47 protein-coding genes, 3 tRNA genes, 2 pseudogenes and 1 riboswitch (1 of these 53 running past the window's edge) are annotated in these 56665 nt (G+C 62.9%); of the genes and pseudogenes, 23 read left to right on the top strand and 29 right to left on the bottom strand.

The window, feature by feature from the left end; genetic code table 11:
* From I6L32_RS00525 to aqpZ, 3 genes are all read left to right on the top strand, one after another.
* Positions 1-724 carry the 3' portion of a Gfo/Idh/MocA family protein gene (locus tag I6L32_RS00525; RefSeq protein WP_216944506.1) on the top strand. The gene continues 185 nt to the left of window position 1, outside the view, so the window shows 724 of its 909 coding nt (coding positions 186-909); its start codon lies beyond the left edge, outside the window; its stop codon occupies positions 722-724.
* Between the two features lie 234 nt (positions 725-958).
* On the top strand, positions 959-1480 hold the full coding sequence (gene ruvC / locus I6L32_RS00520) for a crossover junction endodeoxyribonuclease RuvC (RefSeq protein ID WP_010673515.1): 522 nt from the start codon (positions 959-961) through the stop codon (positions 1478-1480).
* Between the two features lie 293 nt (positions 1481-1773).
* Complete coding sequence (aqpZ, locus tag I6L32_RS00515; RefSeq protein ID WP_010673516.1) at positions 1774-2460, top strand: aquaporin Z; 687 nt, start codon at positions 1774-1776, stop codon at positions 2458-2460.
* A gap of 105 nt (positions 2461-2565) precedes the next feature.
* Here the strand turns inward: aqpZ and I6L32_RS00510 are convergent.
* The 3 genes and pseudogenes from I6L32_RS00510 to I6L32_RS00500 form a co-directional block, all read right to left on the bottom strand.
* A pseudogene (locus I6L32_RS00510) lies at positions 2566-2669 on the bottom strand (lytic transglycosylase domain-containing protein); the annotation flags it as partial.
* Positions 2670-2683: 14 nt separating this feature from the next.
* A pseudogene (locus I6L32_RS00505) lies at positions 2684-2787 on the bottom strand (lytic transglycosylase domain-containing protein); the annotation flags it as partial.
* Positions 2788-2801: 14 nt separating this feature from the next.
* On the bottom strand, positions 2802-3542 hold the full coding sequence (locus tag I6L32_RS00500) for a lytic transglycosylase domain-containing protein (protein ID WP_167825488.1): 741 nt from the start codon (positions 3540-3542) through the stop codon (positions 2802-2804).
* 324 nt (positions 3543-3866) lie between these two features.
* Between I6L32_RS00500 and I6L32_RS00495 the strand changes: the two genes are divergently transcribed.
* A complete protein-coding gene (locus I6L32_RS00495) occupies positions 3867-4325 on the top strand; it encodes a GNAT family N-acetyltransferase (RefSeq protein WP_029313989.1) in 459 nt (152 codons plus the stop codon).
* A 4-nt stretch (positions 4326-4329) separates the two neighbouring features.
* On the opposite strand, the gene I6L32_RS00490 is transcribed toward I6L32_RS00495, so the two are convergent.
* The gene (locus I6L32_RS00490) at positions 4330-4872 is read right to left on the bottom strand and encodes a DUF1439 domain-containing protein (protein WP_254203867.1); all 543 of its coding nucleotides are present in this window, start codon (positions 4870-4872) and stop codon (positions 4330-4332) included.
* Positions 4873-4968: 96 nt separating this feature from the next.
* On the opposite strand from I6L32_RS00490, the gene cls reads away from it, so the two are divergent.
* Positions 4969-6450: a cardiolipin synthase gene (cls, locus tag I6L32_RS00485; RefSeq protein WP_010673520.1), complete on the top strand. Its 1482-nt coding sequence runs from the start codon at positions 4969-4971 to the stop codon at positions 6448-6450.
* Between the two features lie 109 nt (positions 6451-6559).
* A complete protein-coding gene (locus I6L32_RS00480) occupies positions 6560-7828 on the top strand; it encodes a DUF945 family protein (protein WP_216944505.1) in 1269 nt (422 codons plus the stop codon).
* Positions 7829-7885: 57 nt separating this feature from the next.
* On the opposite strand, the gene purU is transcribed toward I6L32_RS00480, so the two are convergent.
* On the bottom strand, positions 7886-8722 hold the full coding sequence (gene purU / locus I6L32_RS00475; RefSeq protein ID WP_029313992.1) for a formyltetrahydrofolate deformylase: 837 nt from the start codon (positions 8720-8722) through the stop codon (positions 7886-7888).
* A 209-nt stretch (positions 8723-8931) separates the two neighbouring features.
* Positions 8932-9089: riboswitch (FMN riboswitch) on the top strand.
* A gap of 104 nt (positions 9090-9193) precedes the next feature.
* Here purU and ribB point away from each other — a divergent pair.
* Positions 9194-9847 (top strand): 3,4-dihydroxy-2-butanone-4-phosphate synthase, encoded by a 654-nt coding sequence (gene ribB, locus I6L32_RS00470; protein WP_010673523.1) that lies wholly within the window; start codon positions 9194-9196, stop codon positions 9845-9847.
* A gap of 225 nt (positions 9848-10072) precedes the next feature.
* On the top strand, positions 10073-10315 hold the full coding sequence (locus I6L32_RS00465; protein WP_010634682.1) for an Lpp/OprI family alanine-zipper lipoprotein: 243 nt from the start codon (positions 10073-10075) through the stop codon (positions 10313-10315).
* A gap of 141 nt (positions 10316-10456) precedes the next feature.
* Here I6L32_RS00465 and I6L32_RS00460 read toward each other — a convergent pair whose 3' ends face one another.
* Entirely contained in the window at positions 10457-11305 is an 849-nt protein-coding gene (locus tag I6L32_RS00460; protein WP_216944504.1) for a tetratricopeptide repeat protein, read from the bottom strand.
* A complete protein-coding gene (locus tag I6L32_RS00455) occupies positions 11302-12024 on the bottom strand; it encodes a 4'-phosphopantetheinyl transferase superfamily protein (RefSeq protein WP_216944503.1) in 723 nt (240 codons plus the stop codon). Before I6L32_RS00455 ends, I6L32_RS00460 begins: the two co-directional genes overlap by 4 nt.
* Before the next feature lie 276 nt (positions 12025-12300).
* Between I6L32_RS00455 and I6L32_RS00450 the strand changes: the two genes are divergently transcribed.
* From I6L32_RS00450 to I6L32_RS00440, 3 genes are all read left to right on the top strand, one after another.
* Positions 12301-12789, top strand: a complete 489-nt coding sequence (locus I6L32_RS00450; RefSeq protein WP_039039319.1) for a C40 family peptidase — start codon at positions 12301-12303, stop codon at positions 12787-12789.
* Between the two features lie 151 nt (positions 12790-12940).
* Positions 12941-13888: a 23S rRNA (adenine(1618)-N(6))-methyltransferase RlmF gene (rlmF, locus tag I6L32_RS00445; protein WP_216944502.1), complete on the top strand. Its 948-nt coding sequence runs from the start codon at positions 12941-12943 to the stop codon at positions 13886-13888.
* A 236-nt stretch (positions 13889-14124) separates the two neighbouring features.
* Entirely contained in the window at positions 14125-14850 is a 726-nt protein-coding gene (locus I6L32_RS00440; RefSeq protein ID WP_010673529.1) for a MaoC family dehydratase, read from the top strand.
* A 63-nt stretch (positions 14851-14913) separates the two neighbouring features.
* On the opposite strand, the gene I6L32_RS00435 is transcribed toward I6L32_RS00440, so the two are convergent.
* Together I6L32_RS00435 and I6L32_RS00430 are read right to left on the bottom strand one after the other, a co-directional pair.
* Entirely contained in the window at positions 14914-15897 is a 984-nt protein-coding gene (locus I6L32_RS00435; protein ID WP_216945091.1) for a DUF481 domain-containing protein, read from the bottom strand.
* Positions 15898-15919: 22 nt separating this feature from the next.
* Positions 15920-16837, bottom strand: coding sequence for a L,D-transpeptidase family protein (locus I6L32_RS00430; RefSeq protein WP_042878776.1), 918 nt, complete (start codon positions 16835-16837; stop codon positions 15920-15922).
* Positions 16838-17177: 340 nt separating this feature from the next.
* Between I6L32_RS00430 and I6L32_RS00425 the strand changes: the two genes are divergently transcribed.
* Positions 17178-17267: transfer RNA gene (locus I6L32_RS00425), tRNA-Ser, on the top strand.
* 374 nt (positions 17268-17641) lie between these two features.
* On the opposite strand, the gene I6L32_RS00420 is transcribed toward I6L32_RS00425, so the two are convergent.
* Positions 17642-21079 (bottom strand): ATP-binding protein, encoded by a 3438-nt coding sequence (locus I6L32_RS00420; RefSeq protein ID WP_128274397.1) that lies wholly within the window; start codon positions 21077-21079, stop codon positions 17642-17644.
* A gap of 249 nt (positions 21080-21328) precedes the next feature.
* Here I6L32_RS00420 and I6L32_RS00415 point away from each other — a divergent pair.
* A tRNA-Gly gene (locus I6L32_RS00415) sits at positions 21329-21404 on the top strand.
* 55 nt (positions 21405-21459) lie between these two features.
* A tRNA-Cys gene (locus tag I6L32_RS00410) sits at positions 21460-21533 on the top strand.
* A gap of 63 nt (positions 21534-21596) precedes the next feature.
* On the opposite strand, the gene I6L32_RS00405 is transcribed toward I6L32_RS00410, so the two are convergent.
* Entirely contained in the window at positions 21597-21884 is a 288-nt protein-coding gene (locus I6L32_RS00405) for a hypothetical protein (RefSeq protein WP_010673542.1), read from the bottom strand.
* A gap of 214 nt (positions 21885-22098) precedes the next feature.
* Here I6L32_RS00405 and I6L32_RS00400 point away from each other — a divergent pair, with 214 nt between their 5' ends.
* Entirely contained in the window at positions 22099-22299 is a 201-nt protein-coding gene (locus I6L32_RS00400) for a YbfA family protein (RefSeq protein WP_010673543.1), read from the top strand.
* Between the two features lie 243 nt (positions 22300-22542).
* On the opposite strand, the gene I6L32_RS00395 is transcribed toward I6L32_RS00400, so the two are convergent.
* The 4 genes from I6L32_RS00395 to I6L32_RS00380 all read right to left on the bottom strand — a co-directional run bounded on the left by I6L32_RS00395 (position 22543) and on the right by I6L32_RS00380 (position 28729).
* Complete coding sequence (locus tag I6L32_RS00395) at positions 22543-25764, bottom strand: transporter substrate-binding domain-containing protein (RefSeq protein ID WP_216944501.1); 3222 nt, start codon at positions 25762-25764, stop codon at positions 22543-22545.
* A gap of 143 nt (positions 25765-25907) precedes the next feature.
* Positions 25908-26675, bottom strand: coding sequence for a class III extradiol ring-cleavage dioxygenase (locus I6L32_RS00390; RefSeq protein ID WP_151028730.1), 768 nt, complete (start codon positions 26673-26675; stop codon positions 25908-25910).
* Positions 26676-26972: 297 nt separating this feature from the next.
* On the bottom strand, positions 26973-27443 hold the full coding sequence (locus I6L32_RS00385) for an FKBP-type peptidyl-prolyl cis-trans isomerase (RefSeq protein WP_216944500.1): 471 nt from the start codon (positions 27441-27443) through the stop codon (positions 26973-26975).
* A gap of 137 nt (positions 27444-27580) precedes the next feature.
* On the bottom strand, positions 27581-28729 hold the full coding sequence (locus I6L32_RS00380) for a Na/Pi symporter (protein WP_041214746.1): 1149 nt from the start codon (positions 28727-28729) through the stop codon (positions 27581-27583).
* A gap of 303 nt (positions 28730-29032) precedes the next feature.
* On the opposite strand from I6L32_RS00380, the gene I6L32_RS00375 reads away from it, so the two are divergent.
* Positions 29033-29482 (top strand): hypothetical protein, encoded by a 450-nt coding sequence (locus I6L32_RS00375; RefSeq protein WP_158657346.1) that lies wholly within the window; start codon positions 29033-29035, stop codon positions 29480-29482.
* Positions 29483-29570: 88 nt separating this feature from the next.
* Here the strand turns inward: I6L32_RS00375 and I6L32_RS00370 are convergent, their stop codons facing one another.
* The 5 genes from I6L32_RS00370 to I6L32_RS00350 form a co-directional block, all read right to left on the bottom strand.
* Positions 29571-30914 carry an APC family permease gene (locus I6L32_RS00370; protein ID WP_039039328.1) on the bottom strand — a complete coding sequence of 448 codons (1344 nt, stop codon included), beginning with the start codon at positions 30912-30914 and terminating at the stop codon, positions 29571-29573.
* A 470-nt stretch (positions 30915-31384) separates the two neighbouring features.
* Positions 31385-32728, bottom strand: a complete 1344-nt coding sequence (locus I6L32_RS00365) for an APC family permease (protein ID WP_041214747.1) — start codon at positions 32726-32728, stop codon at positions 31385-31387.
* Positions 32728-32865, bottom strand: coding sequence for a hypothetical protein (locus I6L32_RS00360; protein WP_164882979.1), 138 nt, complete (start codon positions 32863-32865; stop codon positions 32728-32730). The genes I6L32_RS00365 and I6L32_RS00360 overlap by 1 nt, the downstream gene beginning before the upstream one ends.
* 233 nt (positions 32866-33098) lie before the next feature.
* Positions 33099-34388: a 4-aminobutyrate--2-oxoglutarate transaminase gene (gene gabT, locus I6L32_RS00355; RefSeq protein WP_010673550.1), complete on the bottom strand. Its 1290-nt coding sequence runs from the start codon at positions 34386-34388 to the stop codon at positions 33099-33101.
* A 232-nt stretch (positions 34389-34620) separates the two neighbouring features.
* Complete coding sequence (locus I6L32_RS00350; protein ID WP_109112434.1) at positions 34621-36084, bottom strand: NAD-dependent succinate-semialdehyde dehydrogenase; 1464 nt, start codon at positions 36082-36084, stop codon at positions 34621-34623.
* A 309-nt stretch (positions 36085-36393) separates the two neighbouring features.
* Between I6L32_RS00350 and puuR the strand changes: the two genes are divergently transcribed.
* Together puuR and I6L32_RS00340 are read left to right on the top strand one after the other, a co-directional pair.
* Positions 36394-37002: an HTH-type transcriptional regulator PuuR gene (gene puuR / locus I6L32_RS00345; protein ID WP_029314011.1), complete on the top strand. Its 609-nt coding sequence runs from the start codon at positions 36394-36396 to the stop codon at positions 37000-37002.
* Between the two features lie 49 nt (positions 37003-37051).
* Positions 37052-38329 (top strand): FAD-binding oxidoreductase, encoded by a 1278-nt coding sequence (locus I6L32_RS00340; RefSeq protein ID WP_103244474.1) that lies wholly within the window; start codon positions 37052-37054, stop codon positions 38327-38329.
* 100 nt (positions 38330-38429) lie between these two features.
* On the opposite strand, the gene I6L32_RS00335 is transcribed toward I6L32_RS00340, so the two are convergent.
* From I6L32_RS00335 to I6L32_RS00315, 5 genes are all read right to left on the bottom strand, one after another.
* Complete coding sequence (locus I6L32_RS00335) at positions 38430-39629, bottom strand: transporter (protein WP_041213311.1); 1200 nt, start codon at positions 39627-39629, stop codon at positions 38430-38432.
* 62 nt (positions 39630-39691) lie between these two features.
* Positions 39692-40351 (bottom strand): hypothetical protein, encoded by a 660-nt coding sequence (locus I6L32_RS00330; RefSeq protein ID WP_069651683.1) that lies wholly within the window; start codon positions 40349-40351, stop codon positions 39692-39694.
* 7 nt (positions 40352-40358) lie between these two features.
* The gene (locus I6L32_RS00325; RefSeq protein ID WP_039039335.1) at positions 40359-41036 is read right to left on the bottom strand and encodes a C39 family peptidase; all 678 of its coding nucleotides are present in this window, start codon (positions 41034-41036) and stop codon (positions 40359-40361) included.
* 52 nt (positions 41037-41088) lie between these two features.
* The gene (locus I6L32_RS00320) at positions 41089-42048 is read right to left on the bottom strand and encodes a hypothetical protein (protein ID WP_216944499.1); all 960 of its coding nucleotides are present in this window, start codon (positions 42046-42048) and stop codon (positions 41089-41091) included.
* A 187-nt stretch (positions 42049-42235) separates the two neighbouring features.
* The gene (locus I6L32_RS00315) at positions 42236-42814 is read right to left on the bottom strand and encodes a hypothetical protein (protein WP_223924172.1); all 579 of its coding nucleotides are present in this window, start codon (positions 42812-42814) and stop codon (positions 42236-42238) included.
* A 346-nt stretch (positions 42815-43160) separates the two neighbouring features.
* Here I6L32_RS00315 and I6L32_RS00310 point away from each other — a divergent pair, with 346 nt between their 5' ends.
* A complete protein-coding gene (locus I6L32_RS00310; protein ID WP_010673560.1) occupies positions 43161-44462 on the top strand; it encodes a sigma-54 dependent transcriptional regulator in 1302 nt (433 codons plus the stop codon).
* A 97-nt stretch (positions 44463-44559) separates the two neighbouring features.
* On the opposite strand, the gene ybaL is transcribed toward I6L32_RS00310, so the two are convergent.
* The gene (ybaL, locus tag I6L32_RS00305) at positions 44560-46191 is read right to left on the bottom strand and encodes a YbaL family putative K(+) efflux transporter (RefSeq protein ID WP_109112435.1); all 1632 of its coding nucleotides are present in this window, start codon (positions 46189-46191) and stop codon (positions 44560-44562) included.
* Between the two features lie 374 nt (positions 46192-46565).
* Entirely contained in the window at positions 46566-48347 is a 1782-nt protein-coding gene (gene ggt / locus I6L32_RS00300; RefSeq protein ID WP_216944498.1) for a gamma-glutamyltransferase, read from the bottom strand.
* 112 nt (positions 48348-48459) lie between these two features.
* On the opposite strand from ggt, the gene I6L32_RS00295 reads away from it, so the two are divergent.
* On the top strand, positions 48460-49077 hold the full coding sequence (locus I6L32_RS00295; RefSeq protein ID WP_216944497.1) for an arylesterase: 618 nt from the start codon (positions 48460-48462) through the stop codon (positions 49075-49077).
* Between the two features lie 179 nt (positions 49078-49256).
* Here the strand turns inward: I6L32_RS00295 and rdgC are convergent, their stop codons facing one another.
* Entirely contained in the window at positions 49257-50168 is a 912-nt protein-coding gene (rdgC, locus tag I6L32_RS00290) for a recombination-associated protein RdgC (protein WP_010673564.1), read from the bottom strand.
* Positions 50169-50347: 179 nt separating this feature from the next.
* Between rdgC and I6L32_RS00285 the strand changes: the two genes are divergently transcribed.
* The 3 genes from I6L32_RS00285 to I6L32_RS00275 all read left to right on the top strand — a co-directional run bounded on the left by I6L32_RS00285 (position 50348) and on the right by I6L32_RS00275 (position 55865).
* Positions 50348-50776, top strand: a complete 429-nt coding sequence (locus tag I6L32_RS00285; RefSeq protein WP_010673565.1) for a GNAT family N-acetyltransferase — start codon at positions 50348-50350, stop codon at positions 50774-50776.
* A 110-nt stretch (positions 50777-50886) separates the two neighbouring features.
* A complete protein-coding gene (locus I6L32_RS00280; protein ID WP_043155829.1) occupies positions 50887-52113 on the top strand; it encodes an exonuclease SbcCD subunit D C-terminal domain-containing protein in 1227 nt (408 codons plus the stop codon).
* Entirely contained in the window at positions 52110-55865 is a 3756-nt protein-coding gene (locus tag I6L32_RS00275) for an AAA family ATPase (protein WP_109422229.1), read from the top strand. Before I6L32_RS00280 ends, I6L32_RS00275 begins: the two co-directional genes overlap by 4 nt.
* An 81-nt stretch (positions 55866-55946) precedes the next feature.
* Here I6L32_RS00275 and I6L32_RS00270 read toward each other — a convergent pair whose 3' ends face one another.
* Positions 55947-56492, bottom strand: a complete 546-nt coding sequence (locus tag I6L32_RS00270) for a cytochrome b (RefSeq protein WP_010673568.1) — start codon at positions 56490-56492, stop codon at positions 55947-55949.
* Positions 56493-56665 lie beyond the last annotated feature (173 nt).

Raw genomic sequence — 56665 nt, 5'->3', positions numbered from 1 at the left:
TGATGCGGTGATGATCCACGCTGCCACCGCCGTGCACGGCAAACTGGCGGAGCTGTGCCTGCGTGCCGGCATTCCTACCTTTGTGGACAAGCCGCTGTGTGACAACGCAGGAGAGGTGGAGGCGCTCGCCAATCTCGCCATCGCCAGGGACTGCCCGCTGTTTGTGGGCTTCAACCGTCGCTATCTGCCCGCCATGGCCGCCGCACGAGACCAGCCGCTGACCGAGCTCCATTGGCAAAAGCACAGGCACGCCCTGCCAGGGGCGCCTCGCCAGTTTCTGTTCGACGACTGTATCCATGTGCTCGACAGCCTCTGCTGTTATGGCGGCGAGCCGGACGGGGAGCTGCATGCGGTGCTGCGACGCAGCAGTGAGCAGCCCGAACTGCTGGCCGGGGTGAGCGTCGCCTGGCAGAGCGGGCAGATGGCAGTGAGCGGCAGCATGAATCGCAGCGCCGGCATGACCGAGGAGCGCATCGATGCCTATGGCGACAACCTCTCATTACATATCGAGAACTGCACCCGTGGCCTGCTTGCGCGAGACAACACAGTGCAGACCCTGGCACCGGGCGACTGGCAGCCCGTGCTGGCGAGCCGAGGCTTTGTCGCCATGCTCGAGCACTGGTATGGGCAGATTGACGTCGGGCGGGCAGACGGGGCGTTGGTCGAGAGCTACCTGCAAAGCCATCGACTGGCGGAGCGCCTCGTCGCCCTGGCAAAGGGATGACCCGGAGGCAAGGGGCTGGGTGACACCGACAGGCATCACTGGCCAGAGAAGCGGCAGAGCACTGTATGAGATGGTGGCTCCTTGCGCAGTCAGCCGGGAAGGGTGCCAGCGAGCGAGCCAAGCGAAGGCGGGTTTGTTATCTTGGCGGCCATCAAGAGCAGCAGGGCAAGAGATCGCAATGAAGAAGGTGTCGAAGATGAGATGGCTGACCGCAGTGGGCGGGGTATTCCGTTCATGAGCATCATTCTGGGGATCGATCCCGGTTCGCGCATCACCGGTTACGGGGTCATTCGCATCGTCGCGGGCAAGGCGGAATATCTGGGATCGGGCTGCATCCGCACCGATCTGGGGGAGCTGCCGTCTCGCCTGAAGCAGGTCTATGACGGGGTGAGCGAGATCATCACCCAGTTCAAGCCGGACGAGTTCGCCATCGAGCGGGTCTTCATGGCGCGCAACGCGGACTCGGCCCTGAAGCTCGGCCAGGCCCGTGGCAGCGCCATCGTCGCGGCGGTCAATGCCCTGCTGCCGGTGAGCGAGTATTCGGCCACCCAGATCAAGCAGGCGGTTGTGGGCACCGGTGGCGCCGCCAAGGAGCAGGTGCAGCACATGGTGACTCATCTGCTCAAGCTCTCTGCCACCCCCCAGGCGGATGCGGCGGATGCCCTCGGGGTGGCGCTCTGCCACTTCCACACCCGTCAGAGCCTCATTCGCATGGCCGGGCGGGCCAGCGGATCGGTGCGCGGCCGTTATCGCTAATCCCCGGGGGAGGGCTTCTGGTGTTGGCAGGGGAGCGCGGGGAGCTGCTGGCAAAATCGCTGGTCGGGTCACAATCTGTCGCGTCCCTCGATGGGACTCCCATGGAGAAGCGCACCGAGCGGGTGAATATCTTTCTACTTTATCAATAACTTGTGACATTCATCACACATCCGCGATGAGCCGGGTCGGTTTCGTCTTGCTCCGCCACACTCCCATAATATGGCGCCTGTTCAATAACAGTGTCCGTATGAGCCTTTCTGGCTCTCGTGTTAATCATCATGGGAGAGACAAGAGTGAAACCTTTTGCTGCTGAATTTATGGGAACCTTCTGGCTGGTACTGGGAGGCTGCGGGAGCGCCGTGCTGGCTGCCGCCTTCCCCAATGTGGGGATCGGCCTGCTGGGCGTCGCCCTGGCGTTCGGTCTGACCGTGCTGACCATGGCCTATGCCATCGGTCATATCTCGGGTTGCCACCTTAACCCGGCCGTGACCGTCGGGCTCTGGGCCGGTGGCCGCTTCCCGGCCTCCAACGTGCTGCCCTACATCGTGGCCCAGGTGCTTGGCGGGATCGTGGCAGGTGGCGTGCTCTATGTCATTGCCAGCGGACAGGCGGGTTTTGATGTGAGCGCAGGCTTTGCTTCCAACGGCTATGGTGAGCATTCCCCCGGTGGTTACAGCCTGCTGGCCGCACTGGTGTGTGAAGTGGTGATGACCGGTTTCTTCCTGTTTGTCATCATGGGGGCCACCGACAGCCGTGCGCCGGCCGGGTTTGCTCCCATCGCCATCGGTCTGTGCCTGACCCTCATCCACCTCATCAGCATTCCGGTGACCAACACCTCGGTCAACCCGGCGCGCAGCACTGGCGTGGCGCTTTTTGTCGGTGACTGGGCCGTGGGCCAGCTCTGGCTGTTCTGGGTTGCCCCCATTGTCGGTGCCATTCTGGGTGCATTGGCCTATCGTGTGATCGCCACGAAAGAGTGATGTGTTGCTAGTTAACGTGTGGTATCGACACGCCCCCGGGCGTGTTTTTTTATGTCTGAAGGAATACCGAGCAGGGCGCCATGCTGACGATAGGGTGCGGCATGATCACAGTCCCTTGGCGCTCAGCATCTCTTTGTAGCGCTGATGCAGCAGCTTGACCCGTTCCACATAGGCCCGGGTTTCGGCCAATGAGGGATGCCGCCGTGCTTGTACCGTACCGGTCCTACAACCCCTTGGCGCTCAGCATCTCCTTGTAGCGCTGATACAGCAGCTTGACCCGTTCCACATAAGCCCGGGTTTCGGCCAATGAGGGATGCCGCCGTGCTTGTACCGTACCGGTCCTACAACCCCTTGGCGCTCAGCATCTCTTTGTAGCGCTGATGCAGCAGCTTGACTCGTTCCACATAAGCCCGGGTTTCGGCATAGGGCGGTATGCCGCCGTGTTTTTGCACCGCACCGGCGCCTGCATTGTAGGCGGCGGTGGCCAGGGCCACATTGCCGTCATACTGCTTGAGCAGACCCGCCAGGTATTTCACCCCGCCAAAGATGTTCTGCTCCGCCAGCAGGGCGTTGCCGACCCCGAGCTCGCGCGCCGTGGCGGGCATCAGCTGGGTCAGTCCCATGGCGCCCTTGCGGGAGACGGCCAGGGGATTGAAGGCGGACTCGGCATGGATCAGCGCCCGGATGAGGGCAGGCTCGACCTGATAAGTCTTGGCTGCCGCCTGTATGGTGCTGGCGTAGTCATAGAGGAAGAGGCCTGTCGTGTGCCAGTTGACCTTGGACGCCGGATCGCAGGCATAGCAGTCGTTGAACAGCAGCAGTTCGTAGTGACCCTGCTCCGGCATCATGTCGGAATAGCGTATGACCCCGTTCTTTTGTACCGACTTGTAGACCTGGATCTGACGGCTTGCAGGCTTAGCGGGTTCAGGGGAGGGGAGCGGCGCCGTGGTGAGTGCCACGGTACGCGGCGTGGGAACCGGGGAGGAGACAGCCGTCTCCGGGGTCAGGATCACCACCTCTGCCGGTGGCGGTATCTGAGCCGGGGCTGCGTGGGAAAACAGCGGCATCATGCCCAGCAACATCCATGCTTTCAACGGCTTGCTCCTTAAGCCTCGTTAGCCACGTTGAGTAAAGCATTCGGGATGGCGCAGAACAAGTTCCTGTGAACAGGGGAGGCTGGAAATGTGATGGCAGAGGGACGTCCCGCCTGTGTGCTCACTCAGGACAAGGGGCGCGGCTCATGGCGTCAAGGGGCGGATGATCGCAACCTCGTCTTTTCCATCTAGTTATTGGCTTTTTTGTAAGTTAAAGGCGTGTTATCTTGCTGTTGCTCCACTCTGGTCAGATCTCTTCGTGGAGCCAGCGAGCGAGCAGGAGAGGGCCGGTATGGCCAGAGCGAAATGGGCATGACAAGCAGGCGAGCGATGGAGCTCAGATTCGAAGAGTACTGTGATGCGGATCTTTCCCTCATCAGAGACTATTACGAGACGACGTTTTCCCACTATGTGCCGGATTTGGCAGAACGGATTTTTGTGGTTCGTGATGCACACTGGCTGGTGGGGGCGGTGCGCCTGCGCGATGAACAGGATTACTACCACTTGTGTGGCTTTCGTCTGCTCCCTCACTACCAGTCTCTGGGGCTGGGGTCCCGCTTGTTGCAGCATGCCTGCCGCGATCTTTCCGACAAGCCCGTGATCTGTCACGCCCTGCCGTTCGAGAAACCCTTCTACCTCAAGGCGGGATTTGACCACCTTCCCCTGCATGAACTCGACGGGCCCCTTCACTCCCTCTATCACCAGCAGCACGAACAGGGTTACCAGATCGAGCTGCTGGTGCGCCAGGCGAAGGCGCCTGTTTTCAACTGAGATCTTATTGGGGTTTGGTCAGCAGGTGGATCTTGCCTGGTGACAACTCCAGCCCCAGCAGATTTTCCTTGAGCCAGGCCTGATTGGGGTCCTTGTCATCCAGCTTGTAGACAGGCTGGGTCTCCAGCCGTTTCTCCATGCTCTGCAGCAGCATCCTCAGCATGAAACCAAACTTCTGTTCCGCCGCGGCAGGCTCCAGCTTGTAATCGATGAGCTTCATGTTGTCGAGGAAGAGCGCACTCTTGGCCTTGTCGTAGCGGGGCCTCGCCTCATAGGTCATGTTGAAGCGCGCGTCGTACTCGGTCTGATCCGGGAGCGCGATTTTCAACTTGCCTTTGCCAAACACCCTGGCGGTATCCGGGCTCTGGCGACCAATCTGCACATCGCTCTGCTCGAGTTGCACATGGGCCTTGATGATGCCGGGCAATTCCAGCTGTTTGTCCACTTGCACCTGGGATTGCAGGTACTGATTTATCTGCTGCTCATTGATGTCATATGAGCCTTGACCTAGCATGGCCAGACTCAGCAGCATAGATTGCAGGATCATGCTAACGACCTGATAGAATGGGTGTGCCCCATAGCATACCATCCCGACCCTGTGGGGTCTGCCCGTGCCATCTGTCCAATACACCAAGGAGTCGCCTTGCTCGACGGTCTGGAATACGACATTCAGTTGCTGTTTTCCCGCTTTCTCGGCTGGTTGTTGCTGTTGTTTCACACCGTGATCGTGGCAGGGATCTCCCTGCGGGTGGTGATGAAGCGACGTCCCATCGGGGTATCTCTTGCCTGGTTGGCCCTCATCTATGCCATCCCCTTCGCCGGGGTCGGTTTCTACGTGCTGTTTGGCGAGATACGCCTCGGTCGCAAGCGGGCGGAGCGGGCCCAGGCCATGTACCGTCCTTACGCCATCTGGATCCGCCAGCTCGCGCGCCTCTTCCCCCAGCACTGCTGCGAGGTGGGCAGCAAGGCACGCCCGCTCCACGATCTGATCCAGGGGCGCTTGGCCATGCCCATGCTCTCGGGCAACCGGATGACCCTGCTGCACAAGCCCAAGAGCATCGTAGAGGAGATAGTGCGCGACATCCGGGGCTCCTCCCAATCCTGTTATCTGGAGTTCTACATCTGGCACCCCGGCGGGGATGTGGACGAGGTGTGCGAGGCGTTGATGGAGGTGGCTGCACGCGGCGTGGATTGTCGTGTCTTGCTCGACTCCATCGGCAGCAAGACCTTCTTCCGCTCCTCCTGGCCCAAAACCTTGCGTGCCGCTGGTGTCAAAGTCGTGGAAGTGTTGCCGGTCGGCGCCTGGCGCATCCCGTTTCAGCGCCAGGACTTGCGCATGCACCGCAAGTTGGTGGTGATCGATGACAAGGTTGGTTACACCGGCTCCATGAACATGGTGGATCCTCGTTTCTTCAAGCAGGATGCCGGGGTCGGCCAGTGGGTCGACATCATGATCCGGGTGCAGGGCCCCGTGGTGCCGTTGATGTGGTCCACCTTCGTCTGGGACTGGGAGATGGAGACCGGCGAGCGGCTGCTCGACAGTCTGCAACATGAGCCGGAAGCCTGGCCACAGACCAACTATCGGGCCCAGCTCATTCCCTCCGGCCCCTTCGTCGGCGGTGACTGCATCCAGCAGAGCCTGCTGCTCGCCATCTACCAGGCTCGTCATCATCTGGTGCTGACCACCCCCTATTTCGTGCCGGACGATCCGCTGGCTGCGGCCCTCTCTTCGGCGGCGGCCCGCGGCGTGCTGGTGCAGTTAGTTCTGCCTGCGCGCAACGACTCCCTGATGGCCAACCACGCCAGCAACTCCTTCATGGAGGATCTGCTGGCGGCAGGAGTGGAGATATACCGCTATGATGCCGGACTGCTGCACACCAAGAGCGTGCTGGTGGACGATGATTTCGCCCTGGTGGGCACGGTCAACCTCGACCGGCGCAGTCTCTGGCTCAATTTCGAGATCACCCTGCTCATCGACAACCCGGTGTTTGTCGCCGAGATGAACCAGCTGGTGCAGGGCTACATGCTGGAGGCGACCCCCATGTCACTGACCAGGTGGCGTGCCCGCCCCTGGTACAAAAAATTGCTTGAGAACATCTTCTACCTGTTCAGCCCCCTGCTGTGACAGCCAGAGCGTGGACCCCAAGCCGTTGTCTGGCTTGTGTTGATGCCCATCCTCCCCGTAGAGTGCGCCCATGCACCCGCCATTGAACCATTGTGGAGAAACAGAACTGATGAAGAAAAAAGTGGCCTTGGCCGTCGGAGTCGTGTTGGTGGTGGGAGGGCTTGGCGCCTGCTGGTACACGGGCAATACATTCGACCGGATCCTGGCCGAGCAGATCGCCAGGGCGCAGCAGGAGAGTGGAATCGAAGTCACCTGGAGCCCGGAGACGGAGAATCTGTTTACCCGCGACGGCGTGCTCAAGGTGGTGGTGCCGCCCCAGACGCTGGCGAGTTTTGATCCCCAGCTGGCGGGAAGCGAACCCATCGAGATGCAGTTCGCGTTCAACAGCCGCCTGTTGCCGCTCTATATCAAGAGTCACCTCCAGCTTGATACCGCACAGGGCACGCTGGCGCCCATCCTGACCTCTCTGGGGATGCAGCAGTGGCAACTGGGGGCCGAATCGGCGAGCAGCCTCTGGACCATGAGCAACAGCTCCCGCTTCTGGGTGAGTGACTTCAAGGTCAAGGAGGGGCTCAACGAATTCAATTTCCTGCCCTTGAACGGCGACTATCGCGGGGATCTCGACGGCAATGGCCATCTCACCGCCCACTGGTTGGGGATGACTGTCCACGATGCCCAGAGCAAGACAGATCTGGCCTTGGCGGATCTCAAGGGCAGTGCCGACATGGCCGAGATCAGCGGACTCTGGCTCTCTCCCCGCAGCGATGCGACCCTTACGGCCTTCTCCCTGACCCAGCCGGGGAACGTCAAGATCACACTGGAGGGGCTGACCACGGCCACCGAGCTGGCGGGGGACGATCTTCAGACGCTCTCCACTCGCTATCAGATGAAGGTGGCGACCCTCAACATGGAGAGCGAGGAAGACCGGCTCGCGCTGACCCAGGGAAATCTGGATCTCTCCCTCAAGGGGCTGGATCTCGAGGGGTATCAGACGCTGCAAGAGGCCAGCAGCAAACGGGTGGACGAAGCGGCCATCCAGGAAGCGCTGGACAAGATGCTCCAGAGAGGGGCCACGCTGGAACTGGCGGATCTGAGTGCGCGATTGAACGGTGAGCCTGTCAGTCTGCAAGGGGAGGCCAAGCTGGCGCCCACCACCCTGGCACAGTTGATGGGCAGCGAGGAGGGGATGCAGGCACTCTCCGGTCTGCTGCATGCCCACCTTGGGGAGAAGCTGGGCCAGGCCGTTCCCCAGTTGGCCCCCATGCTGGAGCAATTCACTGCCATGGGATATCTGAAGGCGCAGGAGTCACAGCTTCAGGCCGAGCTCAAGCTCGACAAAGGGGCCGTGACCGTCAATGGTCTGCCGCTGCACCCGTGAGTGCCGCGCAATGAAAAGGCTCCCTCGGGAGCCTTTTTTCTGGGGGCGCGCAGCCGCTTATTTGAACACGACGGTCTTGTTGCCGTAGACGAAGACACGCTCGTTCAGCACCAGTTCCAGCGCCCGGCTCAGCACGGATTTCTCCACGTCGCGTCCGGCCTTGGCCATGTCATCGGCACTGAAGGTGTGATCGACGTGGATCACGTCCTGCTCGACGATGGGGCCTTCATCCAGATCGTCGGTGACGAAGTGGGCGGTGGCACCAATCAGCTTGACCCCGCGGTCGAAGGCCTGACGATAGGGGCGGGCACCGATGAAGGCAGGCAGGAAGGAGTGGTGGATATTGATGATCTTGCGCGGATAGGCTTCCACGAAGCTTGGGGTCAGCACACGCATGTATTTGGCCAGGATGACGTAATCCGGCTGGTAGCCATCGATGAGCGTGCGCACTTGCTCCTCATGCTCGGTGCGGCTCAGATCCTCGTGGCTCACGCAGTGGAAGGGGATGTCGAACTTGCCGGTCAGCTCGGCGAGGGTGTCGTAGTTGCCGATGACCGCGACGATGTCCATGTCCAGGGCGCCGGCATAGTTCTTCATCAGGATGTCGCCGAGGCAGTGGGTCTCCTTGGTCACCAGGATGACGATGCGCTTCTTGCCCGCCTTGACGAGACGACGCTGGGCGCCGGCAGGCAGGGCATCATCGAGGTCGGCCAGCAGGGTCTCGTCGTTGAAGCGCCCTTCCAGCTCGGTGCGCATGAAGAAGCGGCCGTTTTCGTGATCCACGAACTCGTCGTTCTTGTTGATGTTGAGCTGGTGCTTGTAGCAGATGTTGGTGATCTTGGCGATGAGACCCTTGGCATCGGGGCAATCGGTCAGCAGTATTTTCTTTTCCATCTCTGTCATGATTCCGTTTGTGATGTTGGCACCCGGTCTGCGCGGGCGCGCGCGTTTTTGCTGGCACTATGCCACAAACGAATTCAGAAAGGACAGCGCGCCGTGTATCGGGTGGTGCTCGCGCGAAAATTGCAGTGCAGCCAGCACCCGGTTTGTCTTTGATGGGTTTTTGGCTGGCATCCTGCGTCTTTTTTCTTTAGGCTGTCTGCGCTTATTCTCAGGGCGGGGCGAAATTCCCCACCGGCGGTATCCCGATGTGACTCGGGGAGCCCGCGAGCGCCCGACCCGGCATTCATCCGGGACGGGGTCAGCAGATCCGGTGAGATGCCGGAGCCGACGGTCATAGTCCGGATGAAAGAGGATAAGACAGATATTGCTGGCCAGACCCTGACGGGTTGGCCGCCGCATGGCTACTTCTGTCTGCCTTTCCATGCCCTGATTCTGGTCCTTGTCTTTCTTAGGAGTCTTACCATGAATCAGTCTCTACTCAGTGAATTCGGTGATCCCATTGCTCGCGTCGAAGCCGCGCTGGCCGCCCTGCGTGCCGGTCAGGGTGTGCTGGTGGCCGATGATGAAGATCGCGAGAACGAAGGCGATCTCATCTTTGCCGCAGAAACCATGACCAACGAGCAGATGGCCATGATGATCCGCGAGTGCTCCGGCATCGTCTGCCTCTGTCTGACCGACGAGCGGGTTCGCCAGCTCGAGCTGCCGATGATGGTGGAGGCCAACTCCAGCCACTATCAGACTGCCTTCACCGTGACCATCGAAGCGGCGCAGGGGGTGACCACCGGGGTGTCCGCCGCCGATCGCATCACCACCATCCGCGCGGCCATCGCCGACGGTGCCCGGCCCTCCGATCTGCATCGACCCGGCCATGTCTTCCCGCTGCGCGCCCGCACGGGTGGGGTGCTGACCCGCCGTGGTCACACCGAAGCGACCGTCGATCTGATGCAGCTCGCCGGGCTCAAACCTTACGGAGTATTGTGCGAGTTGACCAAGGAAGATGGCTCCATGGCCAGGTTGCCGGACCTGGTGGCCTTCGGTCGCCAGCACCGGATGCCGGTCCTGACCATCGAAGATCTGGTGCAATATCGTCAATTGCTGTCAGAACGTTCAGCCTGAGCCTCATACGAAATTGTAATAAGCCCAAATTTTGGTTACGCTTTGTGCGAACCTCATCCAGGGACACTCATTTTTGCTTAAAGTTTGTACGGAAAGTGTGCGGCTAAAAAAAAATGAGGGTTTTAACGCATTTATCTGTGATGAGGCCTATCCAAACTATGATTTTTTTGTGCCATAATCACGCCGCTTGCTAAACGTCTGGCGAGTTAAAGGGAGCTTTTAAAAATGAAAAAAATGTTGTTGGTAGGTGTTGTTGGTCTGTCCGCTCTGCTGGGCGGTTGTGCAAACACCAGCGAACTGGAAACCTCCGTTCAGAATCTGTCTAACAAAGTTGACCAACTGGCTCAAGATGTTAGCGCTGTTCGTGCTGATCAGTCCAAGATCGCTGCTGATGTTGCAGAAGCCAAGCAAGAAGCTATGCGTGCTAACCAGCGCATCGACAACATGGCTACTTCCTACAAGAAGTAATCCATGCGAAAAAATGGCGCATTTCAATGCGCCATTTTTTTTGCCTGAAATTCATCAAATTACTGCGTTTCCCCGCTGAAACCCGCCTGACAAGGCAATGCCGACGAATCGGCATCACCCCGTTTTTCATTTCCGCATCGGTCAGTAGAGCAGGCTGTAGAGCTTGCGACGATAACTCTGTGCTGCAGGGTGCGCGCCCATGGTTGCCAGCACATCGAGATAGATCTTCTTGGCATCGCCAAAGGCGAGATCACCTTTGAGGATGGTGAACAACAGGGCCAATGCCTCCTCCTGTCTACCAACCTGGCTGTAAAGCACCGCCAGCTCCTGGGCGAGGGCATGGTCATCAGGCTGTTCAGCGTGGCGCAGCTCCAGGGCGCGCAGCTCAGGACTGTCGCTGGCCTGCAGCGCCAGCGAGAGGCGGGAGCTCAGGGTCTGGTAATGATCATCCTGTGCCACCATGGGGATGGTCGAAAGCAGGCTCTGCGCCTCGTCAAGGAGATTGAGATCCAGCGCGGCCTGTATCAGCCAGAGCGTGATGTCGTGACGCTCGGGGGCGAGGCGATGGGCCTGGCCAAGATGGGTGTGCGCCACATCGGCTTGCCCGTTCTCCAGCGCCTGCTTTGCCTGATCGAGCAGCAACTCCTCCTCTTTGGGGGCAAAGGCGGCGAAATACTGGCGCAATGTGGCTTCATCCTGCGGCCCTTCCAGAATGGCCTGTTCATCCGGGCGCCCCTGATGGAACAGCACCAGCGCGGGCAGTGCGCGCAGGGCAAGCTGGCTGGCCAGAGGCTGCAACTGGGGGTCGTTCATGTCGACTTTGGCCAGGGTCACCGCTGCATTGGCCGGGCCGACCAGCGCTTCCACTTGCGGGGTCATGGCCTGGCACTCCGGCATCTGGGGGGCGTGGAAATAGATGACGACCGGCTTTTTCATGGACGCATCGAGCAATTCTGCGTGGAAGTTCTGGGGAGTGATGTCGACGATCATGAGGCTGACTCTCGAAAAATGGTGTGGATCAACATGGGGTCCAGCGGGATGGAATTCAAGCGCGCATCCAGCAGATGGGCATCGACCCGGCGAGTCGGGGCAGCCAGGCTAAGCCATCCGCTGCCCGCGGGCCAGTCGCGGATTTCATAGTGGCGATTGTCGAGGTGATTATTTAGCTGCCATGCCTGCTCCGGAAGGAAGCAGATCTTGTCGAGTCCGGCGGAAATGCCATCGCCATGCGCCTTGAGCACAGCTTCCTTGCGAGACCATAGTCGATAGAAGGCCGAATGTTGCTCCTCTCGGGGCTGGGCGCTCAACCATTGGTATTCGCTTGGCGCATAGAAGCGTTTGGCCAACGGCAGTATGGGGCGGTGACGCAAGCCCATCTCGATGTCCACGCCAAGGGGGCCCTCCTCACAGAGAGCGATCACCAGCCACTCTCCGCTGTGGCTGAGGTTGAACTGCCAGCAATGACTGAGCAGTGTCGGTTTGCCATGCGCACCGATGCCAAAAGTCAGGGCATCGGCCCGGCAATGGAGTCGCTCGGCCAGCAGGCGGCGCAGCAGCACCCGGCCGAGCAGGTACTCATGCTGGCGACCCGCCTGGTGGATCTCGTGCCAGTGACGGCGTTCATCCGGGGCGAGTTCGGATGCCAGCCTGATCACCAGGTCTGCATCGACGCTTGCCGTATTTAACAAATAGAGATCCGCAGATAGCATAATATTTCACTTAAAAATAGGGGTGAAATAGCGATAACAGTCCGTTTGATGCGCTCAAAACCGATGCTTTCAAGATTGTATATTGTTTGGGCATGATCACATAAATTGCGCTAAACAGAGCATTTCCTTGCAAAAATGTGAGGTCGATTGGGATTTTCGCTTGCCTCGATAGAATTCTTGGATATAGTCGGGTGCTGTTGCCTTATAAATTGCCCTTTCGGGCTGCATTTTAACAAGTTTCACTCTTTTTGCGGGGATAAAGGATTGCGCCACCTGATGCTACTGCTGGTCGCGCTCGGAATGGTGGGTTGTGCATCGGCACCCCAACCCGAGGTCGCGAGCAAGATCGAGGTTTCCATGATGGAACCCGTGATTGAACCCGAAGTTTCACCAACCCCTGACGTCAACGAAATCCTGACCGTATACAAAGAGTGGCGCGGCGTTCCTTACCGGATGGGAGGAAGCAGCCAGCGAGGCATCGATTGCTCCGCCTTCGCCCGTGAAGTGTTCCGCAATGCCGTCGGCATCGAATTACCCCGTGATACCCGCTCCCAGGTCCATGAAGGCACCCGGGTTTCCAAACAGGATCTGGTCGAAGGAGACCTGGTCTTCTTCAAGATCAACCGCCGCCTCAATCACGTGGGCATCTATGTCGGCAATGGCGAATTCATTCATGCCTCCACCCGCGCCGGGGTGACACGCTCCAAGCTCGACAGCAGTTACTGGCGCAGCAAATTCTGGCAGGCACGCCGGATAGACATCTGAGTCAGGCTGGACAAACGGCTCGCAGTACGGACTGTTTTTCCAACCTCACTTGAACCGGGCCCTCAGGGCCCGGTTTTTTTATGACCCTCGTTTAGACTTTCCCTGGTCGACTCTCTATAGTGTGGCCCCCTTGATCCTCGGCAGGTCCAGCATGACACCCCAGCAGAAAACCGGATTGCACCCGCGCAATCGCCATCAGGCACCCTACGACTTCGACGAGCTCTGCCAGCGTACCCCGGCGTTGACGCCTTTCGTGTTCACCAACGAGCACGGCACCCGAACCCTGGACTTTGCCGATCCGGCCGCCGTCAAGACGCTCAACCGGGCATTGCTGGCACTGCACTATGGCATTGCGCATTGGGATCTGCCCCCCGGCTATCTCTGCCCGCCCATTCCGGGCCGGGTAGACTACCTGCATCGAGCCGCGGATCTGCTGGCCGAGAGCGCGGGATGCGTACCGACGGGCAAGCAGGTTCGAGTGCTGGATGTCGGTGTCGGGGCCAACTGCATCTATCCCTTGCTGGGCGCCCGGGAGTATGGCTGGCGCTTCGTGGGCTCAGACATCGATCCTGTGTCGGTGAAGGCGGCAACCCTGCTGGCCACCAGCAATGGATTGGGCAACCAGATCACATGCCGTCATCAGGGTAACCCCAAGCATGTCTTTCGCGGGATCCTGGGGCCGAAGGAGCACTTTGCCCTGACTCTGTGCAACCCGCCGTTTCATGCTTCTCTGGCGGAAGCGAGCAAGGGGACGGAGCGCAAGCTGCGCAACCTGGGCAAGGGCCAGGCAGTGGCCGGGGCGCCCGTGCTCAATTTCGGCGGTCAGAAGGCCGAGCTCTGGTGCGAGGGGGGCGAGGCGGCGTTTCTGGCGGCCATGATAGAGCAGAGCAAGGAGTTTGCCAGCCAATGCCTCTGGTTCAGCTCGCTGGTGTCGAAAAAGGAAAATCTGCCTGCCGCACGAAAGGCGCTGGCTCGGGTGGGGGCGCGGGAGGTTCGCGTGCTCGACATGGCGCAAGGCAACAAGGTGAGCCGGATCCTCGCCTGGAGTTTCCTGGACGATGGGCAGCGCAAGAGCTGGTGGACCGCCCAGGGGAGATGATCGAGGACGGGGCTCAGTGGCGACACGGGCCCCGTCTCTTTTTCAGCTCAGATGTTGATTCGTTTGCAGCCTTCCATTCAATCGTTTTCCTGCCCGTGTTTGCTCGCATGTTAGTGACCACTCTCGCGCCTGGTACAGGTGTACGCCGAGATTTTTTTGTACTTGCTGATGAAACTTTCATAAAATAGGACTGGTTAGACCTCTTTACAGGCTTTGAATCGAATAGGGATCGGTAAATGAAAGTTGTCGATTTTCTGAAGCACAAGCGCGAAATTCTGGCGCAACACCCCTTTGAGCTCAAGGATTGGCTCTCTCCGGCGATCCGCGACTACTGGCGTGAGTTTCAGCAAAAGGCACACCTTCACCCCTTGCTGGGAAGAGTGCTGGATCTGCAGGGGGAGTCCCAGGATGCCCGCCAGCAAGAGGCTGCCAGAGTCACCCAGGTCGCGAATGGCCAGCCTGCCCTGGCGCAGGATCCCGTGGTGGAGCTCGAAGGCGAAGCGGCGGCACTCTATGCCGAGTTGCAGACCCGCATCGGTGAAGAGACCCATGTAGGTGAGTGGTTGCAGGTCACCCAGGCGTTGATCAACCAGTTCGCGACCGTGACCGGCGATCATCAGTGGATCCACACCGATCCCGAGCGTGCGGCAGCCGAGTCTCCCTTCAAGACCACCATTGCCCATGGCTTCCTGACTCTGGCCCTACTGCCCCAGTTGACCGGTTCGGTGGACGAGAGCACGCCGGAGTTCCCGACCGCTCGCATGGTGGTGAATTTCGGCCTGGAGCAGGTCCGCTTCCCTTACCCCATCAAGGTGGACAGCAATATCCGCGCCCGTACCAAGCTGTCGCGTGTCACGCCCATCAAGGGCGGCATCGAGCTCCTCAAGGAAATCAAGATAGAGATCGAGGGGATCCGCCGCCCTGGCTGCGTCATCGAGTCGGTCACCCGGATCTATTTCTGACGCGCTCGTCTTGCGTCCATGAACACAGGCCCACTTCGGTGGGCCTGTGTCGTTTCTGGCGGGTCAGAAACTCGCTCCCAGGGTGATGAGGTGACGCCACTCTTTCTCGCTCACATCCCTGTGCAGACCGTGGTAGTCGAGCCAGGCATCGTCCCAATCCAGTTCGCTTGACCAGGAGAGGCGCAGGTGATCGTTGAAATAGTACCTGAGGCCCAGGCTGCCGCTGACGGACTGCTTTCTGGTCAGATAGGGGGAGGGTTGATCGACGAATTTTTCATAACTGCCCTTGCCAAACAGCTCGAACTTCTCATCCCAGAGTGTCAAGGGCTGCCGGTAGTCCCACCCCAGGCTGACGAAGGGGTAATTGATGATCCTGTCGTCAAACAGGTCTGAGTTGCTCCACACCTCCGGCCTGAAATAGGCCCGCTCCAGGCCGAGCTGGCTGATGATCTCCAGCCGGCGTTGTCTGTCATTCCAGAAGCGGTAGCCGGGGCCGGAAGCATAGTCAATCTCCAGATAGCCGGCATCGATCATGTTGTAATCGATGTCGACGGAAGAGCGCAGGAACCAGTGATCGTCGAAGAAGAAGTCGAGCTTGGGTTTGAGCTTGTATTCGTGGCTGTCGGTGATGTTGTTAGCCGTTTCGTAGATGTACTCGCCATCCAGGCTGTAACGCCAGTCCAGATTGGCAAACTCGGTGGAGACCTTGAGATTTACGTTGTTGGTCTTCTTGGTGTTCTCCTTGAGCTTGATGTTGAGATCCCCGTTCCCTGTCAGCAGCCAGGCATTGGCCTCGTCAGGAGAGTCCAGCAGGGGGATCCCCGTCTTGGTGAGCGGCTTGGGTTTCTCCTGCTTGTCCAGACGCCAGCGTTTGATGGCGTGGCGCGGGACCGTCATGGCCTGGCTGTAGGCGGGCTTGATGCGGATCTGCTCGTCCGTGATCTCCTCTATGGTCCCGGTCAGGCGATCGCCGTTGTTCATCCAGAGGATGTCGGCCACAGCGGCGGAGCCAGGCAGCAGAAGCAACAGGCAAACCACATGACTGATTCTGTTCATGGTGGTCAGGCCTTCAGCCGCTCACGGGTTTGGGCAGCCCGCTCTTGCGCTCGAGCAGGGCGGTCACCCGGGCACTGTCGATGTCGGGGGCTGCGATGAACTGCTCGGCTTCGGGAGAGAGCACCAGCGGCGCCCCCTGTGCCATCTCCGCTTCGGTGCGGGAGAGGGGGGAGTGTACCTCCAGCCAGCGACGACCGTCGGGTTCCACCGCCATCTTGACCGGCTGGTTGATGACCCGGACCGGGGTGCCGACGGGAACAAGACCAAACAGGGTTTCGATGTCATCCGGGCGCAGCCGGATACAACCCGCGCTGACCCGCAGGCCGACCCCGAAATCCTTGTTGGTTCCGTGGATGAGGTAGTCCTTGTTGCCATAGCCAAGACGCATGGCGAACTTGCCGAGAGGGTTGTCGGGGCCGGGGGGGACCACGGCGGGCAGATCGATCCCCTTCTGCTCCAGCCAGGACTTGCGGACCATGGGGCCGGGCACCCAGGTCGGGTTGGGATTTTTCGCGATGACGGTGGTGGTCATCTCCGGCGTCTCGCGGCCGATGTCACCGATCCCGATGGGCAGCACCATCACCTCCTGCTTGCCCTTGGGGAAGTAGTAGAGGCGAAGTTCAGGCAGGTTGATGACGATGCCTTCTCGCGGCACGTCGGGCAGCAGCATCTGGGTCGGCAGAGTGAGCCGGGTGCCCGGGGTGGGCAGATAGGGGTCTACGCCGGGATTGGCTTCGAGCAGTGCCAGAAAGCCTGTCCGGGTATGCTTGCCGACCAGTTCCAGATGATCGCCAGGCTGTACGATGTAATCTTCCAGGGCGCCGATGAGACGGCTGTCCGCTGGCGGCAGGGGATAGGTGTTGGACCAGACAGGTGCGGCCCAGAGGCTGGCGGCGGCCAGCAGCAGTGAGACGATACGAGTGTTGAGCATGGTTGTTCCTATCGGCTGGGGCGAGGGACGGGTTCCCTTCCAAAAAATGAGCAGAGATTGTCAACGAATCCCGCGGGGATTACCAGTCCGGCACCATGACTGCCGGGAGGGCGGTGGCGAGCGCGTCAGAGGGTGTCACTGGCCCATCAGGCTCGCCGTATTCATCCGCCCGGAACCGGGTACAGGGTGGAGACAGTGAGCGAGGAGGCGCTGCCGGGTGAAAGTCACTGGTGTCGGGAGGGGTGGGATCGCCGGATGGCGGTTTTATCGCCAGTCGTCTGATCTGCAACGAGATTTACATTGATTTCCCGGCTAGGGTTGGGTCAATATGAGTGCCCGTGGAGAGATGCCGGAGTGGCCGAACGGGATTGACTCGAAATCAATTGTGGCAGCAATGCCACCCAGGGTTCGAATCCCTGTCTCTCCGCCATTTATTCCCCTCAAGCCCGCGCCCGTCGCGGGTTTGTCATTTCTACTGTCCATCCCCCGCCTCAGCCATCTCCCAATGTCTTTTCCGATTTGGGGCCTGTGGTCACGGGGTCGCGAAGTCTCACCCCATTCTCTCGAATGTCCATTCACCTGATTAGCTACTTGCCGGCCCAGACAGGTCTCCCGGGGTCATCACCAACATGGTGATGGGGCATGGGCCCGCACCTGCAGGGTCATCTGGCCGACCCCGCGAGCTCAGCCATCGCGATCCCCCTGATAGGCGCAGAAAGCCTGCGAGTCGATGTGTCCAGAGTTGGCTATTGGTGCGTGGTTTTCTATCCCGCAGCCATCATCAGAGCAACGCGAGTTGGAGACTCATGCCTTGCGGCTGGCGAGCTGGCGAAGGCGCTGGGTGCTCTGGTGCAGACTCTGGTGCTGCACCTCGTTCAGGGCGCAGTGCTTGAGCACGTACTCGGCGCTGGCCACCACCGTCTTCCAGCGCGGTGCCTTGGGCAGGGTGTCGAGGTTCAGGTACTTGTCGAGGGTGCGGGTCTGGGGACTGGAGCGGTCCATGTAGACCCGCCACAGCTTGCTCTTCTCCGCCAGCACTATCTTGCCCTTGCCGGTGCTCTGCTGCCAGGTCTCCAGGGTGAGACGCATGGTGTCCACCAGGGCGCGGCGCAGAGGTTCGTCATCCTGCTGGCGAATGAGATCGTCCGCCAGCGACCTGAACTCCCCTCCCAGCCGGCTCAGTTCCCCCAGCAACTGGCCATCCTCGATGATGGCCTGGCGAGAGAGGCTCTTGAGGGCGTTCTCCAGTGCAGCCATGCGATTGTCGTCCTGGCGCGGTTCTGTGCCAAGGGTCAGCGCATAGGCGTGCTGCCCCCCCAGATTGATGGGCAGGGCGCGGGCGTTGAGGGTGTCTCGCTGGCCCGCCACCAGGAAGTCCAGCTCCCGCACCGGCTGCGCGGTCATGTCGGGCCACTGGCTTGCCAGCGGGGCGGCCAGCCACTCGTCCAGCATCTGCCCCTCCATGGCTTCCGGCTCCTGACCCAGCAGGCGCGCCAGGGCCCGGGAGGCAAACAGCACCCCTCCTTGCTCATCGAGGAAGACCATGGGGTCGGCCCCCTCGCCTAGCAGGGCGAGGAGCCGCTCCTGATCCTGGTGCAGTTGCTCCTGGAGCAGCAGACGGTGCTCTATCTCCTGTTTGAGCAGGCGGTTCTCCACCAGGGAGGCGCGCCCGGCGCTGGCCTCCAGCAGGGCTCTCACCCGGGCGAACAGCTCCTCCTTGCAGAAGGGTTTCACCAGATAGTCGTTGGCCCCGGCGTTGAAACCCTCTTCAATCTCCTTGGGCTGGTTGAGGGCGGTGAGCAGCAGCACCGGCAGCTTCTCCTTGGGGTGCTGCTGGCGCAGACGGCGGCAGACGTCGAAGCCCGAGAGGGTGGGCATCATCACATCAAGCAGGATGAGATCCACCGGCTCCTGAGCCAGCTTGGTCAGGGCGTCGTGGCCGTCGCTGCTGGGCAGGATGCGATAACCGCAGGGCTGCAGCAGGTGGCGCAGTATGTGCAAATTGATGGGCTCGTCATCCACCACCAGGATGACGGGGGCATCTTGCGGCGGGGGCGGCAGATCCTCGCTCTCCCAGTCCGGCAGGATGACGGGTTGCTGGCGCACCAGCTGGTGCTCTATCTGGCGGCTGTCGAGGGTCAGGCTGCCCGCCTTGCCGCTGGCCAGCGGCAGGGTGAAGGCGAAGGTGGAGCCGACGCTCGGCTCGCTCTCCACGAACAGCTCCCCCCCCATCAGGTGCACCAGCTGGCGGGTGATGGAGAGACCGAGGCCCGCTCCCTGCTTGCTCACTTCCGGGCTCATCTGCACCAGGGGCTCGAAGATGTGCTCCAGGTGGTCCCTGGCGATGCCGATGCCGGTGTCGGTCACCTTGATGCGCAGGAAGTTGCCCTCCACCAAAGCGCTCAGCACCACCTTGCCCTGGGGGGTGTACTTGATGGCGTTGCCCACCAGGTTGTAGAGCACCTGCTCGAGGCGCTGCTCGTCCGCCAGCACAGGGGGCAGCTCGGCGGGGCTCTTGTCCACCAGGGTGAGGGGCTTGGCCTGCACGAGGTGCTGGCAGAGATCCAGCACCAGCCGGATGACCCCCTTGGAGGAGACCGGCTGGGGGTGGATCTCCAGCTGGCCGTAGCGCATCTGGTGGTAGTCGAGCAAGTCGTCCACGAGGCGCGCCAGACCGTCGGCGCTCTTGATGATGAGGCCGAGCTGTTTCTGCTGCCCTTCGGTCAGGTCCTGCTGGCTGGCGAGCATGGACTCGGCCATCCCCTTGATGCCGTGGATGGGGGTGCGCAGCTCGTGGGAGGTGTTGGCCAGGAGTTCGTCTTTGAGCTTGTCCGCCTGTTGCAGGCTGAGGTTCTGCTTGTGGGTCAGCTTGACCTGCTGTTGCAGCTCCTGGGTCTGGCGTTCGATGAGCTCGATCTTGTCTTTCACCGAGCGCTGCATGTGGCGAAACGCCTGGGCCAGCCGGTCGATGTCGTCGTCGGTGCGGGGGATGGTGATGGGGTGATCCAGAGCGCCGTCCGCCACCTGTTCGGCGGCGGCGGTGAGGGATCGCAGGGGCGCCGTGATGGAGTGGGAGAGCCAGCGGGAGAAGAGGATCAGCAGCAGCAGTGAGCCTGCCCCCAGCAGGATCACCAGCGTCTCGAGCTGGCGGATGGGGGCATAGGCCTCGCTGGTGGAGATCTCGGCGATGAAGGCCCACTCGGTATCGAACACCTTCACCTGGGTATAGGCGGCCAGCACCTCGTCATCGTGGTAGGAGAGGAAGGGGCCGACCCCCTGCTCCCCGGAGAGGGCCTTGATGATGAGGGGGGTCTGCAGCGGTCGGAAGTCGGGGCTGAAGCTGTTCTCCACGCTGAATTCGGGGGCGAGCCAGGCGTTGGCGCGCATCCGCTTGTCCGGGCCGATGAGAATGGTCTCGCCGGTTGCGCCGAGCCCCTCCCGCTCCGCCATGATCTGGTTGAGCTTGTCCGGCAGCAGCTCGAAGATGACCACGCCGCGCACATAGTCGTACTGCATCACGGGGGCGGCGAGGTAGGCGACCACCTGGCCGGTCAGCTCGTTGCGGCCAAAATCGGTGAACTCGAAGATCTGCTGGGGCTTCTGGCCGCCATCGAGGCGGCGCTTGATCTTGGCGAAGGTGTTGCCAAGACCGCTGGACTGGTAGGGGCCCGAGAGCAGGTTGGTGGCGAAGTTGGCCTGCTTGGTGACCGAGTAGACCACGTCACCGTTGAGGTCGACCAGGAAGATGTCGCTGTAGTTGGATTTGCGCACCATGTCGGCGTAGCCGCGATGGAAGCGCTGGTGGACGCGGCCATACATCTCGTCCGCCAGGATGAGGGCGCTGATGGAGGGCTCTATCTCCACCTGACTGTCAGGCTGTTGCAGCTTGTCCCAGGAGCCCGGCACATAGCGGGCCTGGGCGCGGGCACGGGCCTCCTGCGGCGTGGTGCCGAGCTTCTCGAAGGCACCGGTGAAACCGTAGAAGCGACCGATACTGTTGCCGGCAAAGTCCTGCTGGGAGAAGTTGATGATCTGCTCCTTGAGGTTGCCGAAGTAGTCTTGCAGCTGGTTTTTCTTGATGTTGCGCACCGAGACCAGATGGTTGGAGGTCTGGGTGGTGAGATCCTTGCCGTGGCTATAGAGGAAAAACAGGGTGACGACCAGGAAGGGCACCAGGCCCAACATGAAAAAAGCCAGCATCAGCTGCGGTCTGAGCCCCCGAGGCCTGAAGTTCCATTTCATCGCATGATTTTCAATTGAGAATCCAGTTACTAAGCGCGATGAGTTTCTGACTAAAGGCTAACTATTTCAATGGCTTTATCTTAAATTCGCTCGTCGGGTCACAGGGAGCGGGGGGATTTTCGACCAAGGCGTCTAAAGGGTGAGCAAACAGCACGGGAAAGGGCTCAAAGTGAGAAAAAAGGGTTGTGCCCGGGCTCGGGGTACGTATAATGCGCCTCGTTGTCAGGCAACTGGCACACAAGCAGTAATGCGGGAATAGCTCAGTTGGTAGAGCACGACCTTGCCAAGGTCGGGGTCGCGAGTTCGAGTCTCGTTTCCCGCTCCAATACTCCATGGCACCAACCATGGACATCACTCTCAAGGCAATGCCTTGTCAGCATGGCGCGTTAGCAAAGCGGTTATGCAGCGGATTGCAAATCCGTTTAGTCCGGTTCGACTCCGGAACGTGCCTCCATCTTCTCCCTGTTTTCCACGTCACTGACGTTGTCCATCCGCCATGGCGGCCCAGGATGATGCTTCATTGCATGTCAGTCAGCCGTGAACAACCCTCCCGTTGCCACGTCTTGTGCAGATGCTGATCCATCTCGGCCAATGCCTCGCCCCTGGATCCGGACCTCTCTTCGCCCCCCTGTTCTGCCAGCGCGGCCATCTCCTTTATCAGCAAACCGCATTGCCACAGGCTGGCGGTGGGGACCCCGTGATAGGGAATGTCGATGGCGTCGTCACGATTGAGCCGCCACTCCTGCCACTGGCTCCAGGCGAGCACGCCCAATGCCCCCAGCAGCGCCGCATCTGCAAGTTTCATCCTGTGTTCCCCCGTTCTGGTCCAGTCCTCGTTAACTCTGGAACAGGGGCCGCGTTTTGCCACCTTTGTTGTTTTTTAGTTAAAGAATGTAACCCGGTTTCATTTTTAGGCTTTTAGCCCCGTTTTTTATCAAAAAATGGCGCTGTCGGTGTAGTAATCCTACAATGATTGGCGTAATCTTTGTTCAGTGGTCTTACCAGTGAGGCGTTACATCATGTTTCATCCCTTCTCCCTGACTCAGATAATCCTTCGCCGCATCTTCGTCCTGATGGCGGGGTTGCTCGCCTTCCCGGTGATGCTGTTTCGCCGGGATCGCGCCCGTTTCTACAGCTACCTGCACCGCATCTGGAGCAAGACCAGCACCAAGCCGGTCTGGCTCAAGATGAGCGAGCGAGGGGAGCGGATCTTCTACTGATCCTCCCCGTCACGCCCGCTTCGCCCGGTGCCAGACTGGCGTGACAGGCAGGGCGCACCTCCCGATATAAAAAAACCGACACCCTGGTGTCGGTTTTTTTATGGGGCTCGAACCGCCACCGGCCTTGTATCCATGGCTGGTCCACGTTGTCTCTTGTCCCTGTGGGCGACCCTTTATGCCGCAAATGCCAACGCATTCTCAGCCGCGCCCGTGTGACATGACGGGAGGAAGGGCTGACGGTACTCAGGGCGCAGGCCCCAGGGTGGCCAGCGCCGTACGCAGACGGGCGAGGCCGATGGGCTTGAACAGGCAGTCGTTCATGCCGGCGGCGAGGCAAAGCTCCCGCTCGCGAGGCTGGGCATGGGCGGTGAAGCCCCAGACGGGCAGGTCATGGCCAAGGGCTCGCAGGCTGCGGGTCAGCTCGAAGCCGTCCATCACCGGCATCTGGCAGTCGGTGATGACCAGATCGAAGGGGTGGCTGGCGAGGGCGCGCAGGGCCTCCAGGCCATTGCTGCGCACACTGACGTCGTGTCCCAGGTGCTTGAGCTGCTGGCGCAGCAGGATCTGGTTGGCGTGATTGTCATCGACCACCAGGATATGCAGCCGATGGGGGAGGGGTTGAGCCTGGTGGGGCTGGGGCGCCGGCATTGCCGTGATCGGGGCGGGGGGTTGCTGGGCGAGCGTGAGGGGCAGTCTTATCTCGAGGCGGGTGCCTTCGCCGACCAGGCTGTGAACGGCTATCTCCCCCCCCATCATCTGGCACAGGATGCGGGCGATATTGAGGCCCAGCCCGCTGCCGGGGAACTGGCCCTGGCCGTGGGCGCGATAGAAGGGGGTGAAGAGCCGGGGCAGCTTGTCCGCGGGAATGCCGGCTCCGGTGTCGGTGATGATGAGGTGCAGCACAGGAGGCTGCTCGCCCCCGGTCAGGGTGGCGGTGATGGCGACCCGGCCCTGCTCGGTGAACTTGATGGCGTTGCCGATGAGATTGAAGAGGATCTGGCGCAGGCGAAGGGGATCGATCAGCACCCTTGGCATGGGGGTGTCGGGCAGCCTTACCTCATAGATCAGCCCCTTCTGCTCGGCCATGCCCGCAAAGACCCGGGTGACGGACGAGAGCAGGGGTGCGAGATCGCAGGGGGTGGGAGTCAGGGTCATCTGGCCCGCCTCTATGGAGGCGATATCCAGGCTGTCCCCCAGCAGATCCAGCAGGCCGTTGGCGGAGTCGGCGGCGATGCGCAGCAGCTCGCCGCTGTGACGGCTGAGAGCGGGATCCTCGGTGGCCAGCTCCAGCATGCCGAGGATGGCGTTCATGGGGGTGCGGATCTCGTGGCTCATGGTGGCGAGGAAGTCGCTCTTGGCGCGGCTGGCGCTGTCGGCCTGCTGTTTGGCCTCGCGCAGCGCCTCTTCCAGCCGCTTGCGGTCCGTGATGTCTATCCAGCCGTCGATCACCCCGCTGATGGCCCCCTCCCCGTCGAAATAGGGCACCATCCAGTGATAGATGTCGCTCTGGGTTCCCCTGTGATGGAAGAGGCGATCCGCAAAGATGGGCTGCCCCTCCTGCAATACCCTGGCAAAGTCCTGCTCCAGCACGGCGATGTTGTCTGCATCGAGCACCCCTGACAGCCCCTGGGCGAAGGGCTGACCCAGGATGGCCTTTGGCTCGGCGCCGAGCTGGGTGAGGTATTTGCTGTTGCACAGCAGCACCTTGCCGCTCTTGTCCCGCACGACGATGGGGTGGGGCAGGCTCTCCCCCAGTGCCCGGATGAACCTGACATGGGCCTCCAGTTGCTGGCGGGAAGCCTGCTCGGCGCTGGCCATCCGCTTGAACATGCGGTTGCGATAGAGCAGCACCAGCGCCAGGGTGAGGAGCCCCACGAACACCAGGTAGACGATGTGGGCGTGGCGATCCATGAAGCCGGGCACAGGCAGTTTGCGGTTGCGCCACTCGTAACTCATCATGGCGAGCTCGTTGGGGGGGATGGCGAGGATGGTCTTGTCGAGGATCCCCATCAGCATCCCCTGTCCGGGCAGGCTGGCAAACCCCATCCGGATTGGTTCGTCATCGGCGGGGCCGGCGATGCGCAGCGGGCTCTGGGGATCATTGTCCAGCGCATGGCGGGCAAAATAGAGGGGCACGATGGCGGCATCCACCTGTCCCTGGGCGAGCACCTCCATCGCTTCTGCGGCACTCTCCACCTGGGTGATGCGGCTACCCTCCAGTCTCTGTGCGAGGGGCACATGGTGCGTCATCGCCACCGTCTTGCCCGCCAGACTCCGGAGGGTGTCGATCCCTTGTTCCTCCTGGCGGGTGAGGATCACATAGATGTTGTCGGTGGCGTAGGGCACCGAGGTGCGCAGCCCGTAGTGTTCGGCCACCTGCTGGGAGATGGCGCCGATGAGGTCGATGGCGCCTGACTGCATGGCTTTTGCCAGCTGACGCTCAGTGTCTGCCCGCACGAACTCGAAGGTGAGGCCGGTGCGTGTGCGGATCTTGTCCAGCATGTCCACCGTCATGCCGACCAGCTGGCCGTCATGATCCAGGGCGCCATAGGGGTAGAGGTTGTCCATCAGCCACACCCTGATGGGGGGCGCTTGCCGCATCCAGGCCCGCTCGGCGGCATCATAGAGATCGGCGCTTCGCTCGCTCATGTCGCGGATGGGCCCGTTCCACTGGGTGAAGAGGGTATTGCGCGCCCGGTCGTCGATGGCCGCCAGCCCCCGGTTGACCAGGCTGAGCAGGGCGGGCTCGGTGGCCGGGACGGCAAAGCGGAACTCGGCAGGCGCCAGCTCGGGCGGGGCCTCGCCCCGCTGGCGAAGGTTGTCGAAGCGCTCGCTGTTGAGGTAGTGGGTGGCGTGGGCATCCCCCAGCAGGATGTCGTCGCGGCCGAAGAAGACCGCATCGAACGCCTCCATGTTGGAGGGATAGGTCACCAGGGTGAGGGTGGGGTAGTAGCGGCCAAAGCGCGCCCTGTCTATCTGATCCCGGACGGCGGCCACCCGCTGTCCCGGTGTGAGCAGTGCCCCCCGATAACGTCTGGGCACGGAGAAGACGAGGGGGCTGCTGAAATAGGGGTTGCTCAAGCGGATCGCCCGGGTGTCACTGTCCGCCAGGGTGAGATTGCCGAGGCTGGCGAGGTGTATCTCCCCCCGTGCCAGGGCACGGAGCAGGTGCGCCTTGTCGGGGAAGGCGCTCAGGGCAACGGGTTTGTCCAGCATCCGGGCCAGCAGGTCGATGTAGTCGGCACTGAGGCCCTCGACGCGCTGGCGAGCGATCATGGTGAAGGGGCGGTAGTCCTCTTGCAGGATGCCGACCCGCAGTTGGGACTGCTGGCGCAGCCATCCGAGCTCCGCCTCCGACCAGCGGGGAGGCAGCGGGGCGGGATCGTAGCGGCTGTGCAGGGTCAGGGCCTGCACAGGTTGAAGGCAGAGCAGACAGAGCAGGATCAGTGTTCGATATAGGTTCATCTAGCCACCCGACGCGACAGCCATCCCTGCCAAGCCTCATCCAATGGCCGCCATTCTACCGGAAAATGGCTATAACGAGTCCGCTATTTCTCCACGCGCGTCGGCGGTAGCACGGCAAGCAGGGCGGCCTGGCCGCCCCGCCCTCAACCGAACTGGTAGGCCCCCATGTAGAGGCTGCCGTAATCCCAGCTCTCGTGCAGCTTTCGCGGTCTGTCGGCCCCCGCCGCGCCGAGCGCCACAAACAGGGGGCGCAGGTGATCGTCATGGGGATGGGATTCCACCGCGCCCGGCGCCCGGGCCCGGTACTCTTCCAGCGCCCCCCTGTCTCCCTCTGCCATGGTCTGCTCCAGCCAGCGGGCAAACTGGCTCGCCCACTGGGGAACCGGCGAGCCATCCGGCCCGAGGGCACGCAGGTTGTGGGTGATGGCGCCGGAGGCGAGGATGCCGATCCCTTGCTCGCGCAGCCCCTGCAATGCCTCCCCCAGTTGCCACAGCTGGGCCGGGGTGAAGCTGGCCGGGATGGCGATTTGCACCAGGGGGAGTTCACTGTCCGGATCCATCAGGGAGAGGGGGGACCAGACCCCGTGATCCAGCTCGCGGCGCACCGGGGTGGCGGGCAGGCCGGCCAGCAGCAGCTGATCGCTCACCGCTTCCTGCAACCATTGCGGGCTCGTCGCGGGCCAGCGGATCTGGTAGAGGGGCTCGGGGAAGCCGTAGAAGTCGTACATCAGGGCCGGGCTGGGCTCGACGTTGATCTGCAGCTCGCTTCGGCTGAACCAGTGGGCCGAGATCACCACCAGCCCTCTGGCACCCTCGAGGCGCAGTTGCTTCAGGAACCGGGTCGCGGGCTGATCGCGCAGGACCAGATCCGGGGCGCCGTGGGAGATGAACCAGACAGGGGCGATAGACATGACAGACTCCATATGCGTTGTGCCGATGCGCGCGGCGCACCGACAACCCGAGGCCAGGGCGACATGCCGCTGACGATGTGGTCATTATCTGCCCCTATTAATGGGTTAACAATCAGGCTTTATGGATAAGCACTCTTCACTTTTGGTTGATAGTCTGGCATCAGGGCGAGGGAGACCGGGGCAGAAACGACAACGCCGGCGCAGTGCGTCGGCGTTGTGATCAGGGTCCGTCGGACGTGGCTCCTGACGGGATGCCCGCAGCGCCACCTCCAAGATCAACGTGGGCCCAGTGCGGGTTTATTGAATGCCCAGCAGCTCCACGTCGAAGATAAGGACTGAGCCCGGCGGGATCTTGCCGGCGGCTCTGTCGCCATAGGCCAGGTTGGCGGGGATGTAGAAGCGGGTCTTCTCCCCTTCCACCATCAGTTGCACCCCTTCGGTCCACCCCTTGATCACCTGGTTGAGGCCGAACTCGATGGGTTCGCCACGGGCGACGGAGCTGTCGAACACGGTGCCGTCCAGCAGCTTGCCCTCGTAGTGCACCTTCACCTTGCTGGTGGCGGTGGGGTGAACGGTGCCGGTGCCCGGGGTCAGCACTTCGTACTGCAGGCCGGAGGCGGTGGTGGTCACCAGGGGTTTTTCCTGGTTGTTGGCGAGGAACTCGGCCCCCTTGCGCACGTTCTCTTCCGCCAGCTTCCGGTTGTTGCTGCTGGAGTAGAAGTAGTAGGCGGCGCCGGCGATAAGAAGGGCTATCAGAATGAATTTCATCGGGTTTTCCTGTTCCTTGAAATCAGAGTGCAATGAAGGGGCATCTTATCCCAGCCGGGGAGGGAGGGCGAGGGGGGATGCCGGAGGATGTGACCGGACGGGCAAGGCACCGGGGGCATGATGCCCCCGGTTCGGATTTACTTGACGGCCACCATCATCAGGGCGGGCAGGGCGAAGAAGAGCCCGGCCACGTAACCCAGCGCCAGCAGCTTGTTCTCGCTGCCGACCCGGGCCAGGGTTTCGGCGGCCTTGATGGGCAATTCCCGCAGGAAGGGCACGCCATAGATGAGCGCCACGGCGAAGACGTTGAACAGCACATGCACGAAGGCGATGGTCAAGGCCAGCTGGGCGCCGGCGCCGCTGATGGCGGTGGCCGCCAGCAGGGCCGTGATGGTGGTGCCGATGTTGGCCCCCAGGGTGAAGGGGTAGAGCTGACGGGTGTTGAACACGCCGCCGCCCGCCAGCGGGATCATCAGGCTGGTGGTGGTGGAGGAGGACTGTACCATGACGGTCACCAGGGTGCCGGAGGCGATGCCGGTCAGGGGACCACGGCCCAGGGCCTTGTGCAGCAGCTCCTTGGCACGGCCCACCATGACCCGTTGCAGCACCTTGCCGAGGGCGGTGACGCAGCCGAGGATCAGCAGAATGCCGATGACGATGGTGGCGATGGCGGGGCCCTTGCCCGGCAGGAAGGCGACGGCGCTGTCGATGAGATCCAGGGAGGGGGAGATGAGGGGCTTCATGAAGTCCATGCCCTTCATGGACATGTCGGCGGAGCCCAGCAGCAGACCGGACAGCCACTCGGCACTCTTTTGCAGCAGACCGAACATCAATTCCAGGGGCAGGAAGATGAAGACGGCCAGCAGGTTGAAGAAGTCGTGCACGGTGGCGGCGGCGAAGGCGCGGCGAAACTCGCCCCTGTCACGGATATGGCCGAGGGAGACGATGGTGTTGGTGATGGTGGTACCGAGGTTGGCCCCCATCACCATGGGGATGGCCATGCTCATGGGCAGGCCGCCCGCCACCAGGCCGACGATCACCGAGGTGACGGTACTGGAGGATTGCACCAGGGCGGTGGCCAGGATGCCGAGCAGCAGGGCGACGAAGGGGTTGTTGGCGAAGGCGAAGATCTGGGCCGCGCCCTCGGCGCCGCCGGAGAACCCTTTAAAGCCGTGTGAGACGGCCCCGACGGCGACCAGGATCAGGTAAACAAAGGTGATCACCGCTAGCCAGTTGAACAGGGGGCCGGTAGCGCGGGTCTGCGGGGATGACGGTTTGCTTTGCATGGTGCCTCTTGGGACGTCTGCGTTGAATTGGACGGGCGCATTACAGCAGTGCTCTATGACAGAAATATGACAACGTGACACTTTTATGATGCTTTGGTGACAGGGGGCTCGGGATTGGCGGGCCAGATGGGAGGGTAGTGATTAACTCTGATTGTTTTGTTGTTTTAAGTGAATTGGTCTGTCGAATGTAGGGATGCGTTAGAAACTGACGGACGGGGTGCCATCCACTGGTGGATCCTGTGCCGCCACTCAGTCAATGGGAGTAGACTGCCTCGTCATTTAATCAGTAATTGCGAGTCTGTCATGAAACATTGGTCCCTTCTTCTCCTGCCCCTGGCGATGGCCTCTCTCTCCTCTCATGCCGCCGTGCTGCCCTCCGATTGCAGCTCCAAAGACGTGGCGATCGGCTCGGCCGTCAACAGCGCGACCGGGGTCAACAGCCATTGCTCCGCGCAGAGCGCCAAACAGCGTGTGGACAACGCGGTCAACGATCCCGCTGGCTATGCCAAGCGCAAGGCGGCCCAGGCCACCGGCGTGGATGACGCCTACTACAAGGTCAAGAACACCCAGCAGCGGGTCGAGAATGCGGTGGACAATCCCGGTGACTACGCCAAGCGCAAGGCCGCCGAGGCTGCCGGTGTGGGCGAGACCTACAACAAGGCGAAGAACACCCAGCAGCGAGTCGAGAACGTGGTGGACGATCCCGCCAAGGCGGCGGGCCGCGCCGTGCTGCGCAAGACGGGCACCTACTGAGGGGAAACCCGGCAGAAGGCGATGCGTCGTGCAAACAAGAGAGGGGAGCCCGTGGGCTCCCCTCTTTGCATCTTGCGATCGAGATGGCTTACTGGCCGTCGGCTGCTTCCTCGTACTGACGGAAGGGGATGCGGAACACGGCGAGGCGCAGGAAGAGGTAGGTGACCCCGATCCCCGCCCAGATGAGGCCAAGCTCCAGGGAGCTCTGCTCCAGGTTGATCCAGAGGGCGCCGATGGTGGCGGCCCCCAGCAGCGGCAGCACCAGGAACAGCAGGTGCTCCTTGAGGCTCTTGTTGCGCTTCTCGCGCACCCAGAACTGGCCGATCACCGAGAGGTTGACGAAGGTGAAGGCCACCAGGGCGCCGAAGTTCACCAGCGCCAGGGCCATGTCCAGATCGAACGACACCGCGGAGAGGGCCAGGGCCCCCACCAGCAGCACGTTGATGGCCGGGGTGCGCCAGGTGGGGTGGATATAGCCGAACACCCGCTCCGGGATCATGCGATCGCGCCCCATCACGTAGAGGATGCGCGACACGCCGGCGTGGGCCGCCATGCCGGAGGCGAGCACGGCCGCGGTGGTGCACACCAGCACCACGCTCTGGAACAGGGTGCCACCCACGTAGAGGGCGATCTCCGGCAGCACGGCGTCCGGCTCCTTGAAGCGGGCCAGATCCGGGAAGAAGAGCTGCAGGCTGTAGGAGACGGTGACGAAGATGATGCCGCCGATGAGGGCCGTCAGCACGATGGCGCGGGGGATCACCTTGCCGGCATTCGGGGTCTCTTCGGAGAGGGAGCTCAGGCCGTCGAAGCCCAGGAACGAGAAGCAGAGGATGGTGGCGCCGGTGAACAGCGGCAGCATGCTGGCAGACTCCACATGGAACGGACGGCTGCTCATCAGGGTGCCGGCCCCTTCACCGTGACTCAGGCCCCAGGCGATGAGGCCGAGGAAGGTGACGATGATGGCGATCTGGATGAAGACGATGAAGCCGTTGAGGTTCGCCACCAGCTTGATGCCGCGCAGGTTCAGGAAGGTCATCACGGTCACCAGACCGAAGATGAAGATCCAGGGCTCCACGGTGGGGAACATGGCGGTCAGGTAGATCTTGGCCAGCAGGATGTTGATCATCGGCATGAACATGTAGTCCAGCAGGGAAGACCAGCCCACCATGAAGCCCACGTAGGGGTGGAACACCTTCTGGGCATAGGTGTAGGCGGAGCCTGCGGACGGGAAGCGGCGCACCAGGTGGCCGTAGCTGAACGCGGTCAGCAGGATGCCGCCGAGCGCCAGCAGGTAGGCGGTGGCCACGCGACCATCCGTGATGTCACCGACGATGGCGAAGGTATCGAATACCGCCATGGGCGTGAGGTAAGCCAGACCCATCACCACGACCTGGAACAGGGTGAGGGTCTTGAGCAGCTTGGCACCGGCCATCACGCTTTCTCCTCTGCACAGGCCCCGTGGGCGAGATGGGACGGGATCAAGGACGCGGGAACGCGTCGCTGGACACAGGGGGCGCCCATCTGTGGCACAGATGCGTGGCGCACGCCGGCGGGGACCGGCAGGAAAGCAGTGAAATGCCCCATGTTTTTCCTCACAACGTCGGGAGATTGCTTGGCAATCTGGGTATCAATTCCGGCACATGGCCGGCCTCTTGGTGAATGGTGGTGTGCCCCAGAAAAGCAAAGAACCGATGTTGTTGAAACATCGGCTCTCAAGGGGCGCCGTATTGTGCCCTCAGGGGGGGGAGGAGACAAGCGAAAAAGGCCGCCAGCGGGGAATTTGTTCCCCCGGTGAGCGATCACTTCGCCACCGCTGCCGGAAAGTCGATGACAACCTTGTCATCAGGCGGGGCCCTGCTTTGCCGCCATGTGAAACCGGCGCCCTGGGGGCGCCGGTTTCGCTCAGGAGGCGTCCTGCTCGGGGCGGCCGAGGCGGACCCGGAACACGGTGAGGCGCAGCAGCAGGTAGATGGCACCGAGGGCGGCCCAGATCAGCCCCAGCTCGAAGGAGGCGGGCTCCAGGTTGAGCCAGAGCACCCCGATGCAGGCGGCGCCGCACAGGGGCAGGGCGAGGAACAGCAGGTGATCCTTCAGGGTCTTGTTGTGACCCAGCCTGAGATAGAAGTGGGCAATCACCGCCAGGTTGACGAAGGTGAAGGCCACCAGGGCGCCGAAGTTGATGAGCGCCAGCGCCATCTCCAGATCGAAGGCCACCGCCGAGAGGGCCAGCATGCCCACCAGCAGCACGTTGAGAGCCGGGGTCTGCCAGGTGGGGTGGATGTAGCCGAAGACGCGGCTCGGCAGGGCGCGATCCCGGCCCATCACGTAGAGCAGGCGCGACACCCCGGCGTGGGAGGCGAGCCCCGAGGCGAGCACCGCTACCGTGGTGCAGACCAGCACCACCGCCTGGAACAGCTTGCCGCCCACATAGAGGGCGATCTCCGGCAGCACCGCATCCGGCTGCTGGAAGCGGGAGATGTCAGGGAAGAAGAGCTGCAGGAAGTAGGAGACCGAGATGAAGAGCACGCCGCCGATGAGGGCGGTGAGCACGATGGCCCGGGGGATCACCCGATCCGCGTTCGGGGTCTCCTCCGACAGGGTGGTGATGGCGTCAAACCCGAGGAACGACAGGCAGAGGATGGAGGCGCCGGTCAGCAGGGGATTGATGTGCATCTGCTCGGAGAAGAAGGGGCGGCTGCTCGCCACCGTGCCGAGCCCCTCGCCGTGGCTCACGCCCCAGGCGATGAGGCCGATGAAGACGGCGATGATGCTGAACTGCATGATGACGATCAGGCTGTTGAAGTTCGCCACCAGCTTGATGCCCCGCAGGTTCAGGAAGGTCATGACGGCGGCCAGGGCCAGGATGTAGGTCCAGGGGGCCACGCCGGGGAAGAGGGCCTCCATGTAGATCTTGGCCAGCAGCATGTTGATCATGGGCATGAACATGTAGTCGAGCAGGGAGACCCAGCCCACCATGAAACCCACATAGGGGTGGAACACCTTCTGGGCATAGGTGTAGGCGGAGCCTGCCGAGGGGAACTTGCGCACCAGGTGGCCGTAGCTCATGGCGGTGAACAGCATGCCGATGAGGGCGAGCAGGTAGGCGGTCGGCACATGGCCTTCGGTGATCTCGGTGACGATGCCGAAGGTGTCGAACACCGCCATGGGGGTGAGATAGGCCAGCCCCATGATGACCACGTGCCAGAGTTTCAGGCTTTTTTTCAGACCGGCGGGGTGCGGGTGCATCAGGCGATCCCCCGCAGGCTGGCTGACGGGATCAGGCTGACGGTGAGGTCATCCTGCACGGTGGGGGCGCCAGTCCGGGATGCGGACGGATGGCGCAGACCGGCGCGGGCCGGCAGGAAAGCGATGATATGCCCCATGGAGTTCCTCACTAAGAAGCGGGTGTCGTGAGATGGCGTGCCACCTCGTTATCATTTCCGGTCTGTTCCGGCCTCGTTATGGATTTGTTTGGCGCAAAAAAAGAACCGGGCTCCGATGAGCGGACGGTCCTTGAATACGGCGGCGCATTGTGCATTCGTGATGCCCCCTTGACAAGCATATCAAGGGAGCAAAAACGCATTTTTTTGCACGTGGGCGAACGCGCTCTTCCGGATCAGGCCAGGGAGGCGGACAGGGCCTGCTCCAGCAGGTCCAGTCCCTCGTCGACGATGGCCGCCGGGGCGGTCAGGGGGGCGAGGAAACGGATCACGTTGCCACGCACGCCGCAGGCCAGCAGCACCAGCCCCCGCTTGCCCGCCTCGGCCACCAGCCGCTTGGTGAGATCCGGGTCCGGTCTGGCGGCATCTCCCTCCTTCACCAGCTCCATGGCCACCATGGCGCCGGGGCCACGGATGTTGCCGATGCAGTCAAACCGTGTCGCCAGCTGGTGCAGGCGTGCCTTGATCTGCTCCCCCTGGGCCAGGGCCTTCTGGTTGAGGCGCTCCTCCTCGATCACCTCCAGCACTGCCAGGGCGGCGGCGCAGGCGATGGGGGAGCCCGCATAGGTGCCCCCCAGGCCACCGGGCTTGGCGGCGTTCATCACCTCGCTCTTGCCCACCACGGCAGAGAGCGGGAAGCCGCCGGCCAGGCTCTTGGCGAGGGTCATGATGTCGGGTTCGACACCGCTGTATTCGGTGGCGAAGGTTTTGCCGGTGCGACAGAAACCGGTCTGGATCTCGTCGCAGATGAGCAGGATGCCGTGCTGGTCGCACACCTGGCGCAGGCGCTGCATGAAGCTGGCGGAGGCGGGGTAGAAGCCCCCTTCCCCCTGCACCGGCTCGATGATGATGGCGGCCACCCGGGTGGGTTCGATGTCGGCGCTGAAGCAGAGATCCAGCGCGGCCAGGGCATCGTCTTCACTCACTCCCAGGTAATCGGCGGGGAAGGGGAGGTGATAGACCTCCCCCGGGAAGGGGCCGAAGCCGGTCTTGTAGGGCACCACCTTGCCGGTGAGGGCCATGCCCATCATGGTGCGGCCGTGGAAGCCCCCCTTGAAGGCGATGGTGCCGCTGCGACCGGTGTGGGCGCGGGCGATCTTGATGGCGTTCTCCACCGCCTCGGCGCCTGTGGAGAGGAAGAGGGTGCGCTTGGGGGTGGGGCCGGGCACCAGGGCGTTCAATTTTTCCGCCAGCTCGATATAGCCGGGGTAGGGGGTGACCTGGAAGCAGGTGTGGCTGAACTTCTCGAGCTGCTCGCGCACCGCCGCCACCACCTTGGGGTGGTTGTGGCCGGTGTTGAGCACGGCGATGCCGGAGGCAAAATCGATGTAGCGGTTGCCTTCCACGTCCCACAGCTCGGCGTTGTGCGCCCGGTCGATGAAGACCGGCAGCAGGGTGCCGACCCCCTGGACCACGGCCGCTTCGCGGCGGGCCTGCCACTGCTGGTTGTTGCTTGAATGACTCATCTTTCCTCCCTGAGGGGCATGGGCCCCCGCTGTTCCTATGCCATTTGGCCATATGTGTGCCGCCAACTGCCCTCGGGCAGGGCGGCCTGTTCGCAAAAGGGGGCCCCGGGTGTGCCCTCAGGGCCCACAAGGCGCTCGGTCGTGACCGGCGACCCCCTCTTTCTATCTGTAAAAGCGATAGGCTGCGTCATAACGCATCTGTTTTAACGATGCGATAGCCCTTTCATTTCCCTCAGCGAATGCCGCCAAAGCAGAGGTATTTGGTCTCCAGGTACTCCTCCAGCCCTTCGGCCGCCCCTTCCCGGCCCAGTCCCGACTCCTTGATCCCGCCAAAGGGGGCCAGTTCGGTAGAGATGATCCCCTCGTTGATCCCCACCATGCCGTATTCGAGCCCCTCGGCCACTCGCCACACCCGGGCGATGTCGCGGCCATAGAAGTAGGCGGCCAGGCCATAGGGGGTGTCGTTGGCAAGCGCAATGGCCTCGGCTTCCGTCTCGAAGCGCACCAGAGGGGCGACGGGCCCGAAGATCTCCTCGTCCAGAATGGGGTTGCCCCGGGTGACCTCGGTCAGGATGGTGGGGTGATAGAAGAGGGGACCGGCGGGGTGGGCGTCGCCCCCCACCAGCACCCGGGCACCGGCGGCGACCGATTGCTGCACCAGCTCGGCCACCTTGCTGGCGGCGGCCGGGTTGATGAGGGGCCCGATCTGGACACCCTCGCCCATGCCGTCCCCCACCTTGAAGGCCTTGACCGCGGCGGCGAGCTTCTCGGCGAAGGCGTCGTAGACGCTGGCCTGCACCAGGATGCGGTTGGCGCAGACGCAGGTCTGGCCGGCGTTGCGGTATTTGGACGCCAGGGCCCCGGCCACGGCGGCGTCGAGGTCGGCGTCGTCAAAGACGATGAAGGGGGCGTTGCCGCCAAGCTCCAGGGAGAGGCGTTTCATGGTGTCGGCGCACTGGCGCATCAGCAGTTTGCCGATGCGGGTGGAGCCGGTGAAGGAGAGCTTGCGCACCACGGGGTTGCTGCACAGCTCGTTGCCCACCGCGCTCGCCTGATGGGAGGTGACGATGTTGATGACCCCGGCGGGAATGCCCGCCTGCTCCGCCAGTACCGCCAGCGCCAGGGCGCAGAGGGGCGTTTCGGCGGCGGGCTTGATGACGATGGTGCAACCGGCGGCCAGCGCCGGGCCCGCCTTGCGGGTGATCATGGCGATGGGGAAGTTCCAGGGGGTGATGGCGGCCACGACCCCCACCGGCTGCTTGATGGTGGCCAGGCGCCGATCGGCGGAGAAGCCGGGGATGGTGCGGCCATAGGCACGCTTGCCCTCTTCCGCGAACCACTGGATGAAGCTGGCGCCGTAGGCTACCTCTCCTTTGGCTTCCGCCAGCGGCTTGCCCTGCTCGCAGGTCATGATGCGGGCGAGCTCCTCCTGGTTGGCCATGATGCGCTCGAACCAGGCGTAGAGTTTGCTGCTGCGCTCCTTGGCGGTGAGGGCCGCCCAGGCGGGTTGCGCCGCGTGGGCGGCCGCGATGGCGAGGCGGGTGTCCTCCCCGTCCATGTCGGGCACCTGGGTGATGACCTGGCCGGTGGCCGGGTTCAGGACCTCGAACCGGCGCCCGCCCAGGGACTCGCACCAGCGGCCGTCGACATAGGCCAGGGATTTGATCAGGGAGAGAGCAGGTTGTGATGCTGACATAAGTAAGGGGCCTCGATAGTGGGTCTGGGTGGCGCGTTTATGTGGGCACCGCCGTATAGAATAATAAGCACGTAACGACCATAAAATGAGCCGAAATGTTTTTCAAGTGTTAAATATATTTGAGTGGACGGGGCGTCACATGCTAGAAATGGGGCTGTGAGCGCGATTGTAGCGGTTTTCATTGCGCAGGGTGTGCAAAATAATGAACGCTCTGGGTTGTGCAGGATAGTGAACGGGGCTGACGTGCCTGACTCACTATATTGACCAGGCTGCACCAGGTATTCGAATGATCATGGAAGGAGATGGGCGATGGAGCAATCCCGTGGCGAGGTCCGGTGGCGGACCATGACGGACAACCCCCTGGCGGAGCACGAGAGAAACATGGGGGAGCGGCTTGCCCGGATCCGCAGGGAGCTCGGGCTCTCCCAGCGCCGGGTGGCGGAGCTGAGCGGCCTGACCCACGGCGCCATCTGCATGATAGAGCAGAACAAGGTGAGCCCCTCGGTGGCCTCCCTGCAAAAGCTGCTGAGCGTCTACGAGCTGCCGTTGTCGCGCTTCTTCGCCGAAGAGGAGGTGGCGAGCACGCCCAGCGTGGTGATCAAGGCGGAGCAGCTCATCGAGCTCGGCAGCCAGGGAGTCTCCATGAAGCTGGTGCACAACGGCAACAATCGGCGCCAGCTCGGCTTCATGCTGGAGACCTATGCCCCCGGCACCGACACCGGCGGCGTGGTGAAGCATCAGGGGGAGGAGGTGGGCACCGTGCTGGAAGGGTCGGTGCTGCTGACCCTGGCCGGCCAGACCTATGAACTGTGCGCCGGGGACAGCTATGTCATCGACACCGGCGAGCCCCACAGTTTCAGCAATCCCTCGGGGCAGGTCTGCCGCATCGTCAGCGCTCACACCCCGGCCAGCTTTTAATGTGAACAACCCGTTGTGTTGGAAACGAACCGGTAAGGAAACAGGGATCATGACCGAACATGTAAAGAGTTACTACGCAGCCAGTGCCAACAAACACGCGCCCTATCCCACGCTCACCGAGCAGCTGGAGTGCGACGTCTGCGTCATCGGGGCGGGGTATACCGGCCTCTCCAGTGCGCTGCATCTGGTGGAGAAGGGGTACAAGGTGGTGGTGCTGGAGGCCGCGCGAGTCGGCTTTGGCGCCAGCGGCCGCAACGGCGGCCAGATCGTCAACTCCTACAGCCGCGACATCGACACCATCGAAGCGAACTGCCCGCCGGATCAGGCCAGGCTGCTCGGCTCCATGCTGTTTGAGGGGGGCCAGATCATCCGCGAGCGGATCAAGCGCTACAACATCCAGTGCGATCTGCAGGAGGGGGGCGTCTTTGCCGCCGAGACCGAGAAGCAGCTGCACGAGCTCAAGGCGCAGAAGGCGCGCTGGGAGAAGTGGGGCAACGACCAGCTGGAGCTGCTCGATGCCGACGGGGTGCGCGAGGTGGTCGCGAGCGATCGTTACGTCGGCGCCCTGCTGGACAAGAGCGGCGGCCATATCCATCCCCTCAACCTGGCGCTGGGGGAGGCGGAAGCCATCCGCATGCAGGGGGGGCTTATCTTCGAGCAGTCCGCCGTCACCAGCATTACTCCGGGTCAACCGGCGTTGGTCAAGACCGCCAAAGGGGCGGTGAAGGCACGCTTTATCGTGGTGGCCGGCAACGCCTATCTCGGCAACCTGGTGCCCGAGCTCGCCGGCAAGAGCATGCCCTGCGGCACTCAGGTGATCGCCACCGAGGTGCTGGGGGAGGAGCGGGCCCGCTCACTGCTGCCGCAAAACTACTGCCTGGAGGATTGCAACTACCTGCTCGACTACTACCGCACCTCCGGCGATCACCGGCTCATCTATGGCGGCGGCGTGGTCTACGGGGCGCGGGATCCGGCGGACATCGAGCGGCTGATCATCCCCAAGATGCTCAAGACTTTCCCGCAGCTGGCCGACGTCAAGGTGGAGTACACCTGGACCGGCAACTTCCTGCTCACCCTGTCGCGCCTGCCGCAGTTTGGCCGCATCGGTCACAACATCTACTACATGCAGGGCTACAGCGGCCACGGCGTCACCTGTACCCATCTGGCGGGCAAGCTGCTCTCCGAGGTGCTGAGCGGTCAGGCGGAGCGCTTCGATGCGTTCGCCAGGCTGCCGCACTACCCCTTCCCGGGTGGCCGCCTGCTGCGCATCCCCTTCACCGCCGCCGGCGCCGCCTGGTACACCCTGCGCGATCGCCTGGGGGTGTGATGACAAGGTGGCCCGCCAGGCTGGCTGGCGGCAACAAGAAGAGGGAGGCGTTATGCCTCCCTCGTTTTTTTGTCGTCAACCTGCCGGGGTCCTGACGGGGCTAGAAGCGGTAGGGGAAGCGGATCCCGATGGTGTAGTCCGGTGCGTCCGTGGTGAGCCCGGCAGACCAGTTGACCGCCATGGAGAGGTTGTCGGTAATGGCCCAGGTCGACCCCATGCCAAAGCTGGCGGCGTTGGCATCGGAGCCGGTGACCTTCTCCATGGCAAAGCCTTCGGACCCCTGCTCGGACTCCATGGTGACGCGCTGGTTGATGTTGAAGGAGAGGCTGAAGCGTTCGTTGAGGGCGAATGCGACCCCCAGGCCATATTCATACCAGTCCCCCAGCTGGATGCTGCCGGGCTGGTTGCCGGGCTGGTAGGAGATATCGTCAAAGTCCTGCTTGAGGCTGTGACCATAGTTGAGGCTGGCAAACAGGATGGCGGGATCCATGGTCTTGACCAGGGAGAAGCCGGTGGAGAGCTGCCAGAGCCCGTTGCCGGTGGCGAGCTCCTTGGGGGTCACCAGGTTGCCCGATTCCGAGGTGTTGATCTCGATGCCGTAAGGATCCTTGCCGGTCGGCGCCTTGGCCCGGAAGTTCCACACCAGATCCGGCCAATCCTCGCTCTCGGCCATGACCCTGTAGTAGATGGCGAGGCTGAGATCCCCCAGACCGCCATCGCTGACGCTCTGCTCCTCGAAGTCGCGGCTGGAGTTCTCCTTGCCGGTGCTCTGGTAGTTGGTGTTGCGGAACATGTAGGGGAGGGCCAGCTCCAGTTGCCAGCGATCGTTGAGGGTGTAGCGGGTGATGACATCCGCCGTCCACTGATCGGAGCGCACCCGATCCAGGTTGATTTCGCCAAGGAAGATGGCGTCCAGGGCGAGGAAGCCGCGCAGGGCGAGATCCTTGCGGTTGTAGTGCTGATAGGAGAGGCCCACATCGACGGTCAGGGCGCGGTCGAACACATTGTGCTGTTCGATCATCAGGTCTTCGGTACTGCGGCCGACCTCCGGCGTGCGCCGTGAGGCGTCCTGCTGGGTGGAGGCGACGGCGGCCCCGGCTCCGACCCCGGCGGTTGCCGTCGTGGCACCGGCTGCCTTGACGGCCTCCAGGCGAGCCTGGAGCTGATGAAGGGCCTGGTTTTGCTGGATCAGTTGCTGGCGCAGGAGATCCAGCTGTTGTTGCAGGGCCTCCTCCTCGGCCGTGGCCCCCCAGCAGGCGAAGGGGGCGAGGGCAATCAACAGCATGCGAGACTGTTTCATCGGGATACGTCCTTGTTGTTTATCATCCTTTCTGATGGTTCAGCCCCCGGGCTCACCGGTGCTCAGCGCGAAAACCAGATGCGGGTCTGATTGAGCGTCTGCAAACCGTCCCCTCTGACCTTGTTGAACTGCAGCAGCCCCCGGCTGAAGTCGGTACCGCGCAGGCTCTGCTCCAGCAGGACCCGGCCGTCGGAAGAGTGTAGTTGCAAGCCGGCATAATTCCCTGAGACCCGATAGGTGGCGGTGCCAAGATCGCCCTGATGCTCGTAGCTGCCCGCCTGAACCAGGTGTCCCGTCATAGTGGGGGTGGTCAGTTCAATACCGGTCTGGTTGACCGAGCTGTTGCCACTCCCCTCCAGTTGAACGACCTGCACCAGCCCGGCCCCCTGCACCTGGGTCTCCTTGGCGGGCGTGGCCGCGGGCTTGACCTCATCCTTGACGCGCACATCCAGCTTGGGTTTGTTTTGCACAATGCTCAGCGCCAGGTTCATGGCCGCCGTCTGCTGGGCCTGGGCCGTGGTCAGTGACGAGATGAACTCGATGCCGAAGTAGCTGATGCCATGGCTGCTGACATAGCGGCCGCGCAGGTGGGCCAGCTCCCCGTCCGCCAGTTCGGGCGCAAAGTGGTCTGACAGATGGGCCAGCGGGTCCGGTGCTGCCAGCAGCGGAGAGGCGATGCCACCCAGGCTGCAGAGGAGGCATAGGGCGGGTCGGGTATTCATGATGACCTCACATTAGCTCTTTGTGCTGAAAACCGAATTCCAGCAGGGATGTTTCATTGACCGGGGCGAAGAGCCCATCCTTGCCTCTGACAGAGAGCGGGGGAGAGGGGTTGGCAAGGGGGGCATCGGGACGATAGCCCGCGCCGATGACGGCGAGGAGGATGCCGTTCCAGCTCTCCTTGAACTCCTTGAACGTGATCACCCGGTTGCCGAGGGCCGGGTCTGCCAGATAGACGCGATCGTGGCGATCGATGGCCCGCAGCACGGCAAAGTGCTGATAGCCGCGAATGTTGAGCAGGACGATGGTGGGCACCCTCACCTGGCGCAGTTTTTCATCGCCCAGTCGATACCCTCTGACCCGCATGCCGAGCATTTGCAGGTACTGCTTCATGTCGAGCATGGAGAAGCCGTAGTGCTTGACCTGCTCCGGGTCTGCCATGGCAAGCATGCCATCCATGACCCAGCGTTCATTGGTTGCATGGCCGTAGGCGTAGCGCAAGATGGTGGCGACGGCGGCGGCCCCGCAGCTGAAATCCGTATGTTGGCGCTCGATGTTGGCGTACCGACGCTCCAGAATGCTCTGCACCGGTTTGTTGAGATCCCCCAGCGCCGGGAGATGCTCCCCCAGTGGCACCGAGCCCGCCCAGACGGCAGGACAGCACAGCAACAGCAACAGCCAGCGCATTCAGACCTCCAGTGTCAGGGAAAAAGGGGGCACTGGGCCCCCTCGCATCGACTTACTTGGCAAACCCTGCGGCCAGCGAGAGATTGTTCGCTTGCAGGTTGTTGGTCCCCGAGGAGACGTTCACCCCGATGTTGCCCACGGCACCGTTGAAGGCGCCGCCATCGATGGTTGCCCGGTTGAAGTTTTCGCGGCTGGTGTAGGTGTTGACCACGGGAATATACCCGACGGCGTACCCACTGAGCTTGATGTCACCCTCTTCCTTGAACTCGAACTTGCCATCATCTTTCGGGTTGTTGTTGCCGTACCTGTCGTTGTCATTGTCGTGGTCATGTCCTTTCTTGACATCATGACCGGTACCGCCCCCCTCGTAATCGCCCCAAGCCTTGAGACCGAGGAACACACCCGCCTTGTCAACCGTCTTGGTTGCACTCAGGCTTTGGTTTTCGGTCATGTTCTTGGAGACGCTCTGGCTGTTGGCCACGGTGGCCACGGCCATGTTACCGGTGGACACGGAGGCTGCCATGTTGTTGGCCTGGACGTTACCCGAGCCCGAGGTCACGTTGACCCCGATGTTGCCTGCGGCATCCTTGAAGGCCCCATCGCCCACACCGGCCTTGTTCTGATGGCCGTGATTGGTCGTCCAGTTGTTGCTGGCGCTCTGGGTGGAGAAGACCTCGGCATCCGACGATCCGCCAGGGGCGCCATGTTGTTGTTGACCACGACCCATGATGAACTCGGCATCGACCTCATCATAGGCGGCCAGGGAAGCGCTGTTGCCCTGTACGTTGGAGTCACCGGCTGCGACGTTGGCGCCGATGTTACCGGATGCACCCTTGAACGAGCCGTCGATCTTGCTCGTGTTCTCCGTTCTTGTATTGGCGGTGCCTATCATGGAACTGGACTGCTGGTTGTCCACGACGGCCATGCCGAGTTTGTTGACGTTGATGTAGCCGCCGACATTGACCCTGCCTTCGTATTCCACATCGACTTCTGCCTTGACCTTCTTGGTCAAGGTTGCCCCTGTCTCATCTCTGTCACCGCGGTAATCGGCGGATGCAGTGCCCGACATGGCCATGATGACCGCGGCGGCTAATGAGCTATAAATAAGTCCACGCATAATGAGTCTCTCCATTGAACTTTCAGCGGAAGATATGCCCATCGGCTGATACCCCCGGGCCTGGCTTCCTATCCCTGCGGCATCATGGGGATGCCGTTACTGCGCCAGCCAGGGGCAGGGAAACCATGTTGACTGACTGGTTTCCCTGTCCCGTGACCTGGTTCACCTGAATGACCCCCTTGCTGCCCGTGAGGGCGGTGTCATCCAGATAGATGCTGGTAGTGGTGTTGGCGGGGGGCTTTCCCCCTGGGGTCTTCGCGACGCTGGAGCTGAGATTGATGTCGGTCACGACACCCAGGCCGCTGTCATCGAGGGACAGGGCGAAGGCGTTCAGTTGCTGGTTGCCCTCACCCGCCCCCTGATTGATGCCGACCAGTCCCCGGTTCTGGCTCAGGGCCGAGCCCAGGATGGCGACGCTCTGGCTGCCGTTCAGATTGGTGGTGGATTGATTCAGCTGACCAAATTGAATGACGGCCGGACCCGAAATGGCGATGGCGGCAAGATTGCCTTGTTGGTTGTTATTGCCGGCAACCATATTGACGCCCATGGAACCACGAATATTGCTCAATGCCTGAGCACCGAGATCGACCCGGTTTTGTGCCATTGAGGGGGTGGCAAATGCCAGAAAAGGAAATGCTGCCAATGCAATATATATTTTCATGTTCTGTCTCCATATGCCAGGAGGGCTTATTGGAGAGAGCAACGACCATGCCAATTTACAACCATATGATTTTTAGTTGTTTTTTATTTGATATAATTGTTTTTACGTCTCAATGTTGAGAGCGACATATTATGTCGTGAAGTAAGCGCTTATTTATCAATGGATTTATTTTTTCTCACGGATAATTTGGCTGTCTCAATATTGTGGTGCCATCAATCTAAAGGCGGGATGGTTTATAGTTATCATCGTCTGGCCATATTAAATGGCGCCATTTGATGATAAAGGGAGTTATCTGGACAAGTCGTCAGACTCCTTCGTGCAGTGGCGATAACAAGGAGTTGTCCCTATGACAGAAACGGCATTGTTGCTCATCAATTCATGTGCCGTACTGGAAAGCCTGCTGGAACAAGGCGAGTGGCAGGTGGAGCAGGCAAGCTCCCTGGTGGTGGCAGAGAAAAAACTGCAGGAAAAGGACTATCCCCTGGTGCTGGTGGTGATCGAGCATCAGCAGCACGAAGCCCTCTACAACCTGATTGCGCAGCACTCCGGCGCCTTGTGGATCGGCCTCATCCAGCGGGACTGTCTCGCCAGCGAAGCCCTTCGCAATTTGCTGGCAGCCTGTTTTCATGATTTTCACACCTTTCCCCTGGACAGAGACAGGCTCTCCCACAGCCTGGGACATGCCCTGGGGATGGCGCGCCTCATCCGGCGACACCGCCCCCGACTGCAACCCCAGCTTCGTTTCATCCAGGGGGAGAGCGCCCCCATCCGCCAGTTGCGCGACCAGATCGTGCGGTTGCAGCATTGCCGCCTGCCCGTACTGGTGACGGGACCGAGCGGCACGGGCAAGGAGCTGGTGGCCCGGGAGCTGCACTACAGCACGTTCGGGGAGGAGAGCCCTTTCGTGGCGGTCAATTGCGGGGCCATGCCCCATCAGCTCATCCAGTCCGAGCTGTTCGGCCACGTCAAGGGGGCCTTCACCGGGGCACAGCACCACAAGATAGGCAAGATAGAGGCCGCCGATGGCGGCACCCTGTTTCTCGACGAGATAGGGGAGTTGCCACTGGAGGATCAGGCAACCCTGCTGCGCTTCTTGCAGGAGCAGTGCATAGAGGCGGTGGGCAGCCACCTGACGCGTCGTGTGGATGTGCGGATCATCGCGGCCACCAATATCGATGTGGAGCAGGCGGTGGCCAGCGGCGGATTTCGCATGGATCTCTACTACCGGCTCAACGTGGTGCGCCTGCGCACCCCGGCCTTGTGCGAGCGGGCGGAAGACATCCAGCTCCTTGCCGATGACATTCTGGCGGAAGTGCGGGGCGGGCGGGTGCTCAGCTTCACCCGCAAGGCGCGCCAGGCCATGCAGTCCTATGGCTGGCCGGGGAATGTGAGGGAGTTGCGCAACCGGGTTCAGCGGGCGGTGGTCATGTGCAGCGGCCCCTTCATCGAAGCCGATGACATGGAGCTGACCAACATGGACAGCCTGCTGCTCGACGGCTCGCTCAAGGCGGTGCGCGAAGCGGCGGAGCGTCAGGCCTTGCAACGGACGCTGGCCCGCTTCCCCGATCAGCTCGAGGAGGTGGCCCGCACGCTCGATATCTCCCGGGCCACCCTTTATCGCCTGCTGGACAAGCACGATCTGCTGTGAGGGGACGGCAGTATCGCCCCGTCATGCAAAAAGCCCGGGCAGCAGGCCCGGGCTGCTTGTCTGGCCCCGTCGTGGGGACTCGTTACTTCGATGAGCTTCAGGCCATCTCCATGGCCAGGTGACAGAGTCGCCGCGCAGCCTCCTCCTCGCTCTTGACCACCTGATGCACGCCGCGCACGCGCAGATGATGCACCTCCTCGTGCTGGTGGGCACAGGCGGCGATGCGCATCAGGGCGCCGTATTCCTGCGCCCTGATGGCTATCTCACCGGCCAGCAGGCTGTCATCCAGGGTGATCAGCAGCCAGCTGGCGTTGGGCAGCGCCGCCGTCAGCAGATCCTGCTGGATGGGATGGCCCGCCAGACAGGTGATCCCCATGGCGCGCCAGGGGGCCAGCAGTCGCTCGTCGGTGTCGATCACCACTATCTCCCTGCCTTGTTCATGCAACTGCCGGATGAGGTGCTGACCTATCTCGTCGGCGCCCACTACCACCACATGGCCCTGCAAGGGGCAGAGGTGAGGTGACCCATCGGTGCGTGGATCGGGATGGCGCCTCAGCCAGCGCTCCGCCTGGTTGAAGACCAGCGGATTGAGCACGATGGAGAAACAGGCGCCGACCAGCACCAGATCACGGGCGACTCCGGGGACCAGCTCGAGCATGACTCCGAGACCCATCAGGATGAAGGAGAACTCCCCCACCTGTGCCAGGCTGGCGGAGATGGTCAGCGCCGTGCGCTGGCTGTGGCCAAAGAGCCGCACGATGGCGAAGGCGGCCACGGATTTGCCGATCACGATGACGAACAGGGTGGCCAGCACGGCCAGGGGCTCGCGCAGCAGGATGACGGGGTCGAACAGCATGCCCACGGAGACGAAGAAGAGCACGGCGAAGGCGTCCTGCAGGGGCAGGGTGTCGTTGGCCGCCTTGTGGCTCAGATGGGAGCTGTTCATCACGACGCCGGCGAAGAAGGCGCCGAGGGCAAAGGAGACGCCAAACAGCTTGACGGCGCCAAAAGCGATGCCCAGAGAACAGGAGAGGACGGCCAGGGTGAACAGCTCGCGGGAGCCGGTGGCGGCGGTGCGGGCCAGCAGCCAGGGGATGAGGCGGCGTCCGCCGATGACCATCAGGGCGATGAAGGCAGCCACCTTGGCCAGGGTCAGGCCGATATCCGCCATCACCTGGGCCGGGGTCAGTGCCTCGCCCCCTTGCTGCAGGTTGGCGAGGATGGGGAGCAGTACCAGGGCCAGCACCATCACCAGATCCTCCACGATGAGCCAGCCGATGGCGATGCGTCCCTCGTTGGTGTCGAGCTGGCCGCGGCTCTCCAGGGCGCGCAGCAGCACCACGGTACTGGCGGTGGAGAGGGCCAGGCCAAACACCAGGCCGGCGGTCACGGTCCAGTCGAGCAGTTGGGAGAGGCCAAGGCCGAGCAGGGTCGCAAGGGTTATCTGGACGATGGCTCCCGGGATGGCGATGTGTTTCACCGACAGCAGGTCTTTCACGGAAAAGTGCAGGCCGACACCAAACATCAGCAGGATGACGCCGATTTCGGCCAGCTCGGGGGCGAGCCGCAGGTCGGCGACATAGCCCGGCGTAAAGGGGCCGCATACCACGCCGGCCGCGAGGTAGCCCACCATGGGGGAGATGCGCAGGCGGCTTGCCAGCATGCCGAAGAGGTAGGCCAGCACGAGGCCGCCTACCAGGGTGGTGATAAGGGGGAGTGAGTGGTCCATGTCGTCACCTCGCTAATGGCAGTCAGGGGCTACCAGATCACCCGAAGGCGAAGAGGGCAGCTGTCAATGAGCAGGGGGCGAAAGAGACAGAAGTTGGCCGTATCAAGGGGAAATCTTGAGGGCAACAGATGCCGTTTCTATTGAAAAGTAATGCATTTATATGCCATGAGCAACACTGTTCCAGTTTTTTCGTTGATTTTGATGAAAAGCATCTTTAATGCATTGCGATTGGGTGAAAAGAGTGTGCGGTTAAAGAAAAATTGGCAGAAATAATCAATCTATGATGATATTGGGAGGCAAGGGAGAACACCTATGAGCACACGGCATGGAGGAGGCTGGCCTCCTCCATGGTGAACGAGGGTGCTGAAGGGGCATCACTCTCCCCTGGCGACCCCCTCACGTCTGGGGTCTGCGGCTCCCAGCCAGCCGCCGGCATGGCGCTGGACGCCCTGCAGCCCGGAGGTCTGCTCGTTAAGCAGGACCTCGTGCCCTCTGGCCTTGAGCCCCTGAACCACGGCGTCGGGCGTGCGCCCCTGCTCCAGCTCGGTGGGGCCGTTGCGACTGCCGAAATTGGGCAGGTTGATGGCCTGCTGCAGGTCGAGCCCCCAATCCTGGGTGCCGAGCAGCGCCTTGCCCACGTAGTTGATGATGGCCGAGCCTCCCGGGGAGCCCAGGTTCATCTCGAGCTCGCCGCTTGCCTTGTCAAACACCAGCAGGGGCGACATGGAGGAGCGGGGGCGCTTGCCGGGCTCCACCCGATTGGCCACCGGCAGGCCGGCGGCGTCCACCGAGGTGAAGGAGAAGTCGGTGAGCTGGTTGTTCAGCAGGTAGCCGTTGACCATCAGCCGCGAGCCGAAGCCATCCTCGATGGAGCTGGTCATGGCCACCGCCATGCCGCTCTTGTCCACGATGGAGATGTGGCTGGTGGAGGGCAGCTCCGGGGTGGCGTCCCGGCCCCTGGCCAGCGCCCGGGGCGGGTTGCCGGGCTGGGCGACGCCCATGGAGCGGTTGCCGATAAGGTGCCCCCGCTGCGCCAGATAGCCCTTGTCCAGCAGGCCTGTCACCGGCACGTCGACGACGTCGCCGTCGGCCACATACTGGTTGCGATCGGCGAAGGCGAGGCGTGCAGCCTCGCTGTAGAGGTGAATGGCCTCGCTGGAGGCGGCCAGTTGACCCTGCTCCCCCTGTACCGGTTTGAGTGCGGCCATGTCCCGGCTCTCCAGCATGCCGAAAATCTGGCCAAGGGCGATGGTGCCGGAGGAGGGGGTCGGGAAGCCGCAGATCTCGCTCTGGCGATAGTCAAAGCAGAGCCCGTCCCGCAGCTTGGCCCGGTAGCTGGCGAGATCGGCGGCGCTCAGCACCCCGGGGTTGGTCGGGTGGGCGTGCACCTTGGCCACCATGGCCTCGGCCAGCGGGCCGCGATAGAAGGCGTCGGGGCCATCGCTTGCCAGGGTACGCAGCACCCTGGCCAGGGCCGGGTTGGTGAGCCGGGTACCGGCCGTCTTGGGAGTGCCGTCCGCCTGATAGAAGTAGGCACGGGCGTCCGGATCCCCGGCCAGATAGGGATCTTTTGCCAGCAGGGTGGCGAGGCGGGGGCTTATCACGAACCCTTGTTCCGCGAGGGTGATGGCGGGTTCGAACAGCGTGGCCCAGGGCAGCTTGCCATAGCGCTCGTGCGCCAGGGCCAGGGCACGTACCGTGCCGGGGGCGCCGACGGAGCGCCCGCCCACCACCCCCTCATAGAAGGCCATGGGTTTGCCCGCCTTCATGAAGAGCTGATCGGTGGCAGCGGCGGGGGCTGTCTCCCGGCCATCCACCGCCGCCACCTGCTTGCCGTCCCACACCAGCATGAGGGAGCCGCCGCCGATACCCGAGGATTGGGGCTCCACCAGAGTCAGCACCAGCTGGACGGCGATGGCTGCATCGACGGCGCTGCCCCCCGCCTTGATGATCTGGTAGCCCGCATCCACTGCCAGCGGGTTGGCCGCCGCCACCATGAAGTCACGGCCCTGCCAGCCCGGTTTGTCAATCCAGCCGCTGGCCGCCTCCGGGGCGATCAGGGTCTGGGGAGGAGGGACATAGTGAAAGCCATCCTGGGAGGCGCAGCCGCCAAGCAGGCCGAGGGCGACCAGCAGGCCGAGGGGTTTGAGGGACATGACAGGCTCCTTGTCGGTTTCTTGTTCACCTGCCGAAATGTGTCACACTTGGAGCTTGATTAAAAGTTTGTCTTAATACTCATATGGTTACAAAACTATCAAGGAGGCGCTCATGACACACCGGGGGACGCTGGCGAAACCTTGCATGGCGGGGCTGCTCTGCCTGTTGCTGGCGGCCTGCGGGGAGCCGACCTTCAGACCGCTGGCCCAGGGGGAGACCCTGCTCGCCTTCGGGGACAGTCTGACCGAGGGGCGCGGGGTGAGCCCGTCCCAAAGCTACCCCAGCGTGCTGGCGACCCTGAGCGGCCATCCCGTGGTCAATGGCGGGGTGTCCGGAGAGCTGAGCCAGGCCGGCAGGGCCCGCCTGCCCGGGTTGCTGGCCCGGCACAGACCCGCTCTGGTCATCCTGCTGGAGGGGGGCAACGACATCCTGCGTGGCAGCGGGGAGGCGGCCCTCAAGGCCAATCTCGCTGCCATGATAGAGGCGGTGCAGGGGAGCGGGGCCCAGATCCTGCTTGTCGGGGTGCCCCGAAAATCCCTGTTTGCCGATGGCGCTCCCCTCTACGGGGAGCTGGCAGAGCAGTACGGGCTGGTGCTGGACAACGACAGCATCGGTGAGTTGCTGCGAGACCCGGCCCTGAAGTCCGATGCGGTGCATTTCAATGCCGAGGGTTACCGCACCCTGGCGCAGCGACTTCATCGACTGTTGCAGGAAAGGGGGGCACTCTAGCGAGATGTCATGCTGCCGGGGCAGTGCGCCATGCTGCCGCAATCAATGGGCTCAGGGGATTGCGCGGCGGGAGGGCGGCGGCGCTACCCCGGAGGGGGCCAGCCCGTGGCGATGATGCCGATGGAGATGAAAAAACCGCCGTGAAGGCGGTTTTTTGCAATCAGGCTGAGCCAATTTGCTTAGATGGACTGCTCTTCACCGCCCAGGGCAGCAAACAGGGCCGGGATGAACTGGGAGAGCTCGGCGGTGACCAGGGCGAAGTCGGCGTCCAGGCGGGCGGCGGGATCTTCACTGGTGACGTCGTCGTTCTGCTCGCGCAGCTCTTCGCTGAACTTGAGGCGCTTGATGGAGAGATCATCCCCCAGCACGAAGCTCAGGGTTTCGCCCCAGTTGAGGGCCAGCTTGGTCACCAGCTTGTCGTTGGCCAGGTGATTCTTGATCTCCTCGCTCATCAGATCCTGCTGCTTGCAGCGGATGATGCCGCCGTGCTCCATGGCGCTGCGCAGCTCGGCTTCGTCCTCCAGGGTGAAGGCGGCGGGCAGGTTGCCCTCATTGAGCCACTCGGTCATGGTGATCTCGGGCGGGTTCTTGAGGGCCACCGGCACTACCGGCAGGGAGCCGATGGATTTGCGCAAGAGCGCCAGCAGATCGTCCGCCTTCTTGGCGGAGCCTGCATCCACCACCATCAGGTTGTCGGCAGGGTTTATCCAGGCGAAGGTCTGGCTGGTGCGGCTGAAGGCGCGGGGCAGCAGGGTGTGCATGATCTCCTCTTTCAGCGCTTCTTTTTCTTTCTTCTTGAGGGCGCGACCCTGTTCGAATTCAATGGCCTCTACCTTCTCCGCCAGCATCTCCTTGACCACGGTGCCGGGCAGCATCTTCTCTTCCTTGCGAGCGCACAGCAGGATGTGGCCAGAGGCGGCGTGGGTCAGGGTGGAGCCGAATTTGCCAAGGGGCTTGACCCACCCGAACCGGGAGATGTCCTGGCTGCCGCAGGGGGTGAAGGCGCAGGCTTCCAGCTGGGTTTCCAGCTGCTCAACGGTCAGGTCGAAGGGGCGGGTAAAGCGGTAAATCTGCAGGTTTTTAAACCACATGGCGTCCTCGGTCTCTAGATTGTCCGGCGGGCATTGTACTAGAGAGGCGCTTTGTGATCAGCCAATCATTCTCGCTAAATAAAGGGCGATCGACCTCACAGGGCCCCACCTTGATCCCCCGGGAGCGGGCCCAACTCCCCTAGACTGCGAGTGTTCACATTGCTGACAAGGAGGCGACCATGTTGAGACAGAGTCGGCCGGAAGACATGGAAGAGATCGTCGAAATCTGGCTCCTGGCCTCCCTGCAGGCCCACGATTTCGTCGATGCCTCCTGCTGGTGGCAGGCTCAGGAGGAGCTGCGTACCCGCTACCTCGATCACGCCCGCATCTGGGTGTTCGAGGAGCGAGGGGACCTGCTCGGCTTCATGGCGCTGGTGGATGATTACCTGGCTGCACTCTTCGTGCGCCCCGATAGGCAGGGGCGGGGGGTGGGGCACGCCCTGTTGCAGGAAGCCAGATCCAGATGTGCCGAGCTGCATACCCGGGTCTTCGTGGAGAACGAGCCTGCGGTGCGTTTCTACCGCCGCCACGGCTTTGAAATCGGGGGGGAGGTGCCCGATCCCCTCACCGGTCATCTTCAGTACCAGATGCATTACCAAGCCGTCTGAATCTGACGTCTGGGGCTGCCCCGGTTGAAAACGGGGGGCTCCATCCTCATCTTGTTTCCATCCCGGGGCGCCCTCGCCCCCGCTCTCTTCTCCTTATCGAGCCGTTTTCCATGAAGATCCTGCACACCGCCGACTGGCACCTCGGTCATCAGCTTCACGGCCACGACCGCCGCTTCGAACACGACGCCTTCCTCGACTGGTTGGCCGACACCATCAAGACCCGCGACATCGATGCCCTGCTGGTGGCGGGCGATCTGTTCGACACCGCCAACCCTCCCGCCAGTGCCTGGCAGCAGCTCTACCGCTTCCTGGCACGGCTGCGGGCCGAGCACCCGGCACTGGAGATGGTGCTCATCGGCGGCAACCACGACTCTCCCTCCAAGCTGGATGCCCCCCACGAGCTGCTGCGCGCTTTCGACCTCCATCTGGTGGGCAGCATCAGCCGGGACGACGAGGGGCGCCTCGAGACCGAGCGCCTGCTGGTGCCGCTGCGAGGCAAGAACGGCGAGGTGGCCGCCTGGTGCGCCGCCGTGCCGTTTCTGCGCAGTAGCGATCTGCGCCCCGACGGGCTCAGGGAGGGGCAGGACAGACTCATCGAAGGGGTACGCCAAGTCTATGAGGCGGTGCTGAGCGAGGGGCGGGCGCGCTGCCATCCGGATCAGGCCCTCATCGCCATGGGCCACGCCTATCTGGCGGCGGGCCAGCTCTCCGAGCTCTCCGAGCGGCGGGTGCTCGGCGGCAACCAGCACGCTTTGCCTGCCGAGCTGTTTGCCGCCGCCGACTACACGGCGCTGGGTCACCTGCACCTGGCCCAGAGTCCGGCCGAGGGGGTGCACTACAGCGGCTCGCCGCTGCCGCTCTCGCTGGCCGAGGCGAATTACAACCATCAGGTGCTGGAGGTGACGTTTGAGAGGGGCAAACTGGCCCGCCTTGAGCGGATCCCGGTGCCCCGCGCGGTGGAGATGATCCGGCTGCCCCAGAGCGGCCTTGACGAGGCGCTCCAGGCCATCGAGGCGCTGGCGCTACCCGCTTGCCCGCAGCAGGCGCAGCCCTTCCTCGAGGTGCGGCTGCTGCTGCCCAAACCCGAGGCCCGCATCCGCGAGCGCGTGCTGGCCGCCATCGGCGACAAGCCGGTGCGCCTTGCCCGCATCACGACCAGTTATCAGGGCTCGGGCCAGGGGCTGGCGGATGGTGCCGGCCAGCGCAGGCTCGATGAGCTCTCCCCCACCGAGGTGTTTCGCCTCTGCTATCAGCGTCAGTTCGACGGGGAGCCGGAGGCCGAGCTGGTGGCGTCGTTTGAAGAGATCCTGGAGCAGGTGAAGGAGTCCAGCCAATGAAAATCTTGTCGCTGTCAGGGGAGAATCTGGCCAGCCTGACCGGTCAATTCACCATCGATTTTGCCGGTGGCGCTCTGGGGGCTGCCGGCCTGTTTGCCATCACCGGCAATACTGGCGCGGGCAAGAGCACCCTGCTCGATGCCATCTGTCTGGCGCTCTACGACGAGATGCCGCGCTTTATCGCCAATCGCAAGAATGTCGCCGAAGTGGGCCGCATGGATGACGAGGAGAAGCTCAAGGCCAACGACGTGCGCGGCATCCTCAGCCGCGGCCACGCCAGCGGTTTTGCCGAGGTGCAGTTTCGCGGCTGTGACGGCCGCATCTGGCTGGCCCGCTGGGCGGTGCGCCGGGCCCGCAACCGCGCCGAGGGGCGCTTTCAGGCCCAGGAGCGCAGCCTGACCGACGTGGCGTCGGGCCAGGTGTTCAGTGGCAGCAAGCGGGAGCTGCAGGATCGCATCGACGAGCTGGTGGGGCTCTCCTGGGAGCAGTTTCGCCGCGCCGTCATCCTGCCGCAGGGGGAGTTTGCCGCCTTCCTAAAATCGAGCGCCGATGAGCGTTCGGCCCTGCTCGAACGGATGACTGGCACCGAGCTCTACTCCGCCATTTCGGTCCAGACCCATGAGCGGGCGCGGGAGGAGCAGCAGAAACTGGCTGCCATCAGCCAGCGGCTCGGTGACGTGGCGCTGATGGACGAGGCGACCCGCGAGCAGTGGGTGAGCCAGCAGATAAGCCTTGCCACCAGCCTCAAGCACGAGCAGCAGCAACAGCAGCTGATGCAGGACTTGCGCGATCTCAACGGCCGCATCGCCGCCCAGTTGCAGGCCTGTCAGGAGGGAGAGGCGGCCCTTGCCGCGGCCGAGGTGGCCCACGCTGCGGCCGCCCCCGAGCGGGAGGAGTTCGCCCGCGCCGAGCAGGCCCAGGTGGCCCGCGCCGATCACGACGAGCTGGCTCGCCTCACCCTGGAGGTGCAGCAGCAGGAGAAGGCGCTGGCCGAGCTTGGTCCCGAACTTGGCAAGCTGGAGGAGCAGACCCAGCAGAGCGCCCTCACCGAACAGCAACTGCTGGCGGAGAAGATCGCCGCCGAGCGCGAGTGGGGCGCCCTGCAGCCCGAACTCAAACGGGCGCAGGAGCTCGATACCCGGATTCGGGAAAAGCAGCAGCAACTGCAGAAGATCCAGCAGGAGGGGGCGCAGGAGCGGGAGGTGCAGCTCACCCTGGAGCAGGGCTGGCGCCAGCAGAGTCAGCAGGTGGAGCAGCTCAAGCGCCAGCACCAGCAGTGGGGTGCCTGGCTCGAGGAGCACAAGGAGCTGGCGCCGGTCGCCCGCCAATGGCAGCCCCTGCTCACCGCCATGCAGGATTGGGCCGAGGATGCCGACAGGCTGCAGCAGCTCCTTACCCTGCGCGAACACAAGCTGCGCGCCCTCAGGCAGTTGCAGCACCAGCTGGAGCAGGGGCAGCAGGAGCGCGACTACTGGCTGCGCGAGCAGGAGCGGCTGCAGCAGCAACAGCACGAGCTGCAGGAGCAGCAGTGGGAGGGGCGCCTGGCCAAGGCGCAGGAGCAGTGGCAGCAGCAGAGCGAACAACTGGGCCAGCTGCGCCAGCTGCTGGAGCTGGCGGACTATGGCCGCAATCACGGCGAGCAGCATGGTCGCCTGCAGCAGGAGATCGCCCAGCTGGAGCAGGCGCTCGGCAAGCTGGCTATTCTCGGCGACGAGCTGGCGCCGGCCCGTGAGCGGCTCGCCCTGCAGCGGGACGAGGCGCGCCACGCGCTGGAGCAGTCCCGCGCCATCGCCAGTTTCGAGCAGCATCGCCACATCCTGCGCGACGGTGAACCTTGCCCGCTCTGCGGCGCCGAGGAGCACCCCTATCACCAGAGCCAGCCGCAGGTGGCCGGTATTCTCGGCCAGCTGGCGGAGCGCGTCCGCAGCCTCGAGCTCGAGTGGGAGCGGCTCAATCACCAATACATTCAGTGCGAGAGTGAACGCCAGGAGCTGGCCCGCCAGCTGGCGGTGCGTCAGCAACATCTACCTGAGCTGGAGACGCGCGCCGAGCAGCTGACCCAGCGCTGGCAGCAGCTCGGCGGTGCCGAGCTGCTGGGCCATCCGTTGCCGCTACGTCAGAGCCCGATCGAGTGGAACGAATTGATGAGTACCCTGCTCGGTCGCGGCCAGAGTCTGGAGCAGGGGCTGGTCCGCAGCCAGCAGCAACTGCGCGAGGCCCAGCAGGGGCAGCAGCAGTTGCAGGCCGTGCGCCAGCAGCTGAGTCAGCTGGCCAGCCAGCACCAGCAGTTCGAGCAGCAGTGGCAGGAGGCCGACCGCCAGCGCATCGCCCTGGAAGGGGAGGTGAAGGGGATGGGCGAGCAGGAAACGACCCTGCGCCAGCGCCTTGAGCAGGGGGGCAGCCGGCTCGACGAGCAGATGGGAGGCCAGCCCTGGCGTCAGTGGCTGGGCAGCCAGCAGTGGCATGAGTGGCAGCGGGCCTGCGAGGCCTGGCTGCACGGCCAGAGCGAGTGGGAGCGGCTGACCGGCGAGATTGCCAGCCTCACCCCGGCCCTGAGCGCCCAGGAGGCACGCCTGCAGACCCAGCGCGAGCTGCTGCACAAGCTCGAGCGCGACTACAAGGAGCACGAACAGCAACGGCAGGGGCTGGTCACCAGCCGTGCCACCTGTCTGGGGGGCGAGGAGATTGCCTTGGTCGAGAGCCGCTGGCAGCAGCGGCTGCAGCAGCTGGCGAGCGAGCTGGAGACGATGCAGGGGGCGGCCCGCGCCCTGCGCGAGCGCCAGACCGAGCTCAAGACCCGTCTCAGCCATCTGGAGCAGGAGAAGCAGGTGAGCAGCCGTCGGCGACGGGAGGTGCTGGGGCGCTGGGCTGCCCACGCCAGCAGCCTCGGCATCGCCGAATATGACCTGCGCCGCCTGCTGGCCATGAGCCCGGATGAGCTCAAGGGGCGCCGCGCCGCCTTGCAGGCGCTGGAGGATGCCCGCGCCGAGGCGCGTACCCGTTTGACCGAGCGGCAGCGGGCGCTGGCACTGGAGGAGAGCAAGCGGGATCGTTACCGCGAGCATCACCCCGAGCTGGCCGCGTTGGCGCCGCCGGAGCTCGACAGCCGGCTGACGGCGCTGGAGGCGCACTGCCGCGCTCTCGACGAGCAGTTGTTCCAGTGCAAGAGCACGCTGGCCCAGGCCGAGGCGGCGGCCCTCAAAGCGGGCACCTTGCAGGAGGAACTGGCTGCCCAGCAGGCGGTGGCGGATCACTGGCAGCGCCTCTGTGACCTTATCGGTTCGGCCAGCGGCGCCAAGCTGCGCACCTTCGCCCAGAGCCTCACCCTGGAGCGGCTGCTGCTGGAGGCCAACGCCCAGCTCGCCGAGCTCTCCCCCCGCTATCGGCTGGAGCGGGTGCCCGGCACCGATCTGGCGCTGCAGGTGGTGGATCTCGACATGGGGGATGAGGTGCGTTCGGTGGATTCCCTCTCCGGCGGTGAAAGCTTCCTGGTGTCGCTGGCGCTGGCGCTGGCCCTATCCAGCCTGTCGTCGCGCCAGACCCAGGTCGAATCGCTGTTCATCGACGAAGGCTTCGGCACCCTCGACCCCGACAGCCTGGATCTGGCGCTTGCCAGCCTCGATTCCCTGCAGGCGGCCGGTCGCCAGATCGGGGTCATCTCCCACGTGCAGACCCTGGTGGAGCGGATCGGCGTGCAGGTGCGGGTGGAGGCCCTCGGTGGCGGCGAAAGCCGGGTGGTATTGCCCGGCTGACGACGTGTCGCCCATGGCCCTCCATGAACAAAAAGGCCTCTGTCACAGGGGCCTTTTTGTTGGTGTGCAACTCGTTGCTGGTTATTTGCGCTCGGGCAGCATATTGGTCAGGGTGTTGTCTTTGAGCACATGGTGGTGGTAGATGGCTGCCGCCGCGTGCAGGGCAATCAGGGCATAGCCAATGTTGGCCAGCGTCTCGTGCAACTCCTTGATGGTGCCCTTCAGGCCGTCGTCGGGCGCGATGAGGGCGGGGAGCGCCAGGCCGAAGAAGGGGATGGGCTTGCCGCCCGCACTCAGCAGCAGCCAGCCCAGCAGCGGAGTGAGGAGCAAGAAGCCATAGAGCGCCAGGTGGGCGAGCTTGGCCAGCGTGAGCATCAGGGGGGAGAGCTCGGGCACGATACGCGGTGAAGGGCTACCCACGCGCACCAGCAGGCGCACGACCACCAGCGCCAGGATCAGCAGACCCACCATGAAGTGAAACTCCTTCATCAGGTCGCGGCCGGCCGACCCTTTGGGGAAGATGTCCCTGAACTCCATCAGCGCATAGACGGCGATCATCAGCAGCAGGGTCAACCAGTGCAGCCCTATGCTCAGGCTGCCATAACGTTGTTCGGTATTTCTCAGCATCGTTGTCTCCTCGCCACTTAAGCGGTTTATCTCTTTTCATCCCGTCTCATATCGAGCCAAAGGACCCGCAGGTATCCCTCTTGAGGGTACTCGGCTTGCTTATGCCCGTGTTGATCTCGATAACATTTCTGCCTGTTTGCCGTCATGCTGACCTGTGCGGGAGCCCATGGAGT

This window comes from Aeromonas sp. FDAARGOS 1402, from assembly GCF_019046925.1.
GTDB lineage: Bacteria > Pseudomonadota > Gammaproteobacteria > Enterobacterales > Aeromonadaceae > Aeromonas > Aeromonas caviae.
The sequence above is the reverse complement of the archived record's forward strand: the minus strand, read 5'-3'. Positions and strand labels throughout refer to the sequence as shown.

Coding starts and splice junctions, on each gene's coding strand:
- ruvC (WP_010673515.1), top strand. CDS start 959: ATGAGCATCATTCTGGGGATCGATCCCGGTTCGCGCATCACCGGTTAC.
- I6L32_RS00500 (WP_167825488.1), bottom strand. CDS start 3,542: ATGTTGCTGGGCATGATGCCGCTGTTTTCCCACGCAGCCCCGGCTCAG.
- I6L32_RS00495 (WP_029313989.1), top strand. CDS start 3,867: ATGACAAGCAGGCGAGCGATGGAGCTCAGATTCGAAGAGTACTGTGAT.
- I6L32_RS00490 (WP_254203867.1), bottom strand. CDS start 4,872: ATGATCCTGCAATCTATGCTGCTGAGTCTGGCCATGCTAGGTCAAGGC.
- I6L32_RS00480 (WP_216944505.1), top strand. CDS start 6,560: ATGAAGAAAAAAGTGGCCTTGGCCGTCGGAGTCGTGTTGGTGGTGGGA.
- purU (WP_029313992.1), bottom strand. CDS start 8,722: ATGGAAAAGAAAATACTGCTGACCGATTGCCCCGATGCCAAGGGTCTC.
- ribB (WP_010673523.1), top strand. CDS start 9,194: ATGAATCAGTCTCTACTCAGTGAATTCGGTGATCCCATTGCTCGCGTC.
- I6L32_RS00465 (WP_010634682.1), top strand. CDS start 10,073: ATGAAAAAAATGTTGTTGGTAGGTGTTGTTGGTCTGTCCGCTCTGCTG.
- I6L32_RS00460 (WP_216944504.1), bottom strand. CDS start 11,305: ATGATCGTCGACATCACTCCCCAGAACTTCCACGCAGAATTGCTCGAT.
- I6L32_RS00455 (WP_216944503.1), bottom strand. CDS start 12,024: ATGCTATCTGCGGATCTCTATTTGTTAAATACGGCAAGCGTCGATGCA.
- I6L32_RS00450 (WP_039039319.1), top strand. CDS start 12,301: ATGCTACTGCTGGTCGCGCTCGGAATGGTGGGTTGTGCATCGGCACCC.
- rlmF (WP_216944502.1), top strand. CDS start 12,941: ATGACACCCCAGCAGAAAACCGGATTGCACCCGCGCAATCGCCATCAG.
- I6L32_RS00440 (WP_010673529.1), top strand. CDS start 14,125: ATGAAAGTTGTCGATTTTCTGAAGCACAAGCGCGAAATTCTGGCGCAA.
- I6L32_RS00430 (WP_042878776.1), bottom strand. CDS start 16,837: ATGCTCAACACTCGTATCGTCTCACTGCTGCTGGCCGCCGCCAGCCTC.
- I6L32_RS00420 (WP_128274397.1), bottom strand. CDS start 21,079: ATGAAATGGAACTTCAGGCCTCGGGGGCTCAGACCGCAGCTGATGCTG.
- I6L32_RS00405 (WP_010673542.1), bottom strand. CDS start 21,884: ATGAAACTTGCAGATGCGGCGCTGCTGGGGGCATTGGGCGTGCTCGCC.
- I6L32_RS00400 (WP_010673543.1), top strand. CDS start 22,099: ATGTTTCATCCCTTCTCCCTGACTCAGATAATCCTTCGCCGCATCTTC.
- I6L32_RS00395 (WP_216944501.1), bottom strand. CDS start 25,764: ATGAACCTATATCGAACACTGATCCTGCTCTGTCTGCTCTGCCTTCAA.
- I6L32_RS00390 (WP_151028730.1), bottom strand. CDS start 26,675: ATGTCTATCGCCCCTGTCTGGTTCATCTCCCACGGCGCCCCGGATCTG.
- I6L32_RS00385 (WP_216944500.1), bottom strand. CDS start 27,443: ATGAAATTCATTCTGATAGCCCTTCTTATCGCCGGCGCCGCCTACTAC.
- I6L32_RS00380 (WP_041214746.1), bottom strand. CDS start 28,729: ATGCAAAGCAAACCGTCATCCCCGCAGACCCGCGCTACCGGCCCCCTG.
- I6L32_RS00375 (WP_158657346.1), top strand. CDS start 29,033: ATGAAACATTGGTCCCTTCTTCTCCTGCCCCTGGCGATGGCCTCTCTC.
- I6L32_RS00370 (WP_039039328.1), bottom strand. CDS start 30,914: ATGGCCGGTGCCAAGCTGCTCAAGACCCTCACCCTGTTCCAGGTCGTG.
- I6L32_RS00365 (WP_041214747.1), bottom strand. CDS start 32,728: ATGCACCCGCACCCCGCCGGTCTGAAAAAAAGCCTGAAACTCTGGCAC.
- I6L32_RS00360 (WP_164882979.1), bottom strand. CDS start 32,865: ATGGGGCATATCATCGCTTTCCTGCCGGCCCGCGCCGGTCTGCGCCAT.
- gabT (WP_010673550.1), bottom strand. CDS start 34,388: ATGAGTCATTCAAGCAACAACCAGCAGTGGCAGGCCCGCCGCGAAGCG.
- I6L32_RS00350 (WP_109112434.1), bottom strand. CDS start 36,084: ATGTCAGCATCACAACCTGCTCTCTCCCTGATCAAATCCCTGGCCTAT.
- puuR (WP_029314011.1), top strand. CDS start 36,394: ATGGAGCAATCCCGTGGCGAGGTCCGGTGGCGGACCATGACGGACAAC.
- I6L32_RS00340 (WP_103244474.1), top strand. CDS start 37,052: ATGACCGAACATGTAAAGAGTTACTACGCAGCCAGTGCCAACAAACAC.
- I6L32_RS00335 (WP_041213311.1), bottom strand. CDS start 39,629: ATGAAACAGTCTCGCATGCTGTTGATTGCCCTCGCCCCCTTCGCCTGC.
- I6L32_RS00330 (WP_069651683.1), bottom strand. CDS start 40,351: ATGAATACCCGACCCGCCCTATGCCTCCTCTGCAGCCTGGGTGGCATC.
- I6L32_RS00325 (WP_039039335.1), bottom strand. CDS start 41,036: ATGCGCTGGCTGTTGCTGTTGCTGTGCTGTCCTGCCGTCTGGGCGGGC.
- I6L32_RS00315 (WP_223924172.1), bottom strand. CDS start 42,814: ATGAAAATATATATTGCATTGGCAGCATTTCCTTTTCTGGCATTTGCC.
- I6L32_RS00310 (WP_010673560.1), top strand. CDS start 43,161: ATGACAGAAACGGCATTGTTGCTCATCAATTCATGTGCCGTACTGGAA.
- ybaL (WP_109112435.1), bottom strand. CDS start 46,191: ATGGACCACTCACTCCCCCTTATCACCACCCTGGTAGGCGGCCTCGTG.
- ggt (WP_216944498.1), bottom strand. CDS start 48,347: ATGTCCCTCAAACCCCTCGGCCTGCTGGTCGCCCTCGGCCTGCTTGGC.
- I6L32_RS00295 (WP_216944497.1), top strand. CDS start 48,460: ATGACACACCGGGGGACGCTGGCGAAACCTTGCATGGCGGGGCTGCTC.
- rdgC (WP_010673564.1), bottom strand. CDS start 50,168: ATGTGGTTTAAAAACCTGCAGATTTACCGCTTTACCCGCCCCTTCGAC.
- I6L32_RS00285 (WP_010673565.1), top strand. CDS start 50,348: ATGTTGAGACAGAGTCGGCCGGAAGACATGGAAGAGATCGTCGAAATC.
- I6L32_RS00280 (WP_043155829.1), top strand. CDS start 50,887: ATGAAGATCCTGCACACCGCCGACTGGCACCTCGGTCATCAGCTTCAC.
- I6L32_RS00275 (WP_109422229.1), top strand. CDS start 52,110: ATGAAAATCTTGTCGCTGTCAGGGGAGAATCTGGCCAGCCTGACCGGT.
- I6L32_RS00270 (WP_010673568.1), bottom strand. CDS start 56,492: ATGCTGAGAAATACCGAACAACGTTATGGCAGCCTGAGCATAGGGCTG.